The sequence below is a fragment of the Kribbella sp. NPDC050820 genome, from assembly GCF_040653975.1.
GTDB lineage: Bacteria > Actinomycetota > Actinomycetes > Propionibacteriales > Kribbellaceae > Kribbella.
Window position 1 is genome coordinate 57,538 of sequence record NZ_JBFAHB010000027.1, and the last position, 41,373, is coordinate 98,910.

General features: G+C 69.5%; 53 protein-coding genes (1 of these 53 only partly in view). 29 read left to right on the top strand and 24 right to left on the bottom strand.

Annotated elements, in window-relative coordinates:
• Both AB0H36_RS23130 and AB0H36_RS23135 read left to right on the top strand, forming a co-directional pair.
• On the top strand, nt 1-560 hold the final stretch of the coding sequence (locus tag AB0H36_RS23130; RefSeq protein ID WP_360526841.1) for an MFS transporter. The gene continues 637 nt to the left of window position 1, outside the view; only the last 560 of its 1,197 coding nucleotides appear in the window; its start codon lies off the left edge, out of view; it ends in the stop codon at nt 558-560.
• A complete protein-coding gene (locus AB0H36_RS23135) occupies nt 560-982 on the top strand; it encodes a PPOX class F420-dependent oxidoreductase (protein WP_360526844.1) in 423 nt (140 codons plus the stop codon). The genes AB0H36_RS23130 and AB0H36_RS23135 overlap by 1 nt, the downstream gene beginning before the upstream one ends.
• A gap of 26 nt (nt 983-1,008) precedes the next feature.
• Here AB0H36_RS23135 and AB0H36_RS23140 read toward each other — a convergent pair whose 3' ends face one another.
• From AB0H36_RS23140 to AB0H36_RS23150, 3 genes are read right to left on the bottom strand one after another with little or no spacing between them, the layout of a single operon-like run.
• Nucleotides 1,009-1,683 carry a FadR/GntR family transcriptional regulator gene (locus AB0H36_RS23140; RefSeq protein ID WP_360526847.1) on the bottom strand — a complete coding sequence of 225 codons (675 nt, stop codon included), beginning with the start codon at nt 1,681-1,683 and terminating at the stop codon, nt 1,009-1,011.
• 48 nt (nt 1,684-1,731) lie between these two features.
• Nucleotides 1,732-2,493, bottom strand: coding sequence for an SDR family oxidoreductase (locus AB0H36_RS23145; protein WP_360526850.1), 762 nt, complete (start codon nt 2,491-2,493; stop codon nt 1,732-1,734).
• Nucleotides 2,490-3,350: a fumarylacetoacetate hydrolase family protein gene (locus AB0H36_RS23150; protein WP_360526853.1), complete on the bottom strand. Its 861-nt coding sequence runs from the start codon at nt 3,348-3,350 to the stop codon at nt 2,490-2,492. Before AB0H36_RS23150 ends, AB0H36_RS23145 begins: the two co-directional genes overlap by 4 nt.
• 127 nt (nt 3,351-3,477) lie before the next feature.
• Here AB0H36_RS23150 and AB0H36_RS23155 point away from each other — a divergent pair, with 127 nt between their 5' ends.
• Nucleotides 3,478-4,209: an aldo/keto reductase gene (locus tag AB0H36_RS23155; RefSeq protein WP_360526856.1), complete on the top strand. Its 732-nt coding sequence runs from the start codon at nt 3,478-3,480 to the stop codon at nt 4,207-4,209.
• 490 nt (nt 4,210-4,699) lie between these two features.
• Here AB0H36_RS23155 and AB0H36_RS23160 read toward each other — a convergent pair whose 3' ends face one another.
• The gene (locus tag AB0H36_RS23160; RefSeq protein ID WP_360526859.1) at nt 4,700-4,915 is read right to left on the bottom strand and encodes an ANTAR domain-containing protein; all 216 of its coding nucleotides are present in this window, start codon (nt 4,913-4,915) and stop codon (nt 4,700-4,702) included.
• 120 nt (nt 4,916-5,035) lie between these two features.
• Nucleotides 5,036-5,725 carry a GAF and ANTAR domain-containing protein gene (locus tag AB0H36_RS23165; RefSeq protein WP_360526862.1) on the bottom strand — a complete coding sequence of 230 codons (690 nt, stop codon included), beginning with the start codon at nt 5,723-5,725 and terminating at the stop codon, nt 5,036-5,038.
• Between the two features lie 188 nt (nt 5,726-5,913).
• Here AB0H36_RS23165 and AB0H36_RS23170 point away from each other — a divergent pair, with 188 nt between their 5' ends.
• Complete coding sequence (locus tag AB0H36_RS23170) at nt 5,914-6,603, top strand: GAF and ANTAR domain-containing protein (RefSeq protein ID WP_360526865.1); 690 nt, start codon at nt 5,914-5,916, stop codon at nt 6,601-6,603.
• Complete coding sequence (locus tag AB0H36_RS23175; RefSeq protein WP_360526868.1) at nt 6,600-7,325, top strand: ANTAR domain-containing protein; 726 nt, start codon at nt 6,600-6,602, stop codon at nt 7,323-7,325. The genes AB0H36_RS23170 and AB0H36_RS23175 overlap by 4 nt, the downstream gene beginning before the upstream one ends.
• A 54-nt stretch (nt 7,326-7,379) precedes the next feature.
• Here the strand turns inward: AB0H36_RS23175 and AB0H36_RS23180 are convergent, their stop codons facing one another.
• From AB0H36_RS23180 to AB0H36_RS23195, 4 genes are all read right to left on the bottom strand, one after another.
• Nucleotides 7,380-7,601, bottom strand: coding sequence for a hypothetical protein (locus AB0H36_RS23180; RefSeq protein ID WP_360526871.1), 222 nt, complete (start codon nt 7,599-7,601; stop codon nt 7,380-7,382).
• Nucleotides 7,602-7,718: 117 nt separating this feature from the next.
• Nucleotides 7,719-8,621, bottom strand: coding sequence for a hypothetical protein (locus AB0H36_RS23185; RefSeq protein ID WP_360526874.1), 903 nt, complete (start codon nt 8,619-8,621; stop codon nt 7,719-7,721).
• Between the two features lie 180 nt (nt 8,622-8,801).
• On the bottom strand, nt 8,802-9,077 hold the full coding sequence (locus AB0H36_RS23190; protein WP_360527008.1) for an LLM class flavin-dependent oxidoreductase: 276 nt from the start codon (nt 9,075-9,077) through the stop codon (nt 8,802-8,804).
• Nucleotides 9,028-9,861, bottom strand: a complete 834-nt coding sequence (locus AB0H36_RS23195; protein ID WP_360526877.1) for an SDR family oxidoreductase — start codon at nt 9,859-9,861, stop codon at nt 9,028-9,030. The genes AB0H36_RS23190 and AB0H36_RS23195 overlap by 50 nt, the downstream gene beginning before the upstream one ends.
• A gap of 143 nt (nt 9,862-10,004) precedes the next feature.
• Between AB0H36_RS23195 and AB0H36_RS23200 the strand changes: the two genes are divergently transcribed.
• On the top strand, nt 10,005-10,397 hold the full coding sequence (locus AB0H36_RS23200; protein WP_360526880.1) for a hypothetical protein: 393 nt from the start codon (nt 10,005-10,007) through the stop codon (nt 10,395-10,397).
• A 404-nt stretch (nt 10,398-10,801) separates the two neighbouring features.
• On the opposite strand, the gene AB0H36_RS23205 is transcribed toward AB0H36_RS23200, so the two are convergent.
• From AB0H36_RS23205 to AB0H36_RS23215, 3 genes are all read right to left on the bottom strand, one after another.
• Complete coding sequence (locus AB0H36_RS23205; protein ID WP_360526883.1) at nt 10,802-11,218, bottom strand: CBS domain-containing protein; 417 nt, start codon at nt 11,216-11,218, stop codon at nt 10,802-10,804.
• 101 nt (nt 11,219-11,319) lie between these two features.
• A complete protein-coding gene (locus tag AB0H36_RS23210; protein ID WP_360526886.1) occupies nt 11,320-11,487 on the bottom strand; it encodes a hypothetical protein in 168 nt (55 codons plus the stop codon).
• A gap of 29 nt (nt 11,488-11,516) precedes the next feature.
• Nucleotides 11,517-12,890 carry an MBL fold metallo-hydrolase gene (locus AB0H36_RS23215; protein ID WP_360526889.1) on the bottom strand — a complete coding sequence of 458 codons (1,374 nt, stop codon included), beginning with the start codon at nt 12,888-12,890 and terminating at the stop codon, nt 11,517-11,519.
• A gap of 124 nt (nt 12,891-13,014) precedes the next feature.
• Here AB0H36_RS23215 and AB0H36_RS23220 point away from each other — a divergent pair, with 124 nt between their 5' ends.
• The gene (locus AB0H36_RS23220; RefSeq protein WP_360526892.1) at nt 13,015-13,272 is read left to right on the top strand and encodes a metal-sensitive transcriptional regulator; all 258 of its coding nucleotides are present in this window, start codon (nt 13,015-13,017) and stop codon (nt 13,270-13,272) included.
• Here the strand turns inward: AB0H36_RS23220 and AB0H36_RS23225 are convergent.
• The gene (locus AB0H36_RS23225; RefSeq protein WP_360526895.1) at nt 13,269-13,637 is read right to left on the bottom strand and encodes a universal stress protein; all 369 of its coding nucleotides are present in this window, start codon (nt 13,635-13,637) and stop codon (nt 13,269-13,271) included. The genes AB0H36_RS23220 and AB0H36_RS23225 overlap by 4 nt on opposite strands.
• Nucleotides 13,638-13,789: 152 nt before the next feature.
• Nucleotides 13,790-13,981, bottom strand: a complete 192-nt coding sequence (locus AB0H36_RS23230; protein ID WP_360526898.1) for a hypothetical protein — start codon at nt 13,979-13,981, stop codon at nt 13,790-13,792.
• A 155-nt stretch (nt 13,982-14,136) separates the two neighbouring features.
• Here AB0H36_RS23230 and AB0H36_RS23235 point away from each other — a divergent pair, with 155 nt between their 5' ends.
• From AB0H36_RS23235 to AB0H36_RS23250, 4 genes are read left to right on the top strand one after another with little or no spacing between them, the layout of a single operon-like run.
• Nucleotides 14,137-14,412: a DUF1876 domain-containing protein gene (locus AB0H36_RS23235; protein ID WP_360526901.1), complete on the top strand. Its 276-nt coding sequence runs from the start codon at nt 14,137-14,139 to the stop codon at nt 14,410-14,412.
• A 37-nt stretch (nt 14,413-14,449) separates the two neighbouring features.
• On the top strand, nt 14,450-15,406 hold the full coding sequence (locus AB0H36_RS23240) for an ABC transporter ATP-binding protein (protein ID WP_360526904.1): 957 nt from the start codon (nt 14,450-14,452) through the stop codon (nt 15,404-15,406).
• A gap of 2 nt (nt 15,407-15,408) precedes the next feature.
• Nucleotides 15,409-16,572 carry an ABC transporter permease gene (locus tag AB0H36_RS23245; RefSeq protein ID WP_360526907.1) on the top strand — a complete coding sequence of 388 codons (1,164 nt, stop codon included), beginning with the start codon at nt 15,409-15,411 and terminating at the stop codon, nt 16,570-16,572.
• Nucleotides 16,569-17,732, top strand: coding sequence for an ABC transporter permease (locus AB0H36_RS23250; protein WP_360526910.1), 1,164 nt, complete (start codon nt 16,569-16,571; stop codon nt 17,730-17,732). Before AB0H36_RS23245 ends, AB0H36_RS23250 begins: the two co-directional genes overlap by 4 nt.
• A 32-nt stretch (nt 17,733-17,764) precedes the next feature.
• On the opposite strand, the gene AB0H36_RS23255 is transcribed toward AB0H36_RS23250, so the two are convergent.
• From AB0H36_RS23255 to AB0H36_RS23270, 4 genes are all read right to left on the bottom strand, one after another.
• Nucleotides 17,765-18,019 carry a hypothetical protein gene (locus tag AB0H36_RS23255; RefSeq protein ID WP_360526913.1) on the bottom strand — a complete coding sequence of 85 codons (255 nt, stop codon included), beginning with the start codon at nt 18,017-18,019 and terminating at the stop codon, nt 17,765-17,767.
• Nucleotides 18,020-18,077: 58 nt separating this feature from the next.
• Entirely contained in the window at nt 18,078-18,425 is a 348-nt protein-coding gene (locus AB0H36_RS23260) for a hypothetical protein (RefSeq protein ID WP_360526916.1), read from the bottom strand.
• Nucleotides 18,426-18,537: 112 nt separating this feature from the next.
• The gene (locus AB0H36_RS23265; RefSeq protein WP_360526919.1) at nt 18,538-19,164 is read right to left on the bottom strand and encodes a glycerophosphodiester phosphodiesterase; all 627 of its coding nucleotides are present in this window, start codon (nt 19,162-19,164) and stop codon (nt 18,538-18,540) included.
• Nucleotides 19,161-19,979, bottom strand: a complete 819-nt coding sequence (locus tag AB0H36_RS23270; protein ID WP_360526922.1) for a lysylphosphatidylglycerol synthase domain-containing protein — start codon at nt 19,977-19,979, stop codon at nt 19,161-19,163. The genes AB0H36_RS23265 and AB0H36_RS23270 overlap by 4 nt, the downstream gene beginning before the upstream one ends.
• Nucleotides 19,980-20,258: 279 nt before the next feature.
• Between AB0H36_RS23270 and AB0H36_RS23275 the strand changes: the two genes are divergently transcribed.
• The 4 genes from AB0H36_RS23275 (at nt 20,259) to AB0H36_RS23290 (ending at nt 23,261) form a co-directional block, all read left to right on the top strand.
• A complete protein-coding gene (locus AB0H36_RS23275) occupies nt 20,259-21,026 on the top strand; it encodes a phosphatase PAP2 family protein (protein ID WP_360526925.1) in 768 nt (255 codons plus the stop codon).
• Between the two features lie 144 nt (nt 21,027-21,170).
• Nucleotides 21,171-22,421 (top strand): FAD/NAD(P)-binding oxidoreductase, encoded by a 1,251-nt coding sequence (locus tag AB0H36_RS23280; protein ID WP_360526929.1) that lies wholly within the window; start codon nt 21,171-21,173, stop codon nt 22,419-22,421.
• Nucleotides 22,418-22,732, top strand: coding sequence for a TusE/DsrC/DsvC family sulfur relay protein (locus AB0H36_RS23285; protein ID WP_360526932.1), 315 nt, complete (start codon nt 22,418-22,420; stop codon nt 22,730-22,732). Before AB0H36_RS23280 ends, AB0H36_RS23285 begins: the two co-directional genes overlap by 4 nt.
• 13 nt (nt 22,733-22,745) lie before the next feature.
• Nucleotides 22,746-23,261 carry a DsrE/DsrF/DrsH-like family protein gene (locus tag AB0H36_RS23290; protein ID WP_360526935.1) on the top strand — a complete coding sequence of 172 codons (516 nt, stop codon included), beginning with the start codon at nt 22,746-22,748 and terminating at the stop codon, nt 23,259-23,261.
• An 11-nt stretch (nt 23,262-23,272) separates the two neighbouring features.
• Here AB0H36_RS23290 and AB0H36_RS23295 read toward each other — a convergent pair whose 3' ends face one another.
• Both AB0H36_RS23295 and AB0H36_RS23300 read right to left on the bottom strand, forming a co-directional pair.
• The gene (locus AB0H36_RS23295; RefSeq protein WP_360526938.1) at nt 23,273-24,016 is read right to left on the bottom strand and encodes an SDR family oxidoreductase; all 744 of its coding nucleotides are present in this window, start codon (nt 24,014-24,016) and stop codon (nt 23,273-23,275) included.
• Nucleotides 24,017-24,059: 43 nt separating this feature from the next.
• Nucleotides 24,060-24,872, bottom strand: coding sequence for a 2-oxo acid dehydrogenase subunit E2 (locus tag AB0H36_RS23300; RefSeq protein ID WP_360526941.1), 813 nt, complete (start codon nt 24,870-24,872; stop codon nt 24,060-24,062).
• Nucleotides 24,873-25,041: 169 nt separating this feature from the next.
• On the opposite strand from AB0H36_RS23300, the gene AB0H36_RS23305 reads away from it, so the two are divergent.
• The 3 genes from AB0H36_RS23305 (at nt 25,042) to AB0H36_RS23315 (ending at nt 27,863) form a co-directional block, all read left to right on the top strand.
• Nucleotides 25,042-26,040 (top strand): zinc-dependent alcohol dehydrogenase, encoded by a 999-nt coding sequence (locus tag AB0H36_RS23305; protein WP_360526944.1) that lies wholly within the window; start codon nt 25,042-25,044, stop codon nt 26,038-26,040.
• Nucleotides 26,041-26,078: 38 nt separating this feature from the next.
• Complete coding sequence (locus AB0H36_RS23310) at nt 26,079-27,077, top strand: hypothetical protein (protein WP_360526947.1); 999 nt, start codon at nt 26,079-26,081, stop codon at nt 27,075-27,077.
• A 183-nt stretch (nt 27,078-27,260) separates the two neighbouring features.
• Nucleotides 27,261-27,863: a hypothetical protein gene (locus AB0H36_RS23315; RefSeq protein ID WP_360526950.1), complete on the top strand. Its 603-nt coding sequence runs from the start codon at nt 27,261-27,263 to the stop codon at nt 27,861-27,863.
• Between the two features lie 46 nt (nt 27,864-27,909).
• Here the strand turns inward: AB0H36_RS23315 and AB0H36_RS23320 are convergent, their stop codons facing one another.
• On the bottom strand, nt 27,910-28,200 hold the full coding sequence (locus AB0H36_RS23320) for a 2TM domain-containing protein (protein WP_360526953.1): 291 nt from the start codon (nt 28,198-28,200) through the stop codon (nt 27,910-27,912).
• A 154-nt stretch (nt 28,201-28,354) separates the two neighbouring features.
• Between AB0H36_RS23320 and AB0H36_RS23325 the strand changes: the two genes are divergently transcribed.
• The 10 genes from AB0H36_RS23325 to AB0H36_RS23370 are packed head-to-tail and all read left to right on the top strand — an operon-like array spanning nt 28,355 to nt 37,432.
• Nucleotides 28,355-29,815 (top strand): DUF4389 domain-containing protein, encoded by a 1,461-nt coding sequence (locus AB0H36_RS23325; protein WP_360526956.1) that lies wholly within the window; start codon nt 28,355-28,357, stop codon nt 29,813-29,815.
• A gap of 14 nt (nt 29,816-29,829) precedes the next feature.
• Complete coding sequence (gene gap, locus AB0H36_RS23330) at nt 29,830-30,837, top strand: type I glyceraldehyde-3-phosphate dehydrogenase (protein ID WP_360526959.1); 1,008 nt, start codon at nt 29,830-29,832, stop codon at nt 30,835-30,837.
• A 12-nt stretch (nt 30,838-30,849) separates the two neighbouring features.
• A complete protein-coding gene (locus AB0H36_RS23335; protein ID WP_360526962.1) occupies nt 30,850-31,755 on the top strand; it encodes a PEP/pyruvate-binding domain-containing protein in 906 nt (301 codons plus the stop codon).
• Nucleotides 31,756-31,765: 10 nt separating this feature from the next.
• Nucleotides 31,766-32,356, top strand: coding sequence for a 2-oxoacid:acceptor oxidoreductase family protein (locus AB0H36_RS23340; protein WP_360526965.1), 591 nt, complete (start codon nt 31,766-31,768; stop codon nt 32,354-32,356).
• Nucleotides 32,340-33,512 carry a transketolase C-terminal domain-containing protein gene (locus AB0H36_RS23345; RefSeq protein ID WP_360526968.1) on the top strand — a complete coding sequence of 391 codons (1,173 nt, stop codon included), beginning with the start codon at nt 32,340-32,342 and terminating at the stop codon, nt 33,510-33,512. Before AB0H36_RS23340 ends, AB0H36_RS23345 begins: the two co-directional genes overlap by 17 nt.
• Before the next feature lie 13 nt (nt 33,513-33,525).
• Nucleotides 33,526-34,515, top strand: a complete 990-nt coding sequence (locus AB0H36_RS23350) for a thiamine pyrophosphate-dependent enzyme (protein ID WP_360526971.1) — start codon at nt 33,526-33,528, stop codon at nt 34,513-34,515.
• The gene (locus tag AB0H36_RS23355) at nt 34,516-36,156 is read left to right on the top strand and encodes an NAD(P)-binding protein (protein ID WP_360526974.1); all 1,641 of its coding nucleotides are present in this window, start codon (nt 34,516-34,518) and stop codon (nt 36,154-36,156) included. It abuts the gene before it with no gap.
• 22 nt (nt 36,157-36,178) lie between these two features.
• Nucleotides 36,179-36,382 carry a hypothetical protein gene (locus tag AB0H36_RS23360; RefSeq protein WP_360526977.1) on the top strand — a complete coding sequence of 68 codons (204 nt, stop codon included), beginning with the start codon at nt 36,179-36,181 and terminating at the stop codon, nt 36,380-36,382.
• Complete coding sequence (locus tag AB0H36_RS23365) at nt 36,357-37,250, top strand: fructose-bisphosphate aldolase (protein ID WP_360526980.1); 894 nt, start codon at nt 36,357-36,359, stop codon at nt 37,248-37,250. The genes AB0H36_RS23360 and AB0H36_RS23365 overlap by 26 nt, the downstream gene beginning before the upstream one ends.
• 50 nt (nt 37,251-37,300) lie before the next feature.
• Nucleotides 37,301-37,432, top strand: coding sequence for a hypothetical protein (locus tag AB0H36_RS23370; protein ID WP_360526983.1), 132 nt, complete (start codon nt 37,301-37,303; stop codon nt 37,430-37,432).
• A 95-nt stretch (nt 37,433-37,527) separates the two neighbouring features.
• Here AB0H36_RS23370 and AB0H36_RS23375 read toward each other — a convergent pair whose 3' ends face one another.
• Genes AB0H36_RS23375 through AB0H36_RS23385 form a run of 3 tightly spaced genes read right to left on the bottom strand, consistent with a single transcriptional unit; the run spans nt 37,528 to nt 40,076 of the window.
• Nucleotides 37,528-38,331 (bottom strand): ABC transporter permease subunit, encoded by an 804-nt coding sequence (locus AB0H36_RS23375; protein WP_360526986.1) that lies wholly within the window; start codon nt 38,329-38,331, stop codon nt 37,528-37,530.
• Between the two features lie 5 nt (nt 38,332-38,336).
• The gene (locus tag AB0H36_RS23380) at nt 38,337-39,230 is read right to left on the bottom strand and encodes an ABC transporter ATP-binding protein (RefSeq protein ID WP_360526989.1); all 894 of its coding nucleotides are present in this window, start codon (nt 39,228-39,230) and stop codon (nt 38,337-38,339) included.
• 12 nt (nt 39,231-39,242) lie between these two features.
• Nucleotides 39,243-40,076, bottom strand: coding sequence for a universal stress protein (locus AB0H36_RS23385; RefSeq protein WP_360526992.1), 834 nt, complete (start codon nt 40,074-40,076; stop codon nt 39,243-39,245).
• A 188-nt stretch (nt 40,077-40,264) separates the two neighbouring features.
• Here AB0H36_RS23385 and AB0H36_RS23390 point away from each other — a divergent pair, with 188 nt between their 5' ends.
• Entirely contained in the window at nt 40,265-41,317 is a 1,053-nt protein-coding gene (locus AB0H36_RS23390; RefSeq protein WP_360526995.1) for a zinc-dependent alcohol dehydrogenase family protein, read from the top strand.
• Nucleotides 41,318-41,373: the final 56 nt, after the last annotated feature.

The window sequence follows — 41,373 nt, forward strand, 5'->3', positions numbered from 1 at the left end:
ACTTCGCGACCTTCCTGCAGACGTTCTCGACGCTCCCGTTGATCATGGCCGGCGACGGTCACGGTCCGGAGCTGTACGGCGCGGCGCTCGCCCTGAACGGGATCCTGATCATCACCGTCCAACCGATCGCCGTACGGCTGCTCGAAGGTCGCGACAAAGCCGCCGTACTGGCGGTCTCGATGCTGCTGGGCGGCGTCGGCGCCGGACTCGACGCTGTCGTGCACAGTGGCACCGGCTACGCGATGTCGGTCCTTGTGTGGACGCTCGGCCAGATCGGCATTGCCGTCATGTTCGGCGCCACGTTCGCCGATCTCGCGCCGGCCGACCTCCGCGGCACCTATATGGGCGTCGCCTCCACCACGTGGAGCCTCGGCGCCGTACTGGGACCACTGCTCGGCACCGCGCTGCTCGAGAACGCCGGGCGAACCGTCCTGTGGGCAGCCTGCTCGGCGACCGGGCTCGCGCTGTTCGCCGCGCAGCATGCGATCGCCCCAGCACTACGCCGCCGGGCCTCCGTCCCAGCTGCGCATCGCAACCTCGCAACGAAGGGAACACACTGATGACAACCATGACCGACCACGAATGGCGATCCTTCGTCACCGCAGGAACAAGACTCGCCCACGTCGCCCTGACCCGACCCGACGGCCGCCCTCACGTCACCCCGGTCTGCTTCATCCTCGACGGCGACGAACTCGCCTTCGCCCTGTCCCCGGGGAGCGTCAAAGGCAAGAGCCTGGACCATGACCGGCGCATCGCGCTCTGCGTCAGCGACGAGCGGCAGCCCTACAGCTTCGTCACCATCGAAGGACAAGCGCAGCTCTCCGCCGAGCCAGACCAGGTCAAACACATCGGCGAAGGCATCGCCAAGCGCTACTACCCCTCCCAGCCTGCAGACGGCGTGGCTGCAGCATTCGTCCAGGAAGGCTTCACCGCTGTCCGGATCAGCATCACCAACGTCATCGCCCGAACTGGCCTCGGCTGACCCGCGAGGGCCCGGTGCGTGCTCCGCTAGGACAGATTGCGGCGGATCCAGTTCTCGATGCCGGCGACGTGCGCGAGCGAGAGCGCGGCGGCGACGCTGGGCTGGCGTTCGCCGATGGCGAGGGCGATCGCGCGGTGCTCGCGCTGCGTCTGCGCGAACGAGTCCTCCTGGGTGACGCCGCGCCAGATCCGGGCCTGCTGGGTCCGGCCGGCGACGCTGTCGACGAAGGAGCACAGCACCGGGTTGCCCGCCGCCGCGGCGATCCGGTGGTGGAACTCCAGGTCGTTCGCCACCACGTCGCCGACCGGGCTGTCCACGTCGACAGCCTCGGTCAGCGCGAGGAGCTGGGCCGCGTCGTCGTCGCTCATCAGAAGCGCCGCCTTCTCCGCCGCCATCGGTTCGAGGGCACGGCGCAGCTCGAACAGGTCGAGGATGCTGGAGTCCTGGTGGAAGTCGATGATGAAGCCGATCGTCTCCAGCAGCAGGTCGGGCGACAGGCTGGTCACGTAGGTGCCGTCGCCCCGGCGGACGTCGAGGATGCGCAGCATCGACAGCACGCTGACCGCCTCCCGCAGCGGGCTGCGGGAGATGCCGAGTTGCTCGGCGAGGTCCGCCTCGCGCGGCAGCCGGTCGCCGGGCTTCAGGCGGCCGTCGAGGATCATCGCCTTGATCTTCTCGATCGCGACGTCGGTCAGTGCCATACGACTCCTCTGCCTCGACTCCCTCTGCGTGGACTCAGCTGCGCGGCCTCAGTTGCGCGGGCGCAGTCGCAGCGTAGCCATGCCGCCGTCGACGGCGAGCGCCGTACCCGCGGTCGAACCGGACGACGGGCCGGCCAGGTAGACGACGGCCAGTGCCACTTCCTCGGCGCTGACGAGCCGGCCGTGTGGCTGCCGGGCGTCGAGGGCCGCCCGCTCGGCTTGGGGATCCGGAGCGGCGCCGAGCAGGCGCTGGACCCACGGGGTGTCGGCCGTGCCCGGGTTGACGCAGTTCACCCGGATGCCTTCGCGGAGATGGTCGGCAGCCATTGCCATGGTCAACGACTGCACCGCGCCCTTCGTGGTCGAGTACAGGGCCCGCTGCGGGATGCCGGTGGTCGCGGCGACCGAGGCGACGTTCACGATCGCCGCGGCCGGCGACTGCCGCAGGTAGGGGAGAGCGGCCCGGCTGACCCGGACCGCGCCCATCACGTTGACGTCGAAGACCTGGTGCCACTGATCGTCGGGGTTGTCCTCGACCGTGCCCTGCGCGCCGACGCCCGCGTTGTTCACGACCACGTCGATCCGGCCGTAGGCGTCGACGGCCTGCTGGACCGCCGTACGCACGCTCTCGTCGTCGGTCACGTCGGCTTTGACCCCGAGCACGTCCGCGGGCACGTTCGACGGATCGAGATCGATCGCCACCACCCGCGCCCCGCGGGCGATGAGCTCCCGGACGACCGCCGCGCCGATGCCCGAGCCGCCGCCGGTGACGATCGCCACCAGTCCGTCGTACTCCGGTACGGCGGTCACCGGCCGGCCTCGTACGCGACGTACTCCTGGCGCTGGCGACCCAGCCCGTCGATCTCCACCTCGACCACGTCACCGGGCTGCAGGTACGGGAACCGGCCGGACAGCGCGACTCCCTCCGGCGTCCCGGTCATGATCAGGTCGCCGGGGTCGAGCACCATGTACTGGCTCAGGTGATGGATGACGGTGGCGACGTCGAAGATCTGATCGGCGCTGTTCGAGTCCTGGCGCGGCTCGCCGTTGACGAAGCTGCGCAGGCCGAGCTTCTGGTGCTCGACCTCGTCGGGCGTGACGAGCCAGGGGCCGACCGGGCTGAAGCCGGCGGCGATCTTGCCCTTGCTCCACTGGCCGCCGGAGACCTCGAGCTGGAACGCGCGCTCGGACAGGTCGTTGGCGACCACGAACCCGGCGACATGGTCCAGGCTGTCGGCGGGGGAGTCGAGGTACGACGCCCGCTTGCCGATCACCACCCCGAGCTCGACCTCCCAGTCGGTCTTCGTGCTGCCGCGCGGGATCGTCACCGGGTCGTTCGGGCCGGCGAGCGTGTTCGGCGCCTTGAAGAAGATGACCGGGGTCGACGGCGGCTGCGCGCCCGACTCGGCGGCGTGCGCGGCGTAGTTCATCCCGATGCAGACGATCGCGCCCGGCTTGGCGATCGGAGCTCCGATCCGCAGGTCGCCGGTGTCTTCGACGAGCGGCAGCTCGCCCGCCGCGAGCGCCGCTGCCACGCGGGCCGGACCGTCCGACTCCCAGAACCCGGCGTCGAGGTCCTTGGTCAGCGCGGCGAGGCTGCGGACGCCGTCCTCGCCGACGACGACGGGCACTTCTGCGCCGACAGGTCCCAGGCGGGCGAACTTCATCGACTACCTCCAGAGATACGATCTTTCGATGGTTTTGCGGGCAGTTTGTGCCTCTGGCGGTAGATTGACACGGCAAACATGTGATGTCTAGCCTCGTGTCCATCCTTCAGATCCCTGGGAGCGGCCGATGCGACTGAGTGACCTGCCCCGCTTCGGTCTCGGCTGCGCGCCGCTCGGCAACCTGTTCCGCGAGTTCTCCGACGACGAGGCCGAGGCGATCCTCGAAGCAGCCTGGGACGCCGGCGTCCGGCACTTCGACACGGCGCCGCACTACGGGCTGGGCCTGTCCGAGCGGCGCCTGGGTCGGTTCCTCGCGACCAAGCCACGCGACGAGTACGTCGTGTCCACGAAGGTCGGCCGGCTACTGCGGGAGAACCCCGACTGGGACGGATCGGCGCTGGACGACACTGGTTTCGCCGTACCCGCGCGGTTGCGTCGAGAGCTGGACTACTCGGTGTCCGGAGTCCGCGCGAGCGCCGAGGAATCGCTTGCTCGGATGGGTTTGGATCGGGTCGACATTCTCTATGTGCATGACCCTGAATTGTCCGGCATCCCCGGTGCCAAGGAGACCGCGTTGTCGGGCTTGGCGGCGTTGCGTGACGAGGGAGTCGTCGCGGCCATCGGCACTGGGTCGCTTGGCGTGGACGCCCTGATCGCCTCGGTGCGGACCGGGCTCGCCGACGTACTGATGGTGGCGAATCGCTACACGCTGCTCGACGAGAGCGCCGTACCGGAGCTGCTCGGCGAGTGTGACCGTCACGGCACCCGCATCGTCGCGGCGGCTGTCTTCAACAGCGGTCTCCTCGCGGGCAAGCCAACCCGAGCACGCCCATCCCACCCTCCCTCTGGCAAGGCCTGAGCGACCACCACCTGATCGCCACCAAGTAGCGACGGTCCACCATCCGGTCGTTCAGGGAAAGGGCCTAGTGCGGTACGGCAGGCCGATGGCAGACTGCGGAGCGCCGGTCTGTTGAACAGTCAGCAGCCTTGGGGTGGTTCGGACTGGCTGGGAGGGCCGATGAGGGTCGGTGGAGTCGACACGTATTACGACTACGACGAAAAGCAGTGGAAGAGCCGGAGGCTCGGGGGAGGACCGATCCGTCGTGGACCGGTGTGCCCCGCGCCGAAGACGGCGTCTCGGGATGAGCCCCGGTCGACCGCGGCGAAGGACAGCCGAACGCGGACGTCCGCGGGAAGCCGCACCGCATAAGGCCCGGGCGACGCCCGTGGCGGAGTCGCGCCACTCGGGTGGTGCAATGGCTCCGACTCTTGCCCTGCGCAACTGTGTTGCGCCTTGTGTCACCTGAAGGAACGGCGCGCAGAGCAGGTCGGGGTCTGGTTTCGGGACTTCAGGGGAGGATGCCGGCGGTGAGGAGCCAGCGGGCCGCCTCCACCACCGGGATGCCGGCGCCCTGAGCGTGCTCGTCGAGCAGCAGCAGGGCATGGTCGGCACTCATTTCGTAACGCTCGATCAGCACACCTTGGGCCATCGCGATCGACAGCGTCGCCGCTTCGTCGATCTGTGCCGCCTCCGAGATGCCGGGATCTTCGTAGTCGAAGCCCATGGCGCGACCTTCCACGACCAGCCGGCGTGCACTGGCCCACTAGGGTCGAGAATCGCCGACGAACCGCCTTGGGCGACGGATGCGAAGTGCCGACAACACCTCCACCGTACGCCCTCGCCGCTACTGCGTTCGGGCGACCGTGTCGGCGATGATCCCGGCGGCCACGTCCCGGAGCTTGACGTTGCTGGTCTGTGATGTCCGGACCAGGAACGAGAACGCGCGGTCGGCGTCGAGCTTGTAGCGCTCCATCAGAATTCCCACCGCCTGACCGACGATCTCCCGGGTGCTGACGGCCTCGTGCAGGGTCTCGTCCTGGCGTGACCAGCCAAGCGCGACCGCGGCGAGGTGGGCGAACATCGCGCCCAGTTGCCGGGTCTCGACGGTCAGCTCGTGCGCCTCCACGGCGTACAGGTTGAGTGCTCCGCGGGCATGCGGCGCGGCACTGAACTGGAACGCCACCTGCGCTCGCAGCCCCAGGCATGCCGCGACCCTTGGGCCGTACGCCGGCCAGCGACCGTCGCCGGCCAGGTCGTCGACCTGAACGACCGGTGCGCCGACCACCGCTTCGAAACACGGCCCCTGGTGCAGCTGGTACTGCAACTCATCGGCCTGAACCGCCACCTGATGCGTCGGCGCGAGGGTACGGATGTCACCGCCCTTGGTCGTCACCGACAGGCTTGCGTACGTGATTCCGGGAATCGTGTCCACCGCACTGCGGGTGATCCGGTCCAGGGCCTCGTCGAGGTCGATCGGCGCCCGCAAGGTCGCAGCGACCTCTGTCACCACCGCGATGAGCTCTCGCTGCTCCATGTCGACTCCCCTGGACCAGGACCGGCACACCCCGGTCGACGTACTCAGTCTGCACCCTTGTGGGCTCCGCGAGACCCGTCGCCGCACCACTGTGATCCGAGTGGGTCGATGCAGCACGTAACGCCAGCTGTGAGTACGCTCGACAAGTACGGCGAGCGGCCAGGAGATCGCCGGTGGAGGTGTTCCGGATGACGGATCGGACGGAGATCCTGGCCAGACTGGCGCGGTTGACCGCCGCTGACGCCCACAGCCGCCACCTGGCCGACCGGCTCTGCGACGCCGCCCGGCTGATCCTTGCCGCGGCAGGTGCCTGGATCACTGTCGAGGAAGGTGCTACCCGGCTGACTCTGAGCGCCACCGACGACCGGTCCAGAGCCATCGGAGACCTTCAGGACGTGCTCGGGCAGGGGCCGTGCGTGGACGCCTACGGAGCCACGGCACCGGTTGCCATGACGGTGGGTGAGCAACCCGATGCCCGGTGGCCCGAGTTCAGCCGCGCGGCCTGGCAGCGGGTCGGGCCGATGGCGGTTCAAGCCATTCCGATGCGACTGGGCGGCCGGCCGTTCGGAGTCCTGGCCGTCAGCTTCACCGACGGCGGCCCCACCGAGACCGACGACGCCGCGCTGTTCCTTGCGACCGCCATCGGCGCGGCGCTGCTCCGCGATCCGGAGCTGACCGCCGACGCCGTGATCGACGGCAGATGGTCGGCCCGGGCAGAAGTCCATCAAGCCACCGGAATGGTCGTGGTCCAGTTGCACATCCGGCCCGACGACGCGCTGGCGATCCTGCGCGCCCACGCGTACGCCCACGACACCAGCCTGGCCGACATCGCCCACCAGGTCGTCACCCGCAGACTCGACTTCCGAGGAGAAGCATGACCAGCGACGGCACTTCCCAGGCTTCCATGCCGGAACGGGCGGTGCGCGAGCTGGCCGCTGCCACTGCCGCCCTCGTCACCGAGCACGACGTCATCGGCTCGATCACCAACCTGCTGCACAGCTGCGCCGAGTGCGTCGACGCTGTCGCAGCCGGCCTCCTGCTGGCGGGTCCACACCCGGGCCAGCTGGAGTTCCTCACCGCCACCGACCACCGCGCCGAGCACCTCGAGGTGTACCAGCTGCAGGTCGACGAAGGTCCTGGTCTCGACTGCGTCGCCGGCGGGCGAACGGTCACCACGCTCGGACTCGAGGCGATCGGAGCCCGGTGGCCGACGCTGCGGGACGCCTTCGCCGCGGCCGGCTTCGACGGCGTCCACGCCGTACCACTCAACTGGCAGGGCCAGACGCTCGGCGCCGTCAATCTCTTCCTCGCGGATGTGGAGATCACCGATGAGAAGGAGACGGTGGCGCAGGCCTTCGCGGACATCGCGTGCCTCGTCGTCATCCACACCGCCCCGGCGTCACCGGCCCTGGTCGCCGCCCAGACCCAGGCCGCACTCGACGAGCGCGCCACGATCGAACGTGCCAAGGGTGTCATCGCCTACACCGAGAATCTCTCGATGGACGCCGCCTTCGACCATCTCCGCGGCCTGGCCCGACGCCAGGAAGAACCGCTCACGACCACCGCCGCCACCGTCATCGCCCGCGCCACCGAATCCTGAGCCGCGGCTGGGGCACGCTGGGGGTCGTCTCAGGCGTGCGGCCAGCGCTTTGGTTCAGCTCTTCGATGCCGCCTTGCCGCCTTTGCGGCCGGCCTTCTTCTTCTGCGCCGTGGTGCCGCCTTGGTTGCTGTTGCCGCCCTTGCCGCTCTGTTTGCCGCCGCGCTCGCTCGACTTCGAGGAGTTGGCGATCTTCGCCGCACGCTCCTTGGACATGCCTTTGTCCTTCAGAGCTTCGTACTGCTTCTCGTTCTTCACGTTCGACGACTTGCCAGGCATCAGTACCTCCCCGGTCTGTCCTGCCATCGCCTCAGCCGGTACCCAGCTCGTGAACCCCCACCTGGGTCAGGGGCGTTGCTCAGCTCCGGTCTGACCGGGGTCCGCCCCAAGGGCCCGTTAGGCGTTGAGGTTGGTCAGGCGTTGCTGGTTTGCTTCGTGGCGGCGTTGCGCGATGGTCGTGTTTCGAGTGGTGCGGGCGAGCTCGACCTGCAGTCGCCTGGTACGGCGGTTGGCCTCGCGCAGATCGTGTCGCGCCTGCTCGAGGGCGCCGCTGAGCCGTTCGATGGTCGCCTCCAGGTCCGCGAGATGGTGTTCGTGCGCGTCCAGCTGTGCCTCGGCCTCGACTCGTTCGGCCTCGGCGGCTTGGTAGTCGGACTCCGCCTCCCGGGCCCGCGACTCGAGGTCGGCGCGGCGCCTCTGCAGCTTGTCATCCACCTTCGCGGCGGGCGGCTGGGCCTTCTTCCTCGGCGCGGGTTTCGGGCGGCTGGTGCGGACGACCCTGGGCTTGATCGGGACGAGATCGGCGAAGCCACCGGATTCGTCGACGACACCGAACCCGACGTGGCGAAGGGCGCTGGTGAGCCGCCCGGACCGCAGCAGCTGAGCAGCGCCAGGGTCGACCACAGCGGCATCCAGGGTCTCGGTCAACCGCTGTGCGATCTGCTGGCTCACCGGGTGTCCCTGCTCGCGGGCCAGCGTCCGGGCCGTCCTGACCAGCTCTTGGACCAAGGAGTGCCGCCGCGGAGTGAGCTGGCGCAGGCGCGCCCCGTCGCCGGCCAACTGCGCTTCGCGAAGTCCTTCGCCGAGTTCGGTGAGGTCATGGATCTGGTCGGGCGCGGCACGGATCAGCTGGTTCGCCAGCCAAGCCGCGAGCGTAGGCTTCCGCAGTGCTTTGATGGCGTCGGTGGCTCGTGGATCGCCGGCGAGCCTGGCCAGCTCGTTCCGAGCCGCGGTGAACTGCTCGGGCGCCAGCCCATACAGCTCGACCACCGCCGCGTCGACGTCCACGTAGTCCACCATGCGGGTGTCGTGCCGGTGGCGCAACGCCAATCGCGGTGGGCGTCTGACCACTCACGCTCGGGAACCGGGCCGTGGGCAACCATCGATGAAGGGGCCGGCGCGTGCTCGGAAATGCGTTGTCACAGGGCTCGGAGTTCCGGGGCGAGTTCCTTCGTGAAGAAGTCGAAGAAGCCGTTCATGTCAGGCGGCGATCTGCACCGCCGATGTTCCTCCCACAGCGACGGCGATCTCCGGTGGATCGTCCGGGAGGTCGAACACCCGGGTGTCCTCGAGTCGCAGGTGCTTGCCGTCGTACGAGTGGTACTCGCCGCTCCACAGCAACCGGATGATCCCCAGCGCCTCGCGCAGCATCTCGTGCCGCGTCGCAACAGCCGGCCACCCGGCCCCGACGACATGCGCGGTGAGGTCAGCTCGAGGGCGCAGCGAGGCGTTGGGCGATGCGATCGAACAGCCGATCTGGCAGCAGTCGGCGCACCTTGGGTACGACGGCGCCCGTGACGCCCGCGGTGTAACGGGTTCGCGGCCGGCCTGCGGTCATCGCCTCGAGGATGAGCTCGACTGCCACGCCCGGGCCGTCGCTTTGCTTGCCCATCCGGGTCAGCCGCTCTCGCAGCGCATCGACGCGTCCGTTGTAGCGGTCGTTCGGCGGGAGCGCGTCGAGTGACTTTGCCGCCTTGGACCAGATGGGAGTGGACAGCGGGCCGGGTTCGACGAGGATCACCTCGATGCCGTCCGGTGCCAACTCCTGCCGCCAGGTGTCGCCGATAGCCTCCAGCGCGTACTTCGAGGCGTGGTAGGCGCCAGCGAAGCCGACCGCCACCAGCCCGCCGACAGATCCGACGAGGACCACGCGCGGCCCTGCGGCGCGCCGCAGCAACGGCAGGAATCGCTGCGTGATCGCGACCTGGCCGACCACGTTCACCTCCAGCTGCTCGCGGAGGCTTTCGATCGGCAGCGTCTCCAATGGTCCTGCGACGCCCTTGCCCGCGTTGTTCACGAGGGCGTCGAGTCCGTCGGCGCCCAACTCCAGGTCGACGTACCCGGCGAACTCTCTGATCGAGTCCGTCTTGGTCACGTCCAGCTGGGCCACGCTCACGCGTTCGGAGGTCTGCCGGTCCAGCACCTCGGCGTCGCGTGGGTCATGGACGCCGGCGAACACCCGCCATCCTTCATCGTCTAGCCGTACGGCGGTGGCGGCGCCGATCCCGCTTCCGGCGCCAGTGATCACTGCGCTGCGCATCCGCGTTCCTCTCGTCGGTTCAGGACGGCCTGTGCCCGATGCGTCGCAGATCCATTCAGCGGCGTCGTCGCCTGGATTCGGGCATGGGTTTTGCCGGTGGCAACAGGGGTCGTGCAGGACTGAGCTGAGCGGAGGAGGGCATCATGACCGAGCCGATCGCCGGTACTGGCGACGATGCGATCGCGAAGGTTCGCGATGACATGCGGGTCATCGACCAGGCGGGAAGCGAGCTGGGACGCGTCGAGTTCGTCAAGATGGGTGACGCCGATGCCGTCACGACAGCGGGCCAGCAGGGTGAGCACCAGGAAGGCGGACTGGTCGGCGTACTCGGCCGGCTGATCGGCGGGCGTGAGCCCGACGTACCCGAACCGCTCGCCGCACGGCTTCTGCGGACGGGCTTCGTCAAGGTCGACGGCAAGGGCCTGATGGGCCGTGACCTCTACGTCACCGCCGACCAAATCGACCGAGTCGACGGTGAAGCCGTCCACCTCAACGTCACCCAGCAAGCGCTGATCGACGATCACGCGGGATCCTGAACCGAGCAGACCCACCCCGCCGCGTCGTTGCCAGGCACAACCAGCTTCTGTCGCGGGCGGTGCGTCCGATTGGGCTCAGGTGGAACCCAGCCGGTGACTAGTCCGTAGGCGAGCTGGGGAACGAGGTCGGACATACAGTCAACCGCTGACCAGCGGTCCACGCCGTAGGCTGGCTGCACGGACGCCGGCGAGGGCTATGCCCAGCGCGGTTCCGGTGGCCAGCCCGGTCAGGGCAGCAACCCTGTCATGCGGTTCGCACGTTCCTTCGCCTGACCGGGAATCTCGACTCCCATGCGGCCCGATACATGCTCGCGTTCAAAGGCTGTCGTACCGGCCGCCGCGTGATGAGCATGGTCGACAGAACAGTGCTGGTGCGTCTCAGTGTGTGTCTCCCGTGTGGGTCGTCAGGGTTGGGAGATGTCCTGTACGACGTCGCCGACGTCGGACTTGCCGAGGCTGCGTGCTACGTCAGCCATCGCGAGCATGCCGACGAGGTCGTGGCCGTCGATCACCGGGAGTCGCCGTACCTGGTGGTCGCTCATCGTCTTGAGGGCTTCCTCGGCGCTGTCGTCGGCGCCGATCGTCACCGGCTTGCCCTGCCCGAACTGCCCCGCCATCGCCGACGCCGGGTCGCCACCGTCCGCGATGCACTTCACCACGATGTCGCGATCGGTCAGCATCCCCTTCAGCCGATTGTCCTCACCACAGATCGGCAACGCGCCCACGTCCAACTCCCGCATCTTCCGGGCAGCCTCTACCAATGTCTCCTTCTCACCAACACACTCGGCCCCGGCCGTCATCAACTCACGCGCGGTCGTCATCGTCGAACCCCTCGAATCTCGTCGGCAGCACTGGCTTGGAGTAGCCCGGTGCCCCCACGCTCCGGCCGCATTCGTGAATGACTTCGGAGAAACAGGTGGGGTCAGCGGCCCAGCAGCCTGTCGAGCCAGCTGCCGTTCTGGCGCTCCGATTTCGGGTGCCCGGGGCACCACTGCTCGGCGGGGACCATCGACTTGACCTGCGCGACGTGCCGGCCGCAGCCGGCCCAGGTGGTCTTGGCGCAGGTCTTGCAGGTGACGGGTCGGCACATGGTGGGGCTCCTTTGTCGGGCTGGGACGGTCAGGCCTGTGGTCCGACCACCGGAAGGCCGGCTGTGGCCGCGTTCTGGAACTGGTCGTCGATCGCGACGAGCGCGTGCCCGGCGGCGTCGAGGAACGAAGCCGCGATCGAAGCCCGGTAGCCGGCCGCGCAGTGCACCCAGACCTCGCCGGCCGGGACTTCGGCGAGCCGCCGCGGCAGTTCGTGGATCGGGATGTTGACCGCGCCCGCGATCCGGGCGGAATCGTGTTCCTCGGTACGACGCACGTCCAGGACAGCGACCTCGCGATGGTGCCGGACCTGCTCGAGGTCGGCGAAGGTGGCGGTCGGGAACGACGCCGGCAGGTCGAGGCTCCAGTTCTCCGGTCCTCCGGTGGCGTGCGCCGCCGGCCGGTCGATCCCGATCCGGACGAGCTCGCGCTGCGCCTGAGCGATCTGTTCGGCCGTCTCGCCCAGGAGGGTCAGCGGCGTGCCCCAGGCGATCAACCAGCCGAGGTAGGTCGCGAGTGCGCCGTCGAGGCCGAAGTTCAGCGTGCCTGGGGCGTGACCGGCGGCGAATGCCGTGCGGGTGCGCAGGTCGACGACCCATTCGCCTGCCTCGATCCGGCGGCGCAGTTCCTGGGCGTCGGCGGGCTTGGGCAGGGACAGGTCGGGCGCGGCAGGACCCGCGCTGTTGGCCGGGGCCATGTGCACGTAGTACGCCGGCCAGGCGCCCAGGCCATCGAGCAGTTCGCGAACGTAGTCCTCCTCGTCCTGGGTCAGGACCGGATTGGTGCGCTTCTCCCGGCCGATGGTCGAGTCGGTCGTGTCGGACTGGGTGGCAGAGCAGAACGAGCCGAAGCCGTGCGTGGGGTACACCTGTGTCTCGTCGGGTAGTGTCCGGGCGAGCTTGTGCGCGGAGGCGTGCTGATGGCGCACCAAGGCGTCGGTGTGGTCAGCGCCCAGTAGGTCGGGCCGGCCGGTTGCGCCGTACAGCAATGAACCGCCGGTGAAGACCGCGATCGGCTCGTCGTTGTCCGTGAGCGCGTAGGACAAGTGGGTGAACGTGTGGCCGGGCGTGTGAATGGCGCGCAGCCGCATCCGGTCACCGATCCGCACGATCTCGCCGTCCTGGATCGGCGTGCGCTCGAACGACACCGCGTCGTCGGCATTGATCAGGTACGACGCTCCCGTGGCCCGCGCCAGCGCGAGTCCGCCGGTGACGTAGTCGTTGTGGATATGTGTCTCGAAGACATGGGTCAGGCGCACGCCGTCGGTCCGGAGGATCTCCAGGATGCGGTCGACGTCGCGTTGCGGATCGATGACGAAGCCCACCTCGCCGTCGTGGACGAGATAGCTGCGGTCACCGAGCGACGCAGTCTCGACGGTCCGGATCGTCAGGCTGAGGTCATTCATCGTGGCTCTCACTTCTGCATCCCCCTGCGGGGTTCGCCATCGACTGTAGCAGATCCCCCCGGGGGGATATAGAATCGGTCCCGACGCCGATGCGGTGCGTCCTGAACCCGAACGGAAGAGCTCGATGGACTTCGAACCCGATGAGATCAAACCGATCATCACCCGGATGAAGCGCGCGCACGGGCACCTCGGCAGCGTGATCCGGATGATGGAGGAGGGCGCGGACTGCGAGTCGGTCCTCACCCAGTTGGCGGCTGTGAACAAAGCCCTTTCGCGCGCCGGTTACGCGGTCGTGAGCACGGGTCTGCAGCGCTGCCTCACCGACGAGAACAGCGACGTCGACGCCGCGAAGATGGAGAAGCTCTTCCTCGCCCTTGCCTAACGGTCCTTGGTGCCCATTGTGTCCACCGCACCGTCGCCGGTGAAGACCCGATCGGCGACCTTGGTGTAGCCGGCGAGGACCTCGGCTGGGTTGCCTTGGCGGTAGTGGGTTCGGTAGACGACGTCCGGGTATTTGTCGGGCCAGCCGTTGAGGGCATTGGTGACGAGTTGGCGGGCGGCGGCGTACCAGGGGGCGTCGGCGAGGGTGTCCCAGTGGCGGCTGTCGGCGCTCGGTGGGATGTGCAGGAGGATGAGCTCGGCGCCGAGGCGGTGGGCGGCGTCGAAGCCTTGGCCGATGGCGGCGTCGGATTCGGGCGTGGCGTCGACGCGGACCACGACCAGGCCGCGGGTGGAGGTGACCTGCATAGTCCCAGTCGAGCGAATTCGGCCCAGTCGCGCCAGGGCCAGAGGTCCGGACGTGGTACGACGAAAGGCCCGACTAGGACCATTGGCCCAGGTGTTCATGGGGCGCGGCGGTGCGAGCCCGAGGAGCTGGTAGTCGCAGTGGCAGCAGGTCGTCAATCGGCCCGTCCGTCGGTCGTCTTCTTGGCCTTGGACTGGACTGCGGTCTCCTCGCGCCGGCGGTCCTGGTAGAGCTCGACGGCCAGGTGCCGAAGGAGGGCCTGCTCTGGAGCCGCTCCACTCGTCCGCCGGGCGGCTGCGGCGCGCCGTGCGTCCCGCTGGAGGCGGGCCTTGTCGATGTCGCTCATGACCGACTCCCTTCTTGCCTTTCCAGCACACGTCGTCGGGCGAGCCGCCGGACAGGGCTGAAGGACCCGGCGGTGGGGACCTGAGGGCCCTGTCGGCGCTCGTTCCAGACTCCGACGATGGCCGTGAAGAGGCCGATCGAGACAAGGAGCAGGCCATGATCGCCGCCAAGCGCTGGAACGTCGAGATCTTCATCGACGAGAACGACACCGAGCGGACCACCCATGCGGAGGCCCGGCTGCACACGAACGACGACACCCACCTGATCGGCCGGGGATCGGCGCGACGGAACCCACAGGACGTCGACATCGCCGAGATCGGCGACGAGCTCGCGGTCGCGCGGGCGCTGTCCAACCTGGCGCACGAACTGATCCACGCCGCCGCGGCCGACATCGAGCAGCTCACGCACGAGCACGTCCGGCTGCATCGCTGACGGTTGCCGGCGTCGATGCGGAGAGGAGGCAGCTGTCGTGCTGGACAAGGTGACCACGGCGCAGGTGCTGTCGGCATCGCACCTGGGCAAGCGGTTCGGCGACCGGGTCGCCGTCGACGACGTCAGCTTCGAGGTGGCGCCGGGTGAGACCTATGGCCTGCTCGGGCCGAACGGCGCCGGCAAGACAACCACGATCCGCTTGGTCTGCGGCCTGCTGCGCGCAGACCGGGGCGAGATCCGGGTCGCCGGCCGTCCGCTCGGTACGACGTCGACCTCGGCCAAGCGGTACATCGGGTACGTCCCGCAGGACATCGCGCTCTACCCGGACCTGACCGCCCGCGAGAACCTCAGCTTCTTCGGCCGCCTCTACGGGCTGCGCGGTCGCGCGCTCAGCCATCGCGTGGACAAGGTGCTCGACCTGATCGGCCTCTCGGACCGCGGTCGCGACCGCGTCGAGTCGTTCTCCGGCGGGATGAAGCGGCGCCTGAACATCGGCGCCGGTCTGTTGCACGAGCCGACCCTGCTGGTGCTCGACGAACCCACCGTGGGTGTGGATCCGCAGAGTCGTCACGCCGTGATGGAAAGCGTGCGGTCGTTCGGCGCCGCGGGCATGGCCGTGCTCTACACCACGCACTACATGGAGGAGGCCGAGCGGCTGTGCGATCGGGTCGGCATCATCGACCACGGCCGGTTGATTGCCGAAGGCACCCGTCGGGAACTGGTCGCCCAGCTCGGCGAGCGCGATCGGATCACGCTGTCCGCGGCTGGTGACCTGGCGGCGCTGGCCGATCGGCTCCAGAGGCTGGCCGGCGTGGACCACGCCGACGTCAAGGACGGCCAGGTCCAGGTGCTCGCCGGTGCGGCTCGCCGGCTGCTGCCCGACGTACTGGAGACGGCCGAACGGTCCGGTCTGTCGGTCCGCTCGGTGGAGGTCGACGAGCCTGATCTCGAGGCGGTGTTCCTCCATCTGACCGGTACGGCGTTGCGGGAGTGATCGTGTTCGCCGCCGTCGTGATCGCCGCGAAAGACCTTCGCCAGCGCTTCCGGGACCGGTCCGCCCTGATCCTGGGGTTCGTGGCCCCGGTGCTGGTGGCGGCCCTGATGAGCTTCGCCTTCTCCTCCGTGGAGTCCTTTCACGCCGACGTCGCGCTGGCTGACAACGACCGGGGCCCGATTGCCACGGCTCTGCGCTCGGCGCTGACCAGTCCCGAGCTCTCCGACATCCTGACGATCCGGGAAGCACCCGATGAGGGGACGGCCCGCAGGATGGTGGACAACGGTGACGTCGGCGCCGGCATGGTCGTGCCGGCGGGCTTCAGTGCCGCGGCTGTCGGGGACGAGCCGATCGGCCTGCTTGTGCTGGCGAATCCGGACGAGCCGCTGCAGGCGCAGGTAGCCCAGGCAATCGCCGATGCGTACGTCGCGCAGCTCAACGCCGACCGGCTTGCAGTGCACACCGCGCTCGCGGCCGGCGTACCTCGCAGCCGCGCGCCGGAGCTGGCAGCTGCAGTCGCGGGTCTCCAGCTGCCCGAGTCGGTCCAGGAGCAGCCGACGGGATACCGGCAGCTGACGACCGCGAGTTACTACGCGCCCGCAATGGGGACCATGTTCGTCCTGTTCGCGGTCGGGTTCACCGCGCGAAGCTACTTCACCGAGCAACGGACGGGAACCCTGGAACGGATCGGCGCCGCGCCGCTGGGCCGGGGCGTCGTACTGCTGGGCAAGTCCCTCGCCGCCTTCGTCTACTGCGTGGTGAGTCTGGGAACCCTCGCAGTGGTGACATCGCTGGCGTTCGACGCCCAATGGGGACCGCCGATCCCGGCCGCGACGCTGATCCTTGCGATGTCAGCGGTTCTGGTGGCGCTGACTGCGCTGGTCGTGGCCGCCGCGCGGACCGAGCGTCAGGCCGACGGGCTGGCGACGATCGTCACTTTCGTCCTGCTCCTGCTCGGCGGCAACTTCGTACTGCTCAGCCGGGCGCCCGAGGAATTGCGCAGGCTTGCCCTGCTGACGCCCAACGGCTGGGCGCTGCGCGGATTCACCGACCTCGCCACCGGCGCCCCGGCGACCAGCGCCGTACTGCCGGTGCTCGTCATCCTCGGCATGGCGGCGGTGCTCGCCGCGCTGGCCCCTCTCGTCGGACGTTGGAGGACACCATGACCGCAGCCCTGGCCGTGGCCGGCGCGTCCCTTCGCCGGATGCTCCGTGACCGCACCGCGCTGTTCTTCATCGTGGTGCTTCCGGTTCTGATCATCACGGTGATCGGGACGGTGGTGCAGAATCCAGGCGGGTTCCGGCTCGCCGTGCCGACCGGGCACCTGTCGGGTGAGCCGCTCAGCACGAGTCTGGTCGAGGAGCTGAAGTCGGTCGGCCCACTCGACACGATGACCGACGAGCCAACCGCTCGTACGGCGCTGCGCCGCGCCGAGCTCGATGCGATCGTGCTGATCCCGGCCGACCTCGATGCCCGCCTGCTGAGCGGGGAGGAGGTGGCGATCCCGGTGCTGGCCGGCGGCGCCGAGTCGACGCAGGCCGCAGTACGGTCGGCAGTCGCCGCGGCGGTGGCCCGGCACGCCGAGCGGATCCAGGCAGCGGCCTTCGCCGCCCGCGAGACGGGTACGACGACCGCCCAGCAGTTGCCTCAGGCAACGTCAGTGCAGGCCGTCACGCCGCGGATCGTGATCACGAGTGAGAACGTCGCGACCGGGAGCGACTACCTGCCGCTCGGCTTCAGCTACAGCGCGCCGACGATGCTGGTCCTGTTCGTCTTCATCAACGCGCTGGCCGGCGGTGCCTCGATCGTGCAGACGCGACAGCTCGGGATCTACCACCGGGCGCAGGCTGCGCCGATCCGGACCCGGAGCCTCGTGCTGGGGGAGACCTTGTGCTACCTGGTGTTCTCGCTGCTGCAGTCGATCCTGATCGTCGCGGTCGGTGCGTTGCTGTTCGGGGTGAGCTGGGGCGACCCGCTGGCGGCCGTCGTACTGATCGGGATGTGGGCGCTGGTCGGGACGGGAGCGGGCATGCTCAGCGGAGCGCTCTTCAAGACCCCGGAGCAGGCGGGCGCGATCGGGCCCGTCATCGGGATCGCGTTCGCCATGCTGGGCGGATGCATGTGGCCGCTCGAGATCGTCCCGAACGCGGTCCGGGCGCTCGGCCACGTGACCCCGCACGCCTGGGCGGTGGACGCCTGGATCACCGTCCTGTCCCGGGACGGCGGCATCAGGGAGATCGCCACCGAGCTCGTCGTCCTCGCCGGCTTCGCCTTCGCCATGCTCGCCCTGGCGTCGGTCGTCCACCAACGCCGCCTGACGAGTTGAGCGTGAGCTGCTCGACGACGTCTGCGGGCCTTTCAGCGATTGCGGGCTTGGGCGATGGTTGCGCCGATCGAGGTCACGAGGTCCGCACGGACCGACGCCTTGGTCAGCCGCAGCAGGTCGTCGTGGTCGTAGCCCTGCAGCCGTAGCCTCCGGGCGGTGGACAAGACGAGGCGCATCACGTCGTGGGGTGCGACCGCACCCGCGTACTCCACTGCCAGTTGCTCGGCAAGGTGGCGCAGTCGTGCTCGGGTCATCGAAACCTCGAGCGGACTCACAACTGTATTCACGCGTCGATCGAACCGCCGGAACTCACCCCCGGGTAGGGCCTGAAGTCCCGGTGACACGTCACGCGTCGCACTTCCCATTCTGCTTGGCGCGCTTGGGGCGCGGGATGGAGATGATCGTCCAGACGACGGTGAAGAGCACGACGAGCGTGACTCGGACGGTCTCGGACAGGTCGCTCGTCCACACCGCGGTGGCCAGCACCCAGGGGAAGCCGACCAGCCAGACCCCGAGCTCCAAGACGAGTGGCAGGTCGCGGATCCAGGTCTCGACGTCGTCCAGCCGGTCCGCCCCGAGGAACAGGTAGAACGCCATCCACAGACCGACCATCAAGAGCAGCCAGAGCTTCGAGCCGGTCATGGTGGTCCGGTGTTCGGCAGTGTCGGGCGATGCCGTCACTTGGTTGGACATGATGCCTCCCAGCAGCTGGCGAGAAGCGGCAGATGCCGCCACGGTCGCCTTCAGCGTCGGTCGGCCGGGATCAGCGCACACGGGCCGTACGTCCCGAAGTGGGCGGGTCCCGTCAGGCGGAGAGGACCCGGAGGTCCTTTCCGATCACGCCGTCGACGCCGAGGCGGCGGGCGTCGGCGAGGTCGTCGGCGGTGTCCACCGGCCAGGTGAAGACCACTTCGGCGTGCCGTCGTAGCTCGGTGACCAGGTCCGGCGTCAGGAGGCGCCGGTGGACACAGACGCCGTACGCCGGCCTGACACGCAACCGGGATCGCAACCGGCGCAGGCCGCGACGGCTCCCGGCCGACAGGACCGCTCGCACGTTGGCGAGGTCGCGGAAGGCGGCAAGCATCCACCAGTGCTGTGTGCACACGGTGACCGGAACGTCCGCCGCGACCTCGGCGAGGACGGTCGCGAGACGGGCGGCGAGACGGGGATGAATGCCCTTGAGGTCCAGCATCAGCCGGGGATCGCCGTCGGCCGCGGCCAGCACCTCGCGGATCTCCAGCAGCGGCGCCTTCCGTCGTACGAACTCACCGTGGTCCCACAGCCACCATGGACCGAAGGTCTTGTGGTGCCGCACCTCCAGGCGGCCGCGGTACGCGTGGATGTCCGCCTCGACCAGATCGGCGCCGAGGTCGAGGGCGGAGCGGAGGGTGTCCAGGTCGTTGCCCGCGCGGTGCGCGATCGCAAGTGTCACGACGTACCCGGCCGGGGTTCGGTGAACCAGCCGCGCCAGCGCAGGAAGAGGCAGCTTCCGCCCACGAGGAGCGCGGGAACCCAGTACAGCAAGGCGGTCAGCGCGACTGCGCCGAACGCCGCGGTCCACGAGACTCCGATCGACGCCAGGCCGGCGACCAGGGCGCCCTCGCGTGGGCTCGCCCCGTGCACGCCCGGCAGCACCCCGGCGAGCTGGCTGGCTCCGAAGATCGCGACCAGCTGGACTGCTGACACCGTCCCGCCCACGGCGTGGATGGCTCCGACCAGGAGGCCGAGGATCGTGGCCTGGTAACCGATCGACAGCAGGACACCGACCGCGAACACCCTCGGCGACGGCCACGGCCAGCGACCGGCCAGGCCGGGGCGCCGGCGGCGCACGATGATCGCGGCGACGAGCACGAGGGCCGCGGCGCCGAGGGCGATCGCCAGGACCAGCGGGGGGAGCGTCACCCCGGTGACGACCACGGCGGCGACCAGCCCGACCGCTCCGACGAACCTGTCCAGGGCGACCTCGGCAACGGCCGAGGTCCGCCGGAGGCCGATCTTCTCCAGGCGGTGGACACGCCAGAGGTCGGCGCCCGCGTGCCAGGGCGAGATCAGGCCGAGAACCTCACTCTCCGCGTACGCGCGCAGATGCCAGCGCCGCGATTGCCCGCCCGTCGACAGGGCGTGCCAGCGCAACGGGCACAGCACGTACTTGCCGATCGCGAACGGCAGCAGGCCGGCGATCGCGGGCAGCACCGACGTGTGCGGAACGCGATCGACGTTCCACAGCGAGAAACCGACCGCGGCCACAAGGGCAGTGATCCGAAATGCACGATGTGTGACGATTGTGTGCGCGACGCGCGCGATGTGCCCTGGGAGTGGGTGCACGTGGGGTCCTTCCAACACAGCGAACGGGGCCGGCACCGGGGGCTGCGCCGATCCACCGCTCGCCTCGACGGTAGCCGCCGTACCCAATTCGCGCATCTCGGCGTTCGTCCTACGGACCTTGGTCCCGGTCGTCAGGGGATATCGACCGCTGGCCAAGTCCGGCTGCCCGGGCCCACGCTGGATAGACGAGGGGGTGCCGGGATGGCCGTCGAAAGCCGAGCGTCACACGTCCGCGTCGCCCGCCGGACACAGCAGCTCGCCGCCGAGGTGGCGTTGATCACGACCGCGATCGTGCTGTACTTCGTCGTCCGTGGGCTGATCCACACCCGGATCGATGCCGCCTTCCGGAACGCCGAGTACGTCGTCGAGCTGGAGCGTCTCGGGGGATTCTTCGTCGAGCCAGAGCTGCAAGCTGTCATCGCCGGGCACGGCTGGCTGGTCGACGCGGTGAGCTACTTCTACATCTACGGACACTGGCCGGTGGTGCTGGCCACGTTGCTGTGGCTGCTGATCAGGCACCGCGAGGCGTATCGGACGGTCCGCAACGCGATCTTGATCTCCGGGGGGATCGGGCTGGTGATCTTCGCCACCTTCCCGGTCGCGCCGCCGCGGTTCCTGCCGGCGTACGGCTTCGTCGACACGGTCACCGAGCAGACTTCGGCGTACCGGGTGCTGCAGCCGCCGGCCTTCGTGAACCAGTACGCCGCCGTGCCGAGCCTGCACTTCGGATGGAACCTGCTGATGGGGATCGCGATCGCCGCCCTGGCCGGCCACTGGGTCATGCGCTTGTTCGGTTGGCTGATGCCGCTGGCCATGTTCGCCTCGATCGTCCTGACGGCGAACCACTACGTCTTCGACGGCCTCGCCGGGGGTGTCATCGCCCTGCTGGGCCTGTTGATCGCATCCCGCCGTACCAAGGGCTTGAGGGCCACCGCGGAAGGTCGAAGGTCCACTCGTTCCGATGCGTAGGCCCCTGCTGCGCCGACAGGCGTTGCGGTGTTGTGGAGATGGAGAAGGAACGGCGCCTCCGCAGCGCCGCCCGACTCCCGGAGACCGGTCCGGCCGGGCGCGCCCGGCCGAGCCGGTTCGCAACGAGGGAGAGGAAGCACCGTGATGAGGCGTGTGGTGATCCTGGGAGGCGGCACCGCCGGTACGACGATCGCCAACAGGCTCCGGCGGCGGTTGGCATTCGACGAGTGGCAGATCACAGTGATCGACCGCGACGGCGAGCACCTGTACCAGCCGGGCCTGTTGTTCATACCGTTCGGCCGGGAAACGGCTGCCGAGGTGCTGAGACCGCGCCGGAGGCTTTTGCCGAAAGGCGTTCAGCTGCTGACCGCGGAGATCGCGGCGGTGGATCCGGAGCGCAAGGTCGTCCAGCTGGGCGATGGGGGAGCGGTGGCCTACGACTATCTGGTCATCGCGACCGGAACCAGTCCCCGCCCGGATCAGACACCCGGGATGCTCGGGCCTGAGTGGCGCAAGAGCATCCACGACTTCTACACCTACGAGGGTGCGCTCGCACTCCGTGAGGCCCTGGACGCCTTCCCGGGCGGGCGCCTGGTGGTGCACGTCGTCGACCAGCCGATCAAGTGCCCGGTCGCGCCCCTGGAGTTCACCTTCCTGGCCGAGTCCTACTTCCGTGCCAATGCCATGCGCGATCAGGTCGAGCTCGTCTACGTCACGCCGCTCGACGCCGCGTTCACCAAGCCGATCGCGGCCCGGTATCTCGGCCGCCTGCTGACGGAGCGGAAGATCGGCGTCGAGACCGACTTCCTGGTCGAGCGCATCGACGCCGAGCGCAAGACGCTGGTCAGCTACGACGAGCGCGAGATCGGGTACGACCTGCTGGTCACCGTGCCGCTGAACATGGGCGCCGCCTTCGTCGGCGCGTCTGGGCTGGGTGACGAGCTGAACTACGTCCCGGTCGACAAGCACACCCTGCAGTCGCTCGCCCATCCGGACATCTTCGCCGTTGGCGACGCCAACGACCTGCCGACCTCGAAGGCCGGCTCGGTGGCGCACTTCTCGAGCGAGATCTTCGTGGCGAACTTCTGCCAGTACGTCGAGGGGTGTGCGATGACCCACCATTTCGACGGCCACGCGAACTGCTTCGTCGAGACCGGCGACGGCAAGGGACTGCTGATCGACTTCAACTACGACACCGAGCCGCTGCCCGGCCGCTTCCCGCTCGGCCGCGTCGGCCCGTTGGCGCTGCTGCGGGAGACACGGGCGAACCACTGGGCCAAGGTCGCGTTCCGCTGGATCTACTGGCACCTGCTCGTGCGCGGCCGCCCGCTGCCGGTGCCGGCCCGGATGTCCATGAGCGGCAAACACCGACCGGACGAGGAGGTCCGACCATGACCGTCGTCAGCGTTGGCGACACCCGCATCCACGTCGACTCGGAGGGTTTCCTCACCGAGTACGGCGAGTGGACCGAGGAGCTCGCCGGGCAACTGGCAGCCAACATCGGCATCGAGCTCACCGACGAGCACTGGCAGGCGATCCGCTTCCTGCGCGCGGACTACCCGGCCCACGGGGAGACCGCGACCCTGCGGCGGGTCTCGACCCTGGCCGGCATCCCGATCAAACGGCTCTTCGCCCTGTTCCCCAGCAAGCCGGCCAAGAAGATGGCCTACATCGCCGGCCTGCCGAAGCCTCGTGGCTGCGTGTGAGAGGAGCACCGTCATGACCACTGCCGAGACCGCGCCGCTGTTCGTCCCGGACTTCGGTGACGAGCTGACCGAAGGGCGCAAGCTGGCGATCATCTGCTCGAAGGGCAACCTGGACATGGCCTACCCGGGCCTGATCCTGGCGAACGCCGCCCTCGGGGAGGGGGTGGAGACGCACCTGTTCTTCACCTTCTGGGGGTTCGACATGATCACCAAGTCGCGGATGCACGACCTCAAGTTCACGATGCTCGGCAACACCGCGACGCACCTGCCGCAGGGCCTCGGAGGCCTGCCGGGGATGACCGCGATGGCCACCCACCAGATGAAGAAGCAGATCCACGAGGCCGGCGTCCCCGACGTACCGGAGTTCCTCGAGCAGATCGTCGCCTCCGGCGGTCACCTGTGGGCCTGCCGGATGTCCGCCGACATGATGCACCTGGACGAGTCCGACCTGTACGACGACGTCGAAGGCATCATCAGCGCCGCCGACTTCATCGAGAAGACCGAGGGAGCCCAACTCCTGTTCATCTGAGGCCGGGCATGTCAGCGGGCCAGGTAGCCGCCGTCGATGTACAGCTCGAGGCCGGTGACGAACGAGGCGTCGTCGCCGGCGAGGTACGCCACCCCGGCCGCGACCTCGTCCGTGCGGCCGAGCCGGCCCATCGGCGTGAGCTGGGTCATCACGTCCCAGAACGGCGTGTCCCGCGCCGCGTCCAGGATCGGGGTGTCGATGAAGCCGGGATGGATGGAGTTCACCCGGACACCTTCGGTCGCCCAGTGCAGCGCGGCGTTCTTGGTCAGCGTGCGCACCGCGCCCTTCGCCGCGTGGTACGCCGGTGAGGTGCCGAAGCCGCCGCTGGTGCCGAAGATCGAGCTGATGTTGATCACCGACCCGTGCCCGGAGGCTTTCAGGTACGGCGCAGCCGTGCGCATGCCGAGGAAGACGCCGGTCTGGTCGACGTCGATCGTGTGCTGCCAGTCCTTGAGCGTGGTCTCCTCGATGGTCGCCAGATCGCCCATGCCGGCGTTGTTCACCAGAATGTCGATACCGCCGAGCTCCTCGGCGGCCAGACTGCACACCGACTCCCAGTCCACTTCGCTCGCGACGTCGTGCCTGGCGAAGAGCGCACGCGCGCCGGAGTCCCGAAGCGCCTCGGCCACTGCTTCACCGGCGTCCACCGCGATGTCCGTCAGCAGTACTGCGGCGCCTTCGGCGGCGAGCCGCCAAGCGGTCGCCTTGCCGATTCCACTGGCCGCGCCGGTGATCAGCGCAACCCCGACCGTCAAGCCTGCCCATGATGTGCTCCTTCGGATGCGTGCCGGATGGTCGTCATGAAACTCTCTTGGAGGCCGCGGTCACCGGCAGCCCGGCCGCGGAGGACAGGAGGGTGCGGAGGCGGCTGACGAAGCGGGCGGTGGGGGCGCCGTCGACGATGTCGTGGTCGACGCTGACGGTGAGCTGCAACCACTCGCGGTCGACCAGGTGGCCCTGGCACAGGATGGGGCGGCGGGTGATGCCGCCGATGACGATGCTGAGCGTGTGCAGCTGGAAGGCGATGCCCCAGCCGCCGCCCGCGCCGAACATACCGACGGCCGTGACGCCCACCGTCCCGGCGAGCGCCCGTTGCCGATGCGGGAAGCGATGCAGTGATCCCAGCAGGCCGGTCCGGACGAAACCGGGCAGCAGCAGGTAGGCGCGCACCCAGGGTGCCTTGCCCACGGACGGGCTGAGGTGTGGATCCGCTTTGACCGCGTGAATCTCGTTCTGCAGGTCCCGTACGTCGCGCGCACCGGCGTCGCGGAGGACGTGGGTGAACGCGAACGGGCTGCCGTCCACGTCGACCTCGATCGGCAGGCCGATGTCGACCTGGTCGAAGATCACCTCGCGACCACGCAGATCGCGATACGCCTGGACAGTCGGGTCAGCGGCGACCGCGCGGGCGACACACGAGATGACGAACGCCGTGAACGACAGGTCCTCACCGGTCACGGCCTCGTGCGACCGCAGGGCTGACCGGGCCGTGGTGACGTCGACCTCGAACAGGCCGTGTACGGCGTGGCGTCGTCGAGCCGCGCGTCCGGCGTCGATCACGAGATGCCGAACCCAGGGCCTGCGGACGACCTTCGAGTCCTGGTGCCGCATGTCCACCTCCACTGCCGATCTGATTCGAGCATCGGCACCGAGGACGCTCGCTGCACCGGCCGACCGGTCCATGTCCGCCGGGACTTTCGGCTCTACGAGCCGCCGCCTGAGCGGGGTTTGCTCGACGGACAACCAGAACCGAGAAAGGCATGCCATGAAAGCAGCAGTCGTGACCGACTTCGAGGCACCGCTGGAGATCCAGGAGCTTCCCGTCCCCGAGCCCGGCGCCGGCGAGGTGCTGGTGCGGATGGAGACCAGCGGGCTCTGCCACACCGACATCCACGCGGCCCACGGTGACTGGCCAGTGAAGCCGACTCCGCCGTTCGTCCCGGGCCACGAAGGCATCGGCGTGGTGACCAAGCTGGGCGCCGGGGTGACCGAGCGCGCGGTCGGAGAGCGGGTCGCGATCGCGTGGCTCGGCTACGCCTGCGGGAAGTGCCGGTACTGCATCGGCGGCTGGGAGACGTTGTGCCTGGAGCAGCACAACTCCGGCTACTCGGTCAACGGGAGCTTCGCCGAGTACGCCGTCGTGTCGGCAGCGTTCGCGACACCCGTGCCCGACGGGGTGTCCTCGCGGGACGCTGCGCCGCTGACGTGTGCCGGTGTGACGACGTACAAGGCGATCCGGGTCGCCGGTGTCGCACCGGCCGAGACGGTCGCGATCTTCGGGGTCGGCGGCCTCGGGCACCTGGCGCTGCAGTACGCGCGGATCGCGGGCGGGATCACCATCGGCGTCGACATCGAGGACTCGAAGCTGGAGATGGCGACCGAACTCGGCGCCGACCACGTCGTGAACGCGGCGACGACCGATCCGGTCGAGGCGATACAGGCACTCGGTGGGGCCGACGTCGCGGTCGCGCTGGCGGCGAATCCGCAGTCGTTCGACCAGGCGTTTCGTTCGCTGCGCCGCGGGGGCCGCCTGGTCTGCGTGGCGCTGCCCGCCGACGACGGCGCGCTGAACCTGCCGATCTTCGACACGGTCCTGAGTGGCAAGAGCGTGATCGGCTCGATCGTCGGCACCCGCAACGACCTCGCCGACGTCTTCGCGCTGCACGCCGCCGGGCGGACCCGGGTCATCGCGGTCGACCGCAAGCTCGACGAGGTCAACCAGTCGATGACCGACGTCCTGTCCGGCGCGGTTCCGGCCCGAGTCGTCTTCCAGTTCTGACCAGAGTCGTGGTGTGGTGGTAAGAGGCGGTGAGTCCGATGATCGAGCTGTCGGCGGGGGATCGGGGTGCGATGCTGCGGGCGGCGGTGGCTGCTCCTTCGATGCACAACACGCAGCCCTGGCGGTTCCGGTTCCACGGCGGGGAGGTCGAGGTGTACCGGGACCGGTCGCGGGAGCTGCCGGCCGAGGACCCGGACCGGCGGATGTTGTTCCTGTCGCTGGGTGCGGCGATCTTCAACCTGCGCGTCGAGGCGGCGGCCCGGGGGTACGGTTCCCGGGTCCGTCACCTGATGGACCAGCGGCGGCCGGATCTGGTCGCGGTCGTGGAACTCAGTGCCGAGCACAGCGACCGGCTCGAGCTGCTGGCGCCGTACGTGGTCCATCGGCGGTCCAACCGGGAGCCGTTCAGCGCCGAGCGGCTGCCGGGCCAGCTGCGGGCCGAGCTCGGCCTGAGCGCCCGGATCGAGGGCGCCGAGCTGCAGTGGATCGACAAGCCGGGCCGCCGGTGGTGGTTGCGCCTGGCAACCAATGACGCGGCCGCCGCCGACGACGAGGACGAAGCGCGGACGGCAGAGCGGCGCCTGTGGGTCGGTGGTGAACGGGATGCCGACGGGGTTCCGTCGAGTGCGCTCGGTCCACGGGTCGCCGGCGGGAACGCGGTGGTGCGCGAGCTGGGCGCGACGGAGGCGGACTTGGCCCGCCCGGTGGCCGACTTCGAGCCTGAGCCGCAGCTTGCGGTGCTGGTGACCCGGCGCGACGGACCGATCGAATGGTTGCGCGCCGGACAGGCACTGGAGCGAGTGCTCCTCGAGGCGACCGCTCGGGGAGTGGCGACATCGCTGCTGAACCAGGCGATCGAGCACGAGGAGCTGCGCACGCAGGTCACCGATCCACTCGGGCCCTGGCTGCGCCCGCAGGCGGTCATTCGGTTCGGGTACGGGCCGAGAGTGCCGCCGACGCCGCGGCGTCCGCTCGCCGACATCGTCGTACCGGACGACCCGGCCGCTGGAGACGGGACGGGTGGGCCCGAGCAGTAGGACCTTCGACCCTGACCTGCACCGGCGCGTCGCGGGAGTCTGGAGCTACAGGGGATGAGACCGGCTCGCCGGAATCGGACCGAGAACAGGTGACCACAGCGTCACAAGATTCGCCGTCATCAAGACGGTTCCGGCCCGGCGAGCCGGTCCCTGCATCGTCGAGCCGGAAGCCAGGGGGATTCCATGAGCACCGTGAAGAGGCGTTCGGGGGAGCGGTGGGTGCTCATGCAGGCACGCCGGCTGGGGTTCGGCCGGAACCCGCTGCGACGCCCCGCGGACAGGATCGAAACGGCTGTGCTGTGGTGCGCGCTGATTGCCGCGCTGCTGATGGTGCCGGTCGGAGCGGCCGTCGGTACGGCGTACCGGAACTCCAGCAATGCCGCCGCAGACGCGCAGCGGGCGCTGCTGCACGAGGTCAAGGCACGGACTCTGGAGGGCACCGAACGCTACGCGCCGTCCGCACCCGGCGACACGCTCTCGATGGTGCGGATCGGGTACGTCGACCAGCAGGGCGTCGAGCGCGAGGCGGTCACGACCGTCGTGATCGGGACGAAGGCCGGTGACGAGGTGCCGGTGTGGCTCGACCGGAACGGCAACGTCGTCCGCGCGCCGCGTACCGGTGTGGACACTGCCGCGGTCGGCAGCGTGATCGGCATGCTCACCATCGCCGGCTCCTGGCTGGCGCTGTGGGCGCTGGTTCGGCTGGCCCGGATCCCACTGGACCGCCGCCGGGCGCGCGACTGGGCGAGCGAGTGGAAGTCGGTCGCTCCGCGCTGGATGCGCTAGCCGACCGAAGCCGGCCCGAGGCCGGACCGGCTCCTGGTGTGCGTTTTCACCGGTGGCGGGCGATGCGGTCCATCGCGGCTCGTACGTCGGTCTCGGTCGGTTGCGGCGAGAACACGTCCCAGGCGTGGAAGGCCACGCCGATGCCCCAGCCGAAGATCGGGAAAGCCGGCCAGAAGAACTCCGCGCCGGTCAGGAACCAGATGACCACCAGGAAGGTGTTCACCGTCAGGTAGGCGAGGACATGGCCGGTGAACTCCCGGCGCTTGCGAAGATCCTCCACTGCCTGCTCGCGCAACGACTCCTCGGTCTGGATCGGACCCAGTGGTTGCTCGTCCATGACTGCCTCCTTCTTCGTCACTTCCACCGTCGTACGGCGGTCTGCGGTGCCCCAGAGCCGTCGGTCCCGTCCTTCACCTGCCCAGAGCGGGACCTTCGGCTCTCCTGGCCCCGCTGTCCCGGACAGACGCTGGCGGTGACAGAGGAGGTCTGTGATGACCATGACGACGTACCCCGTCAGAGTGGACGGGGCCCTCGACGACCGGCTGAATCGCTGGTTGTGGCTGGTGAAATGGGTGCTGGTGATCCCGCACCTGTTCGTTCTCGCGTTTCTGTGGATCGCGTTCGCGGTGCTCAGCTTCGTGGCGTTCTTCGCGATCCTGTTCACCGGGCGCTACCCGCGCTCGATCTTCGACTTCAACGTCGGGGTACTGCGATGGACGTGGCGGGTGCAGTTCTACGCGTACGGCGCACTCGGCACCGACAAGTATCCGCCGTTCACGCTGGACGACGTGCCGTCGTACCCGGCGCACCTGGAGGTGGAGTACCCGCAGCACCTGTCGCGCGGCCTGGTGCTGGTGAAGTGGTGGCTGCTCGCGATCCCGCACTACATCGTGCTCGCCTTCTTCATCGGCGGCGGCGCGTGGTTCGCGACCCAGGACAACTCCTGGGAGTGGGGCTCCGGCCTGGTCGGACTGCTGGTGCTGATCGCAGCGGTGGTACTGCTGTTCACCGGACGCTACCCGCGGTCGATCTTCGACCTGGTGCTCGGCATGGACCGGTGGGCCCTGCGGGTCGCGGCGTACGCCGGGCTGATGGTCGACAAGTACCCGCCGTTCCGGCTCGACATGGGCGGTGACGACCCTGGGACGACCAGGCTCGAGCAGCGGTCGCTGCAGCCCTCGCCTTCAGCGGCCCTGCCACCGCCGCCGTCGCGCGAGCCCACGCTGCGGATGTCAGCTGGACGGACGATCACCCTGGTGCTGGGCATCGTCGCGACGCTGGCGTCGGTCGTCGGCCTGGCCGTCGGCGGCGGGCTCGCTTGGCTCGATCTCGGCATGCGCGACTCCGCCGGTTATGTCACCACGGACAAGGTGACGCTGGAGACCTCCGGCTACGCCGTGGCGAGTGAGGAGCTGACGATCCACGCCGACGGTGCGACCTTGCCGCGCAAGCTGTTCGGCGACGCCCGGGTCCGGGTGCTGGCCGACGACGGCGCCCCGGTCTTCGTCGGCATCGCCAGCAGTGCCGACGTGCGGGCGTACCTGGCCGGCGTCGCGTACACCACGGTGACCTCGGCCCGCCCGTACAGCACGACGTACGACGACCACGCGGGAGGCGCGCCGTCGACGCCGCCGACCGAGGTGGCGATCTGGCGGACGCAGGCGGCCGGATCCGGTGAGCAGACCATCACCTGGCCGGTCGAGAACGGTGACTGGATGCTCGTCGTGATGACGCCGGACGTCGCCGCGAACTTCGCCGTACAGGCCGACTTCGGCGCGACCGCACCTGCGCTGACCGGGGCGTGGATCGCGGTGCTGGCCACCTCAGGCGGGTTCCTCCTGCTCGGCACGCTCGCCGTCGTCCTCGCGGTCGTACGGCGGCCCGAGCCGGGACCTTCGACCCTGGAGCCGGCGTCGACCGGCCGGTCGAATGAAAGGGAGGACATCCACTGACCGGAGGGCCGATCATGAGCGTACGTGTGGGGATCAACGGATTCGGGCGCATCGGAAGGGACTACCTGCGCTGCGTGCTGGACCGGGGATCGAGCGGCATCGAGGTGGTCGCGATCAACGACATCGCGGCACCGGCGACACTCGCGCACCTGCTGCGCTACGACTCGACGTACGGCCCGCTGAAGGAGGAAGTCGGTCACTCCGACGACACGATCACGGTCGGCGGCCGCACCCTGCGTGCGACCGCCGAACGTGATCCCGCCCAGCTCGACTGGGCTGCTGTCGGCGCGGACATCGTGATCGAGTCGACCGGCAGGTTCCGCACCCGCGAGGCGGCCGGCGCGCATCTCACCGCGGGCGCCCGCAAGGTGATCCTGTCCGTGCCGGGCAAGGACGTCGACGCGACCGTCGTGCTCGGTGTCAACGAGGACGACTACGACCCGGCCGTGCACCAGGTGATCTCGAACGCCTCGTGCACGACGAACTGCGTGGCGCCGATGGTGTCCGTGCTGCACCGGGCGTTCGGCATCGAGCGCGGGCTGATGACGACGATCCACAGCTACACCAACGACCAGGTGCTGCTCGACTCGCCGCACAAGGATCTGCGCCGCGGACGTTCCGGGGCAGCGAACCTGATCCCGACCAGCACGGGCGCCGCCCGGGCGGTCGGCCTGGTCATCCCCGAACTCGCGGGGAAGATCGACGGCGTGGCGGTGCGGGTCCCGGTCGAGGACGGCTCGCTGACCGATCTCTCGGTCGAACTGTCCGGAACCGTGACCGTCGAACAGGTCAACCAGGCCTTCGCCGACGCGGCTGCCGGTCCGCTGAAGGGCATCCTGCGCTACACGACCGACCCGATCGTGTCCCGCGACATCGTCGGCGACCCGGCGTCCTGCATCTTCGACGCACCGCTGACGCAGGTCCAGGACCACCTGGTGAAGGTCTTCGGCTGGTACGACAACGAGTGGGGCTACACGAGCCGCCTGGTCGACCTGACCGAGCTCGTGGCCCGCTCACTCTGACAGGAGAGTGACATGAACGGCGAGTGGGTCGTCCGGCCCCAGGACGACGGCGGAACCGACCCGGCACAGGTCGGCGCGAAGAGTGCCGAGCTGGCTGAGCTGTCCCGCAAAGGCATCCGCGTGCCGGCAGGCTTCGTGGTCACGGCGGACGCCTACCGGGAGTTCGTCCGCGCGGCCCGCCTGGGCCCGGTGATCGCGGCTGAGCTGCGCAGGTACCGGGCCGGCCGTGACGTGGTCGCAGTCGCCGCCGCGATCCGCACCGCCTTCCGCGAAGCCTCGTTGCCGCCGGCATTGGTCGACGAGATCCTCGCGGCGTACCAGGAGCTCGGCGGCGACGGCACCGAGGTCGCGGTTCGTTGCAGTCCGGTCACCCGGTACGACAACGAGCGCGAGGAGGTCTTCCTCCGGCTCCGCAGCGGAGCGGACGTCGTCGCGGCGTGCCGGCGTTGTTTCGCCGCGCTCTTCAGCTTCGTGGCCGTCGGCAACCGTGAGCTCCGCGGCCCCGATCACCTGGCCGCCGCGATGCCGGTCGTCGTACAGGAGTGGGTCCGGTCCGACCTCGGCGCCTCCGGAACGGCCCGCGGTGAGAGCACGTTCGTCCGCGTCAGCGCCGTCTCGGGGCCGGACGGCGATCCGGACCGGTACTCGGTGCACCCGGGTGCTCGCCCGATGATCACCAGGCACCTGATCACCAGGCATCGCGGCGGCGTGTCGCGAGTGGTGCTCACCGACGACGAGCTCCAGGAACTGGCCTGCTGGTCGGGCCTGGTCGACAAGCACTTCAAACGCCCGATGGAACTCGAGTGGGCCAAGGACGGACCTTCCGGCCGGCTCTTCCTGATCGAGGTCCGGGAGTGGTCGCTGCCGGCGGTCACGCTGCCGGGGCCGGCGCCCGCGGTCCGGGTGCACAGGCGCTGAGGGGGACGCGATGTTCGAGGTGCGGGTCCACGGCCGGGGTGGCCAGGGGGTCGTGACGACCGCGGAGTTGCTGTCGGCCGCCGCCTTCGCGGAAGGCCGGCAGGCGCAGGCGTTTCCCACCTTCGGGTCGGAGCGGACCGGAGCGCCGGTGGTCGGTTTCTGCCGGTTCGACGACCTGCCGATCCGATCCCACGAACCGGTGGCGAACCCCGACGCGGTGATCGTTCAGGACGCGAGTCTGGTGCACCAGGTCGATGTCTTCGGTGGGTTGCGGGACGACGGCTACGTGCTCGTGAACACCTCCCGGTCACTGTCCGAGCTCGGGCTCGACGCCTTCGCCGGGCGGTTCCGGCCGGAGCGGGTGACGGCGGTTCCCGCCACCGAACTGGCCTTGACACATCTGGGGCGCCCGCTGCCGGGCGCCGTGCTGCTGGGCGCGTTCGCGGCGCTCACCGGCCGGCTCCGGCTGGAGTCCGTGGTCGCGGCGATCCGGGAGCGGTTCGCCGGGCCGATTGCCGCCGGCAACGTTGCCGCGGTCGAGGAGGCGTACGCCCGGGTCATCCGGCAACTGGAGGGGGCTGATCGTGCTCAAGCAGGTTGAGGGTTCCCGCGCGGTGGCGGAGGCGGTCGCGCGCAGCCGGCCCGAAGTGATCTGTGCCTATCCGATCTCGCCGCAGACCCACATCGTCGAAGCGCTCAGCGGGTTGGTGGCGTCGGGCGAGCTGGCGCCGTGCGAGTTCGTCAACGTGGAGTCGGAGTTCGCCGCGATGTCGGTCGCCATCGGCGCGTCCGCGACCGGCGCCCGCGCCTACACCGCGACCGCCAGTCAAGGCCTGCTGTACATGGCCGAGGCACTCTACAACGCCTCCGGACTCGGCTTGCCGATCGTGATGACGGTCGCCAACCGCGCGATCGGCGCCCCGATCAACATCTGGAACGACCACAGCGACTCGATGTCGCAGCGAGACTCGGGCTGGCTGCAGCTGTACGCCGAGAGCAACCAGGAAGCCGCCGACCTGCACGTCCAGGCGTTCCGGATCGCCGAGGAGCTCTCGCTGCCGGTGATGGTCTGCATGGACGGATTCGTGCTCACCCACGCGGTCGAGGGCGTGGATCTGCCGGGTCAGGACCAGGTGGACGCGTTCCTGGAGCCCTACGTCCCCCGCCAGGTGCTCGATCCCGGCGATCCGATGACGATCGGCGCGATGGTCGGGCCGGAGGCCTTCACCGAGGTCCGCTACCTGGCGCACCAGCGGCACCTGCGGGCCCTCGAGGTGATTCCGGAGGTGGCGGCGGACTTCACCGCAGCCTTCGGACGCGATTCCGGCGGGCTGATCCGGCCGTACCGGTGCGGCGACGCGGACACCGTGGTCATCGCGCTCGGCTCGGTGCTGGGCACGATCAAGGACACCGTCGACGAGTTGCGCGACGAAGGCGTCGACATCGGCGTCGTCGGCGTCACCACCTTCCGGCCCTTCCCGACCGAAGCGCTGCGTACGGCGTTGCGCGGTGTGCGACGGGTCGTCGTACTGGAACGGGCGCTCGCCGTCGGCATCGGCGGGATCGTGACCGCCGACGTCCGGGCTGCCTGGTCCGGTGAGCCGTTCACCGTCATCGCCGGTCTGGGTGGCCGGCCGGTGACCAAGAAGTCGCTGCGGGCGCTGTTCGCCGACGCCGTCGCCGACCGGCTGGAACCCCTGACCTTCCTCGATCTGAAGCATGACGTCGTCGAGCGCGAGCTACGGCGGACGGGCTGAAAGGAGTCTGGCCATGCCGGCAGAACGCGTGAAGTTCTACCAGACCGGGAGTTTCGCGGTGGGCAACCGGCTGCTCGATCCCGGGCAGCGATCGATCCAGGCGGACAGCGGGCGGACGAACTCGCTGAACTCGGGCCACCGCGCCTGCCAGGGCTGCGGTGAGGCGCTCGGTGCCCGCTACGTGCTCGACACCGTGATGCGTGCTACCGGCAACCAGTTGGTGGCGGTGAACTCGACCGGCTGCCTGGAGGTGTTCTCCACGCCGTACCCGGAGTCCTCCTGGCGGGTTCCGTGGCTGCACTCGCTGTTCGGCAACGCGCCCGCGGTCGCGACCGGAGTCGCGGCGGCCCTGAAGGTGAAGGGCCGCAGCGAGGTCCGCGTGCTGGGTCAGGGAGGAGACGGCGGCACGGTCGACATCGGGCTCGCCTGTCTGTCGGGGATGTTCGAGCGCAACGACGACGTCCTGTTCGTCTGCTACGACAACGGCGGCTACATGAACACCGGCGTCCAGCGGTCCGGAGCGACGCCGCACGGAGCGGTCACCACGACCACACCGGCGGGAAGCTCCTTCGGACAGGGCAAGAGCGTGCCGTTGATCGCGATGGCCCACCGGATCCCGTACGTCGCCACCGCGACCGTCGCGGACCTGCGGGACCTGGAGTACAAGGCCCGCCGGGCGATGGAGTTCCACGGCGCCCGGTACCTGCACGTCCTGGTGCCGTGTCCGCTCGGCTGGCGCTTCGGCTCGGCGGAGACGATCCGGATGGCCAGGCTGGCCACCGAGACCGGAATCTTCCCGGTGTTCGAGGCCGTCGACGGCGAGGTGACCGACGTGACCAGGATCCGCCGGCTTCGCCCGGTGGCGGACTACCTGCGGCCGCAGGGCCGCTTCGGCCACCTGTACGGCGACCGCCCACGGGAGGACCTGATCACCCGGATCCAGGCGGAGGCGGACCGCAACATCCGCACCTTCGGCCTGACCGGACCCGACGAGGTGAGTTAGATGCCTGAGGCAAACAAGCACGAACCGCGGCCGTTCGCGATCACGCTCGACGTCGGATCGAGCCTGGCGAACAAGACCGGCTCGTGGCGCACCGAGCGCCCGGTGTACCTGGACCGGATGCCGCCGTGCAACGACGCGTGTCCGGCCGGCGAGAACGTCCAGCAGTGGCTGTCCGACGCCGAGGAGGGCAACTACGAGGCGGCCTGGCGGCAGATCATGGCCGACAACCCGTTCCCGGCGATCATGGGCCGGGTCTGCTACCGGCCGTGTGAGACCGCGTGCAACCGGGCCGCGCTCGACCAGCCGGTCGGGATCAACTCCGTCGAGCGCTTCCTGGGTGACGAGGCGATCCGGCAGGGCTGGTCGGTCACGGTCGACGCGCCGCCCACCGGCAAGCGGGTGCTGGTCGTCGGCGCCGGCCCTTCCGGGCTGTCCGCCGCCTACCACCTGAGCCGGCTCGGTCACGAGGTGACCGTGCGGGACGACTCCGCGGAGGCCGGCGGCATGATGCGGTACGGCATCCCGTCGTACCGGCTGCCCAGGGACGTGGTGGACGCCGAGGTCCGGCGCGTCGTCGATCTCGGCGTGCGGCTCGAGCTCAGCACCCCGGTGACCGACCTCGCGTCGGCGCTCGCGGACTTCGACGCCGTCTTCCTGGCGGTCGGCGCGCACATCGGCCGGCGGGCCGACATCCCGGCCGGTGACTCGGCGCGGATCGTCGACGCGGTGTCCCTGCTCGCCGGGCTGGAGAACGGCGAGGAGCCGCTGCTCGGCCGCCGGGTCGCCGTGTACGGCGGTGGGAACACCGCGATGGACGTGGCCCGCACCGCGCGCCGGCTCGGCGCGACCGATGCCGTGGTCGTCTACCGGCGGACCCGGGACCGGATGCCGGCGCACGAGATCGAGGTGCAGGAGGCGCTCGAGGAGGGCGTCCGGATGCGGTGGCTGTCGACGATCGCCTACGCCGACGCCGACCGGGTGCTGATCGAGAAGATGCGGCTGGACGACACCGGCTTCCCGCAGCCGACCGGCGAGTTCGACGAACTGGACGTGGACTCCGTGGTGCTCGCACTCGGTCAGCAGGCCGACCTCGCGCTGGTTCGGGACCTGCCCGACGTCCGGGTCACTGACGGCGTCGTCGAGGTCGACCAGCGGATGATGACCGGCCGCGCCGCCCTGTTCGCCGGCGGCGACCTGGTGCCGGGCGAGCGGACCGTCACCGTGGCCGTCGGCCATGGCAAGCAGGCCGCCCGGAACATCGACGCCTGGCTGCGCGGAACGACGTACCAGCACGCGGACCGGCCCGGGCTCGCGACGTACGACCGGCTGAACACCTGGTACTACGCGGACGCGCCGGCCACCGTCCGGCCGCAGCTCGAGGTCGCCCGGCGGATCACCACGTTCGACGAGGTGACCGGTGGACTGACCGCGGAGACGGCGTTGTTCGAGGCCCGTCGCTGCATGTCGTGCGGGAACTGCCTGGAGTGCGACAACTGCTTCGGCGTCTGCCCGGACAACGCGGTCATCAAGCTCGGCCCCGGCAAGGGCTACGAGATCGATCTCGACTTCTGCAAGGGCTGCGGGCTGTGCGCGGCCGAGTGCCCGAGCGGCGCCATCTCGATGGTCCGTGAAAGCTACTGAGACACCGAAGAAGGAGACTGCCATGGACCAGCCGAGGATCGCTTGGCTGAAGGACGAGGCCGGCACCGATCTGGCCAGTGTCGGCGGCAAGAACGCCTCGCTCGGCGTGATGCTGCGTGAGCTCGGGGCCGAGGGCATCAACGTCCCCGACGGCTTCGCGAGCGGCCCGGCTAGTCAGGTTCTACCAGGAGGTGATCTTCATGCAGACACGGCCGGCGTTGAGTGAGCTCGGTCTGAGCAGTGGCAAGAAGACGAGGTTGCGGCGGATCCTGTTCGATCACGGCCTCCGCAACGGCACGGCGTTCTTCCTGCCGTACGACCAGGGCCTGGAGCACGGCCCGCGGGACTTCTTCGCGAACCCGCAGGCCTCCGACCCGGCCTACATCGCCAAGCTCGCGATCGCGGGGCAGTTCAACGGCATCGCGATCCAGATCGGCCTGGCCGAGAAGTTCTACTGGGACTACGCGGGCGAGATTCCGCTGATCCTGAAGCTGAACGGCAAGACCGACATCCCGTCCGACGAGGCGGCGCTCTCACCGGTGCACGCGAGTGTCGAGGACGCGGTCCGGCTGGGCGCGGACGCGGTCGGCTACACGCTGTACGTCGGATCGCCGGCCCAGGAGACGGACTTCGCGCAGTACCGGAAGATCCGCGCCGATGCCGAACGGTTCGGCATGCCGCTGGTCGTCTGGGCGTACCCGCGCGGCGCTGCGATCGAGGCGAAGGGCGGCAAGGACTCGTTCTACGCGGTCGACTACGCGGCCCGGGTCGCCAGCGAGCTGGGCGCCGACGTGGTGAAGGTGAACTTCCCGCACCCGGAGAAGCGCGACAACGTCAAGCCGCAGTACCGCGAGGTGTTCACCTCGCAGCAGGCCATCGACGCGGTCGTCCGCTCGGCCAACCGCACGCTGGTGCTGGTGTCCGGCGGCGAGAAGGCCGGTGACGAGGCGATGCTGCGCAAGGCCGAGCAGGCGATGGACGCCGGCGGCCTCGGCCTGATCTTCGGCCGCAACGTCTGGCAGCGCGGGTACGACGAGTCGCTGCGGTTCGTCGACTCGCTGCAGAAGATCCTCTCCCAGCACCCGAGCAAGTGAAGGGCACGAGAGTGGCTGGTCACGATCGTGCGAAGAAGTGAGGAGCGACGATGAAGCACTATCTGACGGTCGCGGACGTGATGACGACCGACGTCGTCACCGTGGCCGGAGAGGACACCGTCGGCATCGTGACGCGGTCGGATCTGCTCAAGGCGTTCCTGTCCCCGGACGGTTGTCCGTGACGTCGACGGTGTCGTCGGTGTGCGCAACAAGCTCACGTGGGCCTTCGACGACACTGCTCCCGCTCCGGGCACCACGGGCTTGCACCGCAAGAGCGTCAGCGGCCGTGCGCCGTGGAGATGTCGCGGCCGTCGAGGGCGGGAAGCGCGATCGCCACCAGGACGGCTGAGCCGGCGACCAGCCAGAGGTAGCCGGTCTGGAAGCCGGCGCCGAGAGGACCGCCCTCGAAGGCTTGGTGGATGGGGGAGTACGGCTGCCAGGACTCGAACCGCGGCACCATCAGCCCGGCGGCGTAGATCACGTACGCGGCGGTGGCCGCTGCGGCCGCGACGGCGATCGCCACGGCCCGGCGGCCGGTGAGTGCGCCGGCGGCGAGGGCGAGTACGCCGTACTCAGTGCCGAGCAAGGTCAGCGCGAGCGCTCCGCTGGCGGCGGCGGACACGCTGATGCCGAGTCCGAAGATCAGACTGCCGAGGATGGTGGCGGCCAGCAGCGCGGAACCGAGCACGGCGAGCGACGCGGCCAGTGCGAGAGCCTTGTCGACCACGATCCGTGCTCCTGAGACAGGGGTGACGAGCAGGAGTTCGAGGGTGCCCTGCTCCTCTTCGCCGGCGATCGCGCGGGCGCCGTGCCCGATGCCGTAGACGAGGAAGAGTCCGGGCAGGAGCAGCGTGAACAGCTCGGCGTTGAGGAAGCCTGTTCCGGTGTTCATCGCTTCCAGGTCGAAGAACGCGCGGAGCTCCTCCGGGAAGGACCGGTACAGCTCGGTCAGGTTCGGCATGTCCCGCACCGACGGCCAGAGTGCGCACTCGAGCAGCACGAGCAGCCCGATCGCGATCGACCAGCCGAGCAGCCCGCGGCGGGCGTCGCGCAGCGACTTCAGGAAGACGGTGCGGAACATGGCGTTCACCCTTCGCTGGAATAGTAGTCGAGGAAGGCCGCCTCCAGGTCGGTCTCGTGACTGACCACATTGGTGACGTCGTACGGCGCGACGGCCTTGATCAGCGTCGCCGTCGATCCAGTGATCGAGAGGTGCGCGACGCGGCCGTCCACGGTGAGTTCCCGGACGCCTGGCACGCAGCGGATCCGCTCCAGCGGCGGTACGTCGGCGAACGTGAGATCGAGCCGGCGCCGGGCACGGTCCTTGAGATCCTGGACGGACTGGACCGTCACCAGACGGCCCGCCCGCAGGATGGCGACCGTGTCGGCGACCGCCTCCACCTCGGAGAGCACATGCGAGGAGAGGAAGACGGTCCGTCCGGCGTCCCGGGTCTCGCGCAGCAGCTCGCGGAACTCGCGCTGCATGATCGGGTCGAGGCCGGTGGTCGGTTCGTCCAGGATCAGCAGGTCGGGGTCGTGCATGAAGGCCTGGACGATGCCGACCTTCTGCCGGTTGCCGCGGGACAGTGCGCCGATCCGGACGCCGAGGTCCAGGTCGAACCGCTTGGCCAGCAGATCGATCCGCTCCGTCGGCACGCCGCCGTACAGGTGGGCGAAGTAGGTCAGGTACTGCGCCCCAGTGAGGCCGGGGTAGGCGACGAAGTCACCGGGCAGGTACCCGATCCGGCGCTGCAGGGCGTCGTACTGGTCGGCCGCGTCGAACCCGAAGACCATCGCCGATCCCGACGTCGGGCGGATCAGCCCGGCGAGCAGCCGGATCGTCGTGGTCTTGCCGGCGCCGTTCGGGCCGAGATACCCGAGGACGACACCGGCCGGGACGTCGAGGTCCAGGTCGTCGAGAGCCGTCCGGCGGCCGAACCGCTTGGTCAGCCGGCGCGTCCTGACGACGATGTTGTCCATGGCAACGATCCTTCAGGGATGGTGGACGACGGCGATCGGGCAGCGGGAGTGGTACAGGACGCCGCGGGACACCGGGCCCATTCCCAGCTCGGAGAACGAGGTCTCGCCGAGGCCGCCGACCACGACCAGATCGGCGCGCTCGGACTCCTGGGCGAGGGCGCGGACCGGATGCTCGGCCACCCCTCGCTGGTCGACGACGACGCCCGGGTACTTGGTCCGCCACCCGTCGAGGCTGCGAGTCAGCAGTTGGTCCGCAACAGCCGCCCACGGCCGGCCGCCGACGTCTGCCGGGAACTCGGCCGCGTGCACGCCGCGCACCTCGGCATCGGTGGCGTCCGCGAGTTCGAAGGCGAAGCGGACCGCGTCCTGGCCCTCCAGCGACCCGTCGACACCGACGACGATCCGCCGGTGCGGGGGAGCGGTCGCATCCCACATGGCCGGTACGACGATCAGCGGTACGTCGGTGTTCGGCGCCGTACAGACCTGCGACGTCGAGCCGAGCACGAGCTCCGCGAAGCCGCCCAGGCCACGGCGAGCCACGACAAGCGCCCGCGCGTGTCCGGCCTGCTCCGGCAGAACCTTGGCCGGATGACCGTGGCAGACCTCGAGCGAGGCGTCTCGGAAGCCGATCCGTTCGAGCTCCCGGGCAGCATCGATCAGTACCTCGGTGCCGTCGTCCGGCCCGGGCAGCGGTGCGACCGCCGGGAGGTCGTGGTCGTCGTCCAGCACGTAAACCGCGTGCAGGGGCGCGTGGTGCAGGGTTGCGAAGCGCGCTGCCCAGGTGAGGGCGAGCAGGCCGTCTTGTGATCCGTCGATCCCGACCAGGACCGGGCTCTGCGCTGACATCGTGACACCTTCCGGGGCTCGCGGTTCTGCACTTCCAGTCAAGCTCCGCGGGCCGGGCGCGGGGAGGGCGGAAGGTCCCGGGCTGCGGGTTCCGAAGGTCCCACCGGCTGGGGTGGTTCGGCCGCAGCCACGACCGGGTCCGGACAGCCATCGTCGAGAGTGGAACGTTTCGCCGAGGGAGGTCTGCGATGAAGGCATTGGTCTACAACGGTCCGGGGCAACGGAGTTGGCACGAGGTGCCGGATCCGGTGATCCAGGACCCCGAGGACGCGATCGTCCGCGTCGACGCGGTCACCATCTGCGGCACCGATCTGCACATTCTCAAGGGCGACGTGCCGACCGTGCAGAAGGGCCGCATCCTGGGGCACGAGGCGGTCGGCACGATCACGGCGACCGGCTCCGGCGTTCGCGGCGTGGCGGTGGGCGACCGGGTGCTGATCTCCTGCATCACGTCGTGCGGCCGCTGCGAGTACTGCCGGCAGGGGCACTACGGGCAGTGCCTGGGCGGCGGCGGATGGATCCTCGGTCACCTGATCGACGGGGTCCAGGCCGAGCAGGTCCGGGTGCCGTTCGCCGACCGGTCGGTGCACAAGCTGCCGGACAACGTCTCCGACGAGGAGGCGGTGCTGCTGGCCGACATCCTGCCGACGTCGTACGAGGTCGGTGTGCTGAACGGCCGGGTCTCGCCGGGCGACACGGTGGTCATCGTGGGCGCCGGTCCGATCGGGCTGGCCGCGATCGCCACTGCGAAGCTGTTCAGCCCGGCGCGGAGCGTCGTGGTCGACGCCGCCGAGTCGCGGCGCAAGGCGGCTCTGGACCGCGGCGCCGATCTCGCCCTCGGCCCGGACGAGAGCGTCGAGGAGACGGTGCGCGAGCTGACCGGCGGTCTGGGCGCGGAGGTCGCGATCGAGGCGGTCGGCATCCCGGCCACGTTCGAGCTGTGCGCCCGGGTGGTCCGTCCCGGTGGCACGGTCGCCAACGTCGGGGTGCACGGCGCGCCGGCGACGCTGCACCTGGAAGACCTGTGGATCAAGAACATCACGATCACCACCGGCCTGGTCGACACGTCGACGACCCCGCGCCTGCTGTCGATGCTGTCGGCCGGCAAGCTGCAGCTGCCCGGCCTGATCACGCATCGGTTCGGCATCGACGAGATGCAGGACGCGTACGACGTCTTCTCCCGCCCGGCCGAGACCGGCGCGCTGAAGGTCGCCCTGTTCAGCGAGCAGGGCGTCGAGTAGGTCGATGAGATCCGCGGCCCGCACCGATCGGTGCGGGCCCCGCGGGAGTGTTTGGG

Excerpts from the sequence above, each read along its gene's own strand:
- AB0H36_RS23135 (WP_360526844.1), top strand. The coding sequence starts at position 560 with ATGACAACCATGACCGACCACGAATGGCGATCCTTCGTCACCGCAGGA.
- AB0H36_RS23140 (WP_360526847.1), bottom strand. The coding sequence starts at position 1,683 with ATGGCACTGACCGACGTCGCGATCGAGAAGATCAAGGCGATGATCCTC.
- AB0H36_RS23150 (WP_360526853.1), bottom strand. The coding sequence starts at position 3,350 with ATGAAGTTCGCCCGCCTGGGACCTGTCGGCGCAGAAGTGCCCGTCGTC.
- AB0H36_RS23155 (WP_360526856.1), top strand. The coding sequence starts at position 3,478 with ATGCGACTGAGTGACCTGCCCCGCTTCGGTCTCGGCTGCGCGCCGCTC.
- AB0H36_RS23160 (WP_360526859.1), bottom strand. The coding sequence starts at position 4,915 with ATGGGCTTCGACTACGAAGATCCCGGCATCTCGGAGGCGGCACAGATC.
- AB0H36_RS23165 (WP_360526862.1), bottom strand. The coding sequence starts at position 5,725 with ATGGAGCAGCGAGAGCTCATCGCGGTGGTGACAGAGGTCGCTGCGACC.
- AB0H36_RS23170 (WP_360526865.1), top strand. The coding sequence starts at position 5,914 with ATGACGGATCGGACGGAGATCCTGGCCAGACTGGCGCGGTTGACCGCC.
- AB0H36_RS23175 (WP_360526868.1), top strand. The coding sequence starts at position 6,600 with ATGACCAGCGACGGCACTTCCCAGGCTTCCATGCCGGAACGGGCGGTG.
- AB0H36_RS23180 (WP_360526871.1), bottom strand. The coding sequence starts at position 7,601 with ATGCCTGGCAAGTCGTCGAACGTGAAGAACGAGAAGCAGTACGAAGCT.
- AB0H36_RS23185 (WP_360526874.1), bottom strand. The coding sequence starts at position 8,621 with ATGGTGGACTACGTGGACGTCGACGCGGCGGTGGTCGAGCTGTATGGG.
- AB0H36_RS23195 (WP_360526877.1), bottom strand. The coding sequence starts at position 9,861 with ATGCGCAGCGCAGTGATCACTGGCGCCGGAAGCGGGATCGGCGCCGCC.
- AB0H36_RS23200 (WP_360526880.1), top strand. The coding sequence starts at position 10,005 with ATGACCGAGCCGATCGCCGGTACTGGCGACGATGCGATCGCGAAGGTT.
- AB0H36_RS23205 (WP_360526883.1), bottom strand. The coding sequence starts at position 11,218 with ATGACGACCGCGCGTGAGTTGATGACGGCCGGGGCCGAGTGTGTTGGT.
- AB0H36_RS23210 (WP_360526886.1), bottom strand. The coding sequence starts at position 11,487 with ATGTGCCGACCCGTCACCTGCAAGACCTGCGCCAAGACCACCTGGGCC.
- AB0H36_RS23215 (WP_360526889.1), bottom strand. The coding sequence starts at position 12,890 with ATGAATGACCTCAGCCTGACGATCCGGACCGTCGAGACTGCGTCGCTC.
- AB0H36_RS23220 (WP_360526892.1), top strand. The coding sequence starts at position 13,015 with ATGGACTTCGAACCCGATGAGATCAAACCGATCATCACCCGGATGAAG.
- AB0H36_RS23225 (WP_360526895.1), bottom strand. The coding sequence starts at position 13,637 with ATGCAGGTCACCTCCACCCGCGGCCTGGTCGTGGTCCGCGTCGACGCC.
- AB0H36_RS23230 (WP_360526898.1), bottom strand. The coding sequence starts at position 13,981 with ATGAGCGACATCGACAAGGCCCGCCTCCAGCGGGACGCACGGCGCGCC.
- AB0H36_RS23235 (WP_360526901.1), top strand. The coding sequence starts at position 14,137 with ATGATCGCCGCCAAGCGCTGGAACGTCGAGATCTTCATCGACGAGAAC.
- AB0H36_RS23250 (WP_360526910.1), top strand. The coding sequence starts at position 16,569 with ATGACCGCAGCCCTGGCCGTGGCCGGCGCGTCCCTTCGCCGGATGCTC.
- AB0H36_RS23260 (WP_360526916.1), bottom strand. The coding sequence starts at position 18,425 with ATGTCCAACCAAGTGACGGCATCGCCCGACACTGCCGAACACCGGACC.
- AB0H36_RS23275 (WP_360526925.1), top strand. The coding sequence starts at position 20,259 with ATGGCCGTCGAAAGCCGAGCGTCACACGTCCGCGTCGCCCGCCGGACA.
- AB0H36_RS23280 (WP_360526929.1), top strand. The coding sequence starts at position 21,171 with ATGAGGCGTGTGGTGATCCTGGGAGGCGGCACCGCCGGTACGACGATC.
- AB0H36_RS23285 (WP_360526932.1), top strand. The coding sequence starts at position 22,418 with ATGACCGTCGTCAGCGTTGGCGACACCCGCATCCACGTCGACTCGGAG.
- AB0H36_RS23290 (WP_360526935.1), top strand. The coding sequence starts at position 22,746 with ATGACCACTGCCGAGACCGCGCCGCTGTTCGTCCCGGACTTCGGTGAC.
- AB0H36_RS23300 (WP_360526941.1), bottom strand. The coding sequence starts at position 24,872 with ATGCGGCACCAGGACTCGAAGGTCGTCCGCAGGCCCTGGGTTCGGCAT.
- AB0H36_RS23310 (WP_360526947.1), top strand. The coding sequence starts at position 26,079 with ATGATCGAGCTGTCGGCGGGGGATCGGGGTGCGATGCTGCGGGCGGCG.
- AB0H36_RS23315 (WP_360526950.1), top strand. The coding sequence starts at position 27,261 with ATGAGCACCGTGAAGAGGCGTTCGGGGGAGCGGTGGGTGCTCATGCAG.
- AB0H36_RS23320 (WP_360526953.1), bottom strand. The coding sequence starts at position 28,200 with ATGGACGAGCAACCACTGGGTCCGATCCAGACCGAGGAGTCGTTGCGC.
- AB0H36_RS23325 (WP_360526956.1), top strand. The coding sequence starts at position 28,355 with ATGACCATGACGACGTACCCCGTCAGAGTGGACGGGGCCCTCGACGAC.
- gap (WP_360526959.1), top strand. The coding sequence starts at position 29,830 with ATGAGCGTACGTGTGGGGATCAACGGATTCGGGCGCATCGGAAGGGAC.
- AB0H36_RS23335 (WP_360526962.1), top strand. The coding sequence starts at position 30,850 with ATGAACGGCGAGTGGGTCGTCCGGCCCCAGGACGACGGCGGAACCGAC.
- AB0H36_RS23340 (WP_360526965.1), top strand. The coding sequence starts at position 31,766 with ATGTTCGAGGTGCGGGTCCACGGCCGGGGTGGCCAGGGGGTCGTGACG.
- AB0H36_RS23350 (WP_360526971.1), top strand. The coding sequence starts at position 33,526 with ATGCCGGCAGAACGCGTGAAGTTCTACCAGACCGGGAGTTTCGCGGTG.
- AB0H36_RS23355 (WP_360526974.1), top strand. The coding sequence starts at position 34,516 with ATGCCTGAGGCAAACAAGCACGAACCGCGGCCGTTCGCGATCACGCTC.
- AB0H36_RS23360 (WP_360526977.1), top strand. The coding sequence starts at position 36,179 with ATGGACCAGCCGAGGATCGCTTGGCTGAAGGACGAGGCCGGCACCGAT.
- AB0H36_RS23365 (WP_360526980.1), top strand. The coding sequence starts at position 36,357 with ATGCAGACACGGCCGGCGTTGAGTGAGCTCGGTCTGAGCAGTGGCAAG.
- AB0H36_RS23370 (WP_360526983.1), top strand. The coding sequence starts at position 37,301 with ATGAAGCACTATCTGACGGTCGCGGACGTGATGACGACCGACGTCGTC.
- AB0H36_RS23375 (WP_360526986.1), bottom strand. The coding sequence starts at position 38,331 with ATGTTCCGCACCGTCTTCCTGAAGTCGCTGCGCGACGCCCGCCGCGGG.
- AB0H36_RS23380 (WP_360526989.1), bottom strand. The coding sequence starts at position 39,230 with ATGGACAACATCGTCGTCAGGACGCGCCGGCTGACCAAGCGGTTCGGC.
- AB0H36_RS23385 (WP_360526992.1), bottom strand. The coding sequence starts at position 40,076 with ATGTCAGCGCAGAGCCCGGTCCTGGTCGGGATCGACGGATCACAAGAC.
- AB0H36_RS23390 (WP_360526995.1), top strand. The coding sequence starts at position 40,265 with ATGAAGGCATTGGTCTACAACGGTCCGGGGCAACGGAGTTGGCACGAG.